Here is a 55121-nt window from a genome sequence, read left to right as displayed (position 1 = left end):
GTTCGCCAGAACGCCAAGACTGCTTCTGAGACCGGGCTTCCCGGAAGATGCGCCGGCGCTTGCCGCCGCCATGTCGGACGCGGCCATTGCGCGAAACCTGGCGGTCGTGCCGTGGCCCTACACCCTGCGCGATGCCGAGGCGTTTCTCGCCAGCCCGCGCGATCCCATCCTGCCCTCGCTGCTCGTTTTCGAGCGCACCACCGGCGCGCCGCAGCTGGTCGGCTCGTGCGGGCTCGGCCGGCGTCCCTCGGGCGCCGTCGAGATGGGCTATTGGATCGCCCGCCCCTATTGGAGCCGAGGCTTCGCGACGGAGGCCTGCGCGGCGCTGATCGAGATCGCACGGGCGCTCGGTCTCGGCACCCTGGAAGGCGCGCACTTTCTCGACAATCCCGCCTCGGCGCGCGTGCTCGAAAAGCTCGGCTTCGGGGCGCTCGGCATCATCGCCCCGCGCCACAGCTGCGCGCGCGGCAGCGACGTCCCCGCGCGCCTCATGCGGCTCTCGCTCGGGCAGGCCGCCGAGCTCGACGAGGATGAAGTGCTCGCCGCCTAGCCAGCATCGCGCGCTTGGTGCACAACCCGCCCCGTGGGGTGGGGATTGCACCAGGCGCGCGCACGGCTCGGCAAGTCGCTGCACGAGCTTGGGCCGGGCATCGTCACCGGCGCCGCCGACGACGATCCGAGCGGCATCGCCACTTATTCTCAGGCCGGCGCGCAGTTCGGTTACGGCCTCCTGTGGACGCTCGTCCTCACTTACCCGCTGATGAGCGCGGTACAGCTGGTCAGCGCGCACATCGGGCGGGTGACCGGCTGCGGTCTCGCGAGGAACCTGCGCGGCGCCTTTCCCGGCTGGATCGTGACCTTGCTCGTCGCGATCCTGCTCGCCGCCAATATCTTCAACATCGGCGCCGATCTCGCCGCCATGGCGGCGTCGGCGGCGTTGGTGACCGGGGGCGGCGAGCATGTCTTCGTCATCGCTTTCGCCCTCCTCTGCGTCGGCTTGCAGCTGTTCGTGCCCTACCGCCAATATGCCGAGATCCTGAAATGGCTGACGCTCAGCCTGTTCGCCTATGTCGCGGTGATCCTGCTCGTGCACGTGGACTGGCCGCAAGCGCTGCTCGGCATGGTCTGGCCGCGCAATCTCGGCCGCGCCGCGATCCTGACCGTGGTCGCGGTCCTCGGGACGACCATCAGCCCCTATCTGTTCTTCTGGCAGAGCTCGCAGGAAGCCGAGGACGTCGCGACGTCCAGCGACAAGCCGCTCAAGGCCTCGCCACGCTCGGCGCCCGAGCAATACCGCCGCATCCGCCTCGACACGCTCGTCGGCATGGCGTTCTCCAACCTCATTGCCCTGGCGATCATGCTCGCGACCGCGGCGACGCTTCATGCGCGCGGAGTCACCGACATCCAGACGGCCGCCGACGCCGCTTTGGCGCTGAAGCCGATCGCCGGGCGCTTTGCTTTCGTACTGTTCGCGATGGGCATCATTGGGACCGGCATCCTCGCCGTTCCGGTGCTCGCCGGCTCCGCCGCCTTTGCCGTCAGCGAGGCCCGCGGGTGGCCCGAGGGTCTCGAGTACAAGCCGCAGCAGGCGATGCGCTTCTACGCCATCATCGTCGCCGCGACGCTGACCGGCGTGGTGCTCGAATTCTCGAGCCTCGATCCGATCAAGGCTTTGTTCTGGAGCGCGGTCCTCAATGGCGTGGCGGCGGTGCCGATCATGGCGGCGATGATGGTCCTAGCCTCGCGCAAGGCCGTGATGGGCCGCTTTACCGAGCGCCGGGGCTTGCTCGGGTTCGGCTGGGCCGCGACCGCGGTGATGGCGCTCGCTTCGGGGGCCATGCTCGTCACCAGCTTCGCCGGCTGACGAACCGCAACAAGGCACCAACATGTTCCGCCAGCGTTACGGCGCTCATGTACAAGTTTTTTTCCGCCGTCGCGTCGAAGACAGCAATCTGGATGGGCCAGCCCAGTGCCTTCGTCGGCGCCACGCTGGCTTGCATCGTATGGGCGATCTCGGGACCGCTCTTCCATTATTCGGACACCTGGCAGCTGGTCATCAACACCGCGACGACGGTGCTGACCTTCCTTGCCGTCTTCCTCATCCAGAATAGCCAAAATCGCGACGGGGCCGCGATCCAGGCCAAGCTCGACGAGCTTCTGCGCGCCGTCGACGAGGCCCGCCCGCAGTTCATCGGCATCGAGCACTTGACCGACCAGCAGATCGAGCTGGTGCGCGCTGCGCTCGAGCGGCACGCCAAGCAGCTTCACGAGGAAGGCCCGAAGCAGCAAAGTGCACCGGACACCGTCGACCGCCTGCTCGACCGATTCTGACCTCCAAAGAAGGTCTAGTAGGTGCCGATCTCTTCGTGCAGCGCCGGCTCGCGGGGGCGCGCCGCATGCATTTCAACGTCCTGCCACAACAGGTCGACCAGACCCACAAGCTCGCGGATGTGCGGCACATCGTGGCGCCGGACGTAGCGGTATTTGTCGGTGAGCAAGGACACTTCGGCGAGGATCAGTCGCACGATCTCCGAGTGCCGATCGAGCTCGATCGCCTCGTAAGCCTCGAGCTCCTTGGCCCGGAGCACATTGTCGGACGCGATCATGACAGCGACCTAATCACGGCATCGGAAGCCCCGAACCAATAGGCCGCCGCTGCGATCGCCGAGAGAAGAATGAGGACCAGCACCGGCCACCAGCGTGTCCGCCGCGGCTCGTCGAAGGCGAAGTCCTCCCACGTTTCGGCGTCCGGCGCGGCCGCTTCGACCGCGGTCTCGGCAACCGGCTCCGGTTTCGCTTCACTGCGGATGACCTCGGCCGCGAGAGTCAGCTTCTCGCGGTTGAGCGCGGCGCGCTCCACCTCGAGCTCGCGGCGGAACATCAGCTGCGCCGTCGGCACGTCCGCCAGATAATCCTCGAGCCGCCGGTCGAGCGCGACCAAATCGTCCACCGTCTCGAGCGCGAGGCGCCGGTCGTTGCGCTCCATCGCCAGCTGCAGGCGGATCATCTTGAGCGTGCTCGCACGCATCAGCATCAGCCCTTCGACCAGCTCCTCGCTGCCGACCTGCGGCTCCGCTTCGCGCGCTGTTGCTGGGCTTTCCGTAAGCATTTTCCCCCGCCGACTCGTCCGAACCGGGAAGCGTAAGCCCAAAGCGGCGGAGATCGTTCCGGCAATTGAACGATTTACGCCTGACCGTTGGCATGGCGCGGCAGCACGACGATTTTCGCCAAGACTCGCCAAGATTAACTTGGCCCCCTAACTCGCGAGCGCGATGCACTTCCTCGACCAGGCCAAGATCTACATTCGCTCCGGAGCGGGCGGCCCGGGCGCGGTCAGCTTCCGGCGCGAGAAGTTCGTCGAGTTCGGCGGGCCCGACGGCGGCGACGGCGGCAGGGGCGGCGACGTCGTGTTCGAGGCCGTGCCGGGTCTCAATACGCTCATCGACTTCCGCTACACCCAGCATTTCCGCGCGCCTCGCGGCAAGGGCGGCGCCGGCTCCAACCGCACCGGAGCGGGCGGCGATGATCTCGTCGTCAAAGTCCCAATCGGCACCCAGGTCCTCGCCGATGACGAGGAGCGCACGCTGCTCGCCGACCTCACCCGCGAGGGTGAACGGGTGACGCTGCTGAAGGGCGGCCTCGGCGGGCGCGGCAACGCCAGCTACAAAACCTCCACCAACCGCGCCCCGCGCCAACACCAGACTGGCGAGGAAGGCGAGGAGATGTGGGTGTGGCTGAGGCTCAAATTGCTGGCCGACGTCGGCCTCCTCGGCCTGCCCAACGCCGGCAAATCGACCTTCCTCAATTCGGTGACCAACGCCTCGGCCAAGGTCGGCGACTATCCCTTCACCACTCTCCGCCCCCAGCTCGGTGTCGTCCGCCACAAAGGGCGCGAGTTCGTCATTGCTGACATCCCGGGACTGATCGAGGGCGCGGCCGAAGGCGCCGGGGTCGGCGACCGCTTCCTCGGCCATGTCGAGCGTACCGGGCTGCTCCTGCACCTCGTCGACGCTTCCGCGGAAGACCCGGTCGAGTCCTGGCGGATCGTCCGCGATGAGCTCGACAGCTACGGGGCCGGGCTCATCCGCAAGCCCGAAGTGATCGCGCTGAGCAAGGCCGACCTCGTCGACGACAAGCGGCGCGCCAAGACGGCAAAGGCACTGGAAAAAGCTTCGGGCGCGAAGGTCTTCCCGATCTCGGCGCCGCTCGACGAAGGGCTCGGGCCGCTGCTCGACGCGATCATCGAGCGGGTCGGAACCGCCGCCGCCAGGGCCAGCGACGACGCCGCGGCGGAGCGCAACTGGTCCCCGCTGTGAAGCTCGCCATCACCGGCGGCACCGGCTTCGTCGGCCAGCACCTGATCGAGGCCGCGCTTGGCGCCGGCCATTCGGTCCTCGCGCTGACCCGCCGTCCGCAGCCCGCGCGCGAGGGCCTGACCTGGATCGACGGATCCCTGTCCGATCCGGCCTCGCTCGAGCGCCTGATCGACGAGACCGATGCCGTCATCCACGCCGCCGGCGTGCTCAAGGCGCGCGACATGACGGGCTTCGAGCTCGGCAACGTCACCGGCACCCTCGCCGTCCTCGCCGCCGCCACGGCGGGTGGGACCACGCGCTTCGTCCACGTTTCCTCGCTCGCCGCGCGCCAGCCGCAACTGTCCCTCTACGGTGCGTCGAAGGCCAAGGCCGAAGAATTGGTCGAGGAGTCGGGCCTCGACTGGGTGATTGTCCGCCCGCCCGCCGTCTACGGCTCCGGCGACAGGGAAACGCTCGACCTGTTCAAGATGGCGCGCGGCGGCCGAATCTACATGCCGCCCGCCGGCCGCTTGTCGCTGATCCATGTCGACGATCTCGCGCGGCTGTTGCTCGCGCTTGCCGAGCCCGGCGCGCCGGCGAAGGTCGTGCTAGAGCCCGATGACGGTCGGCCTAACGGCTGGAGCCACCGGGAGTTCGGCGACGCGCTCAGCCGCGCCGTCGGCGTCCCTGCGCGCACCGTCTCGACCCCCCGCTTCCTTCTCGCCATCGGCTCGCGCCTCGATGTCCTGCTGCGCCGCGAGCGGGCCAAGCTCACCCCCGACCGCGTCGCTTACTTCTGCCACCCGGACTGGGTCGTCAGCACGCAGCACGGCGTCCCCGACCGGCTCTGGCATCCCCGCATCGAAACCGGGCAAGGCCTCGCCGCCACCGCCGCGTGGTACCGCGACCAGGGCTGGCTTTAGCCGCGCTTGACGAAGGTCCGCCGCCGCCCCTACCAACGCCGGGATGACGCACCTGAACGCTATCGCTGCAAGTTCGACTTTCCGCCTCTGGTGGCGCGGCGCGACCCTCGCGGCGCGATGGCGCGACTGATCGCCTAGCAACCGATCGTCGACTGCTCGCCCGCCTCTGGCGGGCATTTTTGTTTCAGGTGACCATTCATGCCAAACGTGCCGCTGCAATGCTGCTGATCGCGCTCTTGATTCCGTTGGCCCTCGGGATCCTCGCCTACGCCATCGCACTCACCCGCGCCGCCATCGCCCAGCGCGTCCGCCCGAACGTCGAGGCGCTCGGCCTCGGCGCAGTCGTCAACTTCTTCGATACGCTTGGGATCGGCTCGTTCGCCCCGACCGCGGCCTGGTTCAAGTTCCGCAAGATGGTCCCCGACCGGCTGATCCCGCCGACCATGATCGTCGGCCTGACCGGGCCGGTGATGGTCGAGAGCATCGTCTTCCTCATCCTGCTCGGAGTGTTCGTCGATCCGGTGCTGCTGTTCGGCTGCGCCATCGCGACCATGGTCGGCGGACTGATCGGAGCGCCGCTGGTCGTTCGCGCCCGAGTCTGGATCGTGCAGCTGATCGTCGCCGTTGGGCTACTGCTTGCCGCCACCGCTTATGCCATGACCAACCTTCACCTATTCCCGGGTGGGGGAACCGCAACCGGACTGCCGCTTGGCCCGACGATCGTGGCCATCGTCGCCAGCTTCGGCTTCGGCATCCTCGCCAATTTCGGAGTCGGCAACTACGCCCCGACGCTCGTTTTGCTGAGCTTGATGGGCATGGATCCGCGGCTGTGCTTCCCAATCATGGCCGCCGGCGGCTCGCTGATGGGGGCGGGCGCGAGCGTGCGCCACATCGCCATCGGCCAGGTCGACCTCAGAATCGTCCTCGGCCTCGCCATCGGCGGCGTACCGGGGGTGCTGGTCGCCGCGTTCATCGTCAAGTCGATGCCGCTCGAGGTGCTGCGCTGGCTGGTGTTCGTGGTGGTTCTCTACGCTGCCGCGGTGATGGTCCGCGCCGCTTTGGTCGGACGGCGGGAGCAGCGGGCCGAGACGGCGACCGCGGCGGTGGCCGCGTCATGACCGACCCTCAGGCCCTCAACCGCGAGTTCGCCAAGTATGATCAGGTGCAGAAGGCGCACACTTATCGCCTTGCCGAGCACGACAGCGACGAATTCGACGAGGATTACGAGATCGCCACACTGGACTTCGCCCGCTTCCTCCACGGCAACGAGGCGGAGAGAGCGGGCTTCGCCGACGACTTCGCGCAGGCGCTGGGCGAAATCGGCTTCGCGATCCTCACCGGCCACGGCGTCGAAGCGGCGCTGTACGACGAAATCCACGACCGCGTGCTCGACGTCTTCACGTCCACTTCGCTCGAAGAAAAGATGCGCTTTCGTGCCCGGCGCCACGGCTCGGTCAACCAGGGCTATTTCCCGATCGAGGAGACCAGCGACATCCACCCCGACCTGGTCGAAGGCTGGGTGTGGTGCCGCCGTGCGTTCGACATCCCGCAGCACCGCGAGGTGCCGTTCAACGCCGCCGATTACTGGCCACGTCCCGATGATGAGCCGCACTTCCGCCGCCTCGTCCTCGCCCACGAGGCCCTGTTCAAGCCGATCGCCCAAGCGATCTTCCAGGGCCTCGGCGTCGACCCTCACGTCTACGACCGCCGGCTGACCGCGACCAACTTCGGCCTGCGCCTCAATTACTACCCGCCGATGACGCGCGACCAGGACGCTTCGGGCGCGGGCCGGCTGCTCGGCCACGAGGACGTCGATTTGTTAACCATCCTCCCCGCCACCGAGGTCGAGGGCCTGCAGGTCTGGAACCACCTGAGCCGCAAGTGGGTGCGTCTCAACGCGCCGCGCGGCTCGATCATCATCAACACCGGCGATTATCTGCAGCGCATCAGCAACGACCGCCTGCCCTCGACCACCCATCGCGTCGGCAAGCCTGGCAATAGCTCGCACCTCACGGCCCCGCGAGTCTCCTTCCCGATGGCGGTCTACGTCTGGGAGGATGAGCAGCTCGAAGTGCTCTCCGGCTTGGGCGACCCCAAATACCCGCCGATCAAGGCGATCGCCTTCCACACGCGAAGCACCAGCAAATTCTACGGCGACGACTATGCGGTGACGGCCTGATGAGCGCCTCAATCGCGCCCCATTGCGTTGCGAAGGCGGCTCACCCGCACTAACGAGCGAGCCATGTCCGACCGCCAGGAAACTTACGCCAAAACCGTCGAGCTGATCGCGCCATTCAACAAGAAGGGCATCGCGATTACCGAGGCGACGCGTTTCGCCCAGGATCTCGAATGGGACAGCCTCACCGTGCTCGACTTCGTCGCCAACGTCGAGGACGAGTTCGACGTCCTCATCTCTATGAACTTGCAGGCCGAGATCGAAACCGTCGGCCAGCTGGTCGACGCGCTCCAGCGGCTGCAGGCGTGACCCGCCTCGCTTTTCGTCATCCCCGCGAAAGCGGGGACCCAGCTGAAGAAGGAAATATGGGTTCCCGCTTTCGCGGGAATGACGAGGTAGGGAAGTGACCGACCTCTCTCCAAGTTCGACCCGCTGATCCAGCAGCGAAAGGACCTCGTCGGCGCCGGCTACGCCGATCCTTCGCCGGTGCCCAATGTTATCTGTGCGTAAGGCCGAGCGCTTCAGGCGCGCTCCAGGTTCGCCCAAGCGTGGACCGAGGTCGCTCCAAAACTCGGCTACAGCATGTCCCAGGTCAGCACCCGGTGATTGGCTACGTCATTCATCACCAGCCTGATGATGTACGGTGCGCTTCTGCTCAGCCAGAACGTCATCGTGTACTCGCCGGGACGGGTGCTTTCGACGACCCACGCGGACAGGTTTCCCCGAGCACCCGCATGCACGGTCTCCCTGCCGAGAACTTCGAAGGGCTCGGCCATCAGCGTCGCATCTCGGTCGGCGATCGCGGGCAGGGTGCCCTTGAGTCCCTTCCTGAGCGGAAGCGAGGCCAGAAGGATTCCATACATTCCGCCGTTAAAGTCGTAGACCGCTTGCGGAAGATCGGCGGCGTCGGGATCGTTCTTGTCGCCGGCACCGGCAAGCGTGACGGAGGTGACGTGCGCGCCATCAAAGGTGCGCCGAAAGACCGTCCCGTCGACGCCATGCGTTTCCGACTTGATCGGCGCCAGGGTGCGCGGCTCGAAAAAATTGACGATCGTGTTGGCGCTGCCATTGAGGAAAGTCGTCCCCTGGACGCGCAACATCACGCGTTTTCCGTCCAGCACGCTCCATTGCATGTGGTCGGTCCAGATGCCTTGTGGGTGAAGCGTGCCGTCGGCAGTCTTCGCGTTGTACATCCATGCATTGTTGTATGGCTCGAGGAACGACCCATCGAGCGTTCCGTCGCCGACATGAACCGTCGTCGTTAGCTGACCGGCGCCAGACCCAGCGGATGAAAGTGCAGGAGCCGTCGCAGTGGCGATTGGATGCAAATCGTGGGGCAGGACCTCGGCCTTCGCCGGTGCCAAAGCAGACAGAAGCGACGACGCGGCGATAGCGCAGCCATGCATGGGTCCCTCCTCGAGGATAGGGTGGGCGTTCGCTCATCCATCGATGCGCGTGGGCCTCGCGACAATCGTTTCGCGACGGGAAGCATCGCAGCTTCGATCAGTGGACGCTAATGTCAGCTTTCCGCCCAATGCAGACATACGGGCTTCCCTACCCGACCGCCGCCGCATTGCCGCCCCATTGCGTTGCGAAAGCACCGGCCGGTCACTAACGGAAAGCTGCATGCCCGACCGAGCCCAGACCCTCACCAAAGTTCTTGAACTGATCGAGCCCCTTCCCGGAGGTAGGGAAGCCGGGCATGACTGATCTCCTTTCCAAATTCGATCCGCTGATCGAAATGCGCGAGACGCTCCTCGAGTCCGGGGTCACCGACCCGTTCAACCTGGTGATGGAGAAAGTCGAAAGCCCGACCGTCGCGATCTGCAACGGCAAACCCACGATCCTACTCGGCACCTATAATTACATGGGCATGACCTTCGACCCCGACGTCGTCGCGGCGGGCAAGCAGGCGCTCGACGAATTCGGCTCGGGCACCACCGGCAGCCGGGTCCTCAACGGCACCTATGTCGGGCACAAGGCGGTCGAGCAGGCGCTTATGGATTTCTACGCCATGGACCACGCGATGGTCTTCTCGACCGGTTACCAGGCGAACCTCGGAATCATCTCCACCATTGCCGGCAAAGAGGATTACATCGTCCTCGACATCGACAGCCACGCCTCGATCTACGACGGCTGCGCGCTCGGCAATGCCCAGATCGTGCCGTTCCGCCACAACGATATCGAGGCGCTCGAGAAGCGGCTGAAGCGCATTCCCGAAGGCGCCGGCAAGCTGGTCGTCCTCGAAGGCGTCTATTCGATGCTCGGCGACGTCGCACCGCTCAAGGACATGGTTCGGGTTTCGAAGGAGAACGGCGCGATGGTGCTGGTCGACGAAGCCCACTCGATGGGCTTCATCGGCGAGCACGGCCGGGGGGTGGCGGAAGCCCAAAGGGTGATGGACGACGTCGACTTCATCATCGGCACCTTCTCCAAGTCGGTCGGCACCGTCGGCGGCTTCTGCGTCTCCAACCACCCGAAGTTCGAGATCCTGCGGCTGGTCTGCCGGCCGTACGTCTTCACCGCCTCGCTTCCGCCCTCGGTCGTCGCGACTGCCGCGACCTCGATCCGCAAGCTGATGGACAGCGCCGACAAGCGCGCTCACTTGTGGGAGAATTCGAAGCGCCTCCATGCCGGCCTCCGCCAGCTCGGCTTCACCCTCGGGACCGACGAGCCCCAGTCGGCGATCATCGCCGTCATCATGCCCGACCTGGAAACGGGCGCGGCGATGTGGGAAGCGCTTCTCAACGAGGGCCTGTACGTCAATCTCGCCCGCCCGCCGGCGACTCCCGCGAACATGACCTTGCTCCGCTGCTCGCTGTGCGCGCTCCACACCGAGGACCAAGTCGGCGAGATTCTCGGCATGTTCGCTGCGGCAGGCCGTGCAACGGGTTGCATAAGCTGAGCCGAAAGCGTGGAACCTTTGGCTTTCGCCAAAAGGTTAACGAGACTAGATTGGCCGGATGATCGGGGACGGGGAAGAGATACGCTTCGATTGGCGGCGAGGCGGTGCCGCCGCGGCGGGTCTCGTCGCGGCCCTGTTCCTCGTCGTCATCGTGATTTTGGTGAAATTCGCCAACGACGCGCGCGAGCAGGCGCTCATGGCCGAGCGCCACGCCTATGATGTCGCCCTGGTCGTCCGCAACGTCAGCGCGAATGTCGCCCGCTCCGAAGCGGCGCTCGCTCGCTTCGTCCTCGACGAGGATGTGAAGACCAGCGGCAATATCTATTCGAGCGACTGGCAGCTCGCCGGCTTCCAGATTCGCCAGCTCAAGAATCTGATGCGCAACAGTCCGGAGCAACAGCGCCGCGTCGGCGAGCTCGAGGCTCTTTATAATCAACGGGGCAGCGAACTCGCCCTTGCCGCCCGGGCCGCCCTCGCCAAGCAGGGCGGCGCCGCCGGCATCAGTTACTACTACCAAGCCGCGACCCAAGGCTCCGGCGGCAGGCTCGACGCCAAGCTCAATGAAATCACCAACAGCGAGCGGGCCGCGCTTCGCGAGCGCAAGAGCCAGAGCCAGATTTTCTCCGCCGAAGCCGACCGCTTCACCGATTATTTGAGCTGGCTGGGGATTCTCGTCGGCGTCGGCGCGATCTTCCTCGGCGTGGTTGCCGTCCAGGCGCTGCGCCAGAATGCGGCGGCGCGCCGCCAGGTCGAATCCGAAGCCGAGCGGTCCGAGGCGCTCGAGCTTGCGGTGCGCGAGCGCACGCAGGAGCTGTGGGAGGCGAACCAGGCGCTCAAGGCAGAGGCGGAAGAGCGTCAGGCGGCCGAGGCCCAGCTGCGCCAGGTCCAGAAGATGGAGGCGGTCGGTCAGTTGACCGGCGGCATCGCGCACGACTTCAACAACATGCTGGCGGTGGTCGTCGGCGGCATCGACCTTGCCCTCCGCCGCCTCAATGGTCCGCGCCGGGAGGTCATGAGCCACCTCAACAATGCGATGGAAGGGGCGACTCGCGCCGCTGCCTTGACCCGCCGCTTGCTCTCCTTCGCACGGTCCGAGCCGCTGCTGCCCGAACGCATCGACAGCAAGGAGCTGATCGGCGGCATGTCCGACCTGCTCGACCGCACGCTCGGCGAACGCGTCCGCGTCAAATTGAAGATCGCCCCCGACACGTGGCCGATCTATGTCGATCCGCACCAGCTCGAGAACGCGATCGTCAACCTCGCGGTCAACGCCCGCGACGCGATGGACGGCCAGGGCGTGATGAAGATCGCCGCCGCCAACGTGAAGCTGGCCGCGAACGAGGTCGGCGACGTCCGCCCCGGCGAATATGTGAAGATCAGCGTCTCCGACACCGGCTGTGGGATGACGTCCGAAGTGCTCGACCGCGCGTTCGAGCCCTTCTTCACCACCAAGCCGGTCGGCAAGGGCACCGGCCTCGGCCTCAGCCAGATTTTCGGCTTCGCCCATCAGTCCGGCGGCGAAGTCGGTATCGAAAGCGAGCTCGGCAAGGGTACGACGGTGTCGATCTTCCTGCCCCGCACCGAGGCCGCCGCCGCGGTTCGCATCCACCCGGCGGTCCAGCGCGCCGCCGATTCCGAAGCCCACGTCGCCGGTGCCCGCCTCCTCCTCGTCGAGGACGACCCGCGCGTCCGCACCGCAACCGTCGATGCGCTCGAGGACCTCGATTACGATCCGGTCGCCTGCTCCAGCGGCGCTGAGGCGATCGAGCTGTTCAAGCGCCAGGAGTTCGATCTCGTGATCACCGACGTGATCATGCCCGAGATGACCGGCCCCGAGCTGATCCGCCACCTCAAGGCGACCCACGACCGCGATTTCTCGGTGCTCTTCGTCACCGGCTACGTCGGCGAGGGCGAGAGCGACGACCTTCGCAGCCACGAATTGCTGAGGAAGCCTTTCACCGTTGGTGCGCTGGCAAGCGCGGTCGCCGCCGCCCTCGCGCGCGACGCTAGCGAACCGCCCCGGACCTCAAAAGCCGCGGCAAAAGGGTGATCGCGGCGAGCAGGGGGTGTCTCCGCTGCCACGGTTTCAGCGCGATCTCGGTCCCGGCGTGGCGGTTGATCTTCCAGGCGATATAGTCCGGCCCGCCGGCGAACGTCGCGCTCGCCTTGGCCAGCCGCAGCACCGACAGCGTCTTCCCCTCGATCCGCCGCCATCGCCAACTTGCGCGCGGCTGCCGGTCGATCGCTGCCGCCGCCGGCTCGGTGAAGCGGACATAACGCTCGCGGTCGGCATCAACGACCGAGGCCTGTCGCCCGGGCCGTTCGGCGCGAAGCTCGGCCGAATAGGTGAGTGAAAAGGCCCTCCGCCACCAGTCGAGCGGCTTTTCCCGCGCGCGCTTGCCGGCCGCTGCAAGCAGGGTCGGCGCAGCGCGCGCCACGGCCTCGATCGCGCGGTCACGCGCCAGCTCGTCGGCCGCCCATACCAGGCGCGCGGGCTGCGCAAACCGCGCCCACACCGCGACGTTGCTCGTCTCGGGCCCGTTCAGGCGATAGAAGTCGGCTTCGCTGAGGACCGCATATTTGGCCCGCAGGCCGTGGTGCTCGAAATAGAAGACGTTGGGCGGAACGAGCCGGTTCGCGAGCGCCAGCCACCGTTTGGCATAAGCGGCGCGATAGTCGGACACGATCAGGTAGAAATCGAGCATCCGCCCTTCGAGCTTTTCTTCGCGCAGGCATGAACCGTAGAACAGAATCGCGCGGCCGGGGCCGCCCTGCCTCGCCGCAATTGCTTTCGCGACTCCGGTCACGCGCGGGTCGACCGGCACCGCTAATTCCTCGGCGACCAGCTCGCGCAGCTCGGTCATGTCCGGCCTTTAAGCGGCGAGCTTGACGAAGGACAGCGGCATTGCGGGACGAAGATGAATCGGTCGTCCGCGCTCGGCGTGGAACGTCTCGCCGTCGAGAATGATGTTGGAGCTGTCGCTCTCGATGGTGATTCCGTCGGCTTCCTCGAAATGCACGCCGCGCACTTGGGATCGGCCAAGCTTGCCGCTGAGATGCGCAAAAATCGCACCGATCATCGATGACGGCCGTTGCTCGATCGCAAGCAGCTTGAGCGAGCCCGACCGCTGTCCGTCGAATGGATTGGTGATCAGCAGTTTCTCGAGCGTAGTCACGGCGAGAAACGAGAACCGGCCGGTGATCGTTCCGCCATTTTCATGGACCGAAACCTGCAGCGGCTTCGGGTCCGGCGGCAGGAAGCCCGCCTTCATGCCCAGGAACACCTTCATCAAGAACGCAGCCGCGGTCAGCACGTGCGCGAAACCGTTGGGCAGGCCCAGCGGATAGATCTTGTCGCGGCAATACAGCATCGTGTCGGCAAGGCCCGCACCGCCCATGAACATCCCAATCACCGGCCGCTGCTCGCCGTCGCCGTGGCGCAGGGCGATGAGCTCGCGCGCGACGGTGTGGGGCGTGAGGTCGGTGCGCGCGAGCTGGATTAACCGCTCGAGGGTCTCGATCGGATCGGTCCGCGCGCCGAGGTCGAGCGCGATCAGATTGGTCTTGCCGCTCGGAAGCACGGCGACGGGCGGCGGTGAATCGCGGAAATGCCCGCCGTTGTGGATCTCGGTCAGCGCCGCCTGCACGGTTCCGTCGCCGCCGTTGATGGCCAGCACCTTGGGGCGGACCCGGGCGATGACCTTCATCGCCTCGCCGATCTGGTGCGCGTGCTCGACCTCATAGTGAAAGACGTCGGGATGGTCGGCGCAATATTCGCGAATGCGCGGTAGCTGGGCGAGGTTGCCGGTCGATTTGGGGTTCGAGAGCAGCGCGATGCGCGGGCGCGACACATGCTTGTGGCACTCGGGCGACGGGCAATCGAGGGCGCCCGCTGCGGCGGCGGCTCCTGTTCCCGTCTCTGAGTTCGATTTCAGCATGAATTCACGGACCGGTTCGCTATAGGCATCGCCGGACGGACGCGCCGCGCGCGCATTCCGTCCATGCTCTGGTTTCGGCTGCCTTTGCGGCCAAATGATGGTGGTGGGACGACGAAGTTGAGCCGGCTGGGCCTTATCGACCGCTATCTTGCCCGCTCGATCGCCGTTCCTTTGTTCGGCTCGCTGGTCCTCGCCGCGATGCTGCTGGTGCTCGATAAGATGCTGCGGCTGTTCCAATATGTGGTCGATGCCGGGGGGCCGGTCAGCGTCGTCTGGCGGATGCTCGCCAACCTGCTTCCGGAATATCTTTCGCTCGGCATCCCGATCGGCCTCATGCTCGGCATCCTGCTTGCCTTCCGCAAGCTCGCGCTGTCGTCCGAGCTCGACGCGCTGCGCGGCATCGGCATCGGCTACAACCGGCTGCTCCGCGTTCCGTTCTTATACGCGGTCCCGCTCGCCGCGCTCAACCTGTTCATCGTCGGCTATCTCGAGCCTTACACCCACTATCAATATGAGGGGCTGCGCTTCGACTTGAAGTCCGGCGCACTCGGCGCCGCGATCAAGGTCGGGGAGTTCAACCGCCTCGGCAAGCATTTGACGCTGCGCATCGACCGCAGCGAGCATAAGGGAACCCAGCTCCAGGGCATCTTCATCCAGATGGACCGGGGCAAGGGGGAATCCGTCGCGGCGACCGCCGAGCGCGGCCGGTTCCTCTCGACCGACGACGCCGACGTCATCCTGTTCCGCCTGTCCAAGGGCCGCCTGGTCCAGGATTCGCCCAAGTTCCCGACCCCGCGCACACTCGCCTTCGACAGCTATGATCTGCCGATCAGCCTGCCGATGATCGATCAGTTCCGCGGCCGTGGCAGCAACGAGTCCGACGAGCTCTACCTGCATGAGCTTTGGCGGCTCGGCTATGGCGGCGGGGCCACCGACCGCCACCAGCGCCTCGAAGCGCAGGCGCACTTCAACTTCCGGCTCGTCGAAGTCGTGATGATGCTGATGCTGCCGTTCCTCGCCATCGCGCTGGCAATTCCGCCCAAGCGCAGCTCCTCGGGCCTCGGCATCTTCGTCGGCATCGTGATCGTGGTCGCCTATCACAAGATCAACCAATATGCGGAGGCCGCCGGCGCCCGCGGCCACATCGATCCGGCCGTCGCGCTCTGGTCGCCCTTCATCCTGCTCGCCGCGCTGATCTTCTGGATGTACCACATTCTCGCGCACAAGCCGGGCGGTCAGCCGATCGGCGCTCTCGAATGGTTCTTCGCCAAGAGCGCGAAATATGTGCGCAAGACGGCCAACGCCGTGCCGCGGCCGAGAGCGGCGAGCACCCCGGCATGATCAACCTCAGCTTCTTTCCATCGCACCGGCTGGCTTTCTACATGGTGCGGCTGTTCCTCACCCGCAGCCTGGCGGTGATGATCGCGCTGATCCTGATCCTGATGACCCTGGATCTGTTGGGCGAGTCCGGCAAGATCCTCGCGGTGCCCGGCAACGGCGATGCCCAGCTGTGGCATTATGTCGCGCTGCGGCTTCCGCTGCTCGTTTCGCGCTTCCTCCCCTTCTCCGTGTTGCTGGGCACGCTGATCGCCTTCGTCGGGCTCAATCAGCACAGCGAGGTGGTGGCGATGAAGGCCGCGGGCCTGTCGGCGCACCAGATCCTCGCCCCGCTGGTCATCGCCAGCATCGGCATCGCCATCGCCCTGTTTGCCTTCAACGAGACGGTGGTGGTCAAATCGGGGCGCGTGGTCACCGCCTGGTCGGATAACGACTACAAGCCGGTCCCGCCGGACAGCGGCATCCTCAGCAATGTGTGGCTGCTCAACGGCGACGATCTCGTCCGCGCCGGCCTCGTGATCGGCCATGGCCGCGACCTTCGCGTCCAGAACTTGCAGATCTACGATCGCGGCGGCGGCATCCTCCAGCGAACCATTATCGCCGCCAGGGCCGTTCCCCGGCCGTCCGCCAACGACTGGCTGCTCGAGGACGTCCGCATCTACGACGCGAGCATGAACGTCATTTCCCGCCAGCCGCAAATGCCCGCGCTGGAGGGAGTGACGGCAGGACAGCTGACCTTGGCCAAGGTCGATCCCGCCGAACTCGATTATTGGACCTTGAAACAGCGCATCGCAGAGCTCGAGGCGGCGGGGCGCCCCGCCGACGAGGCCAGGGCCGGCCTGGCGCACAAGATTTCGGGGCCGATCTCGACCCTGCTCATGCCGCTGCTCGCCGCGGTGGCCGCCTTCGGCCTCGCCCGCTCCGGCCAGGTGATGGTCCGCGCGGTAATCGGCATGGCGCTCGGCTTCGCTTACTTCGTCGCCGACAATTTCAGCCTGGCGATGGGCAATGCCGGCGCCTACCCGCCCCTGATCGCGGCCTGGGCGCCGTTCCTTCTATTCCTGCTGATCGGGGAGACCGTGCTGGTGCGGACGGAGGAGTAGCGGCGCTATTGCAGGACCGGCCGCCGCACGACCGCGACCAGGCTTACGCCGAACGGCATGGGCACCCGGCCAATCATCCCCGCCTCGAGCCCAAACACCGCATTCAACACCGCATTCACCCGCGCCCCGGGCAGCGCGTCGTCGGCGCTGTCGTTGCGCCGCGCTTTGCCGATCAGCCTCGCCGCCGCGATCGGCGGGAACAGCAGGCTGTTGAAATAACTCAGCAGCTGCACTTCGAACCCGGCTTGCTCGAACAATCGGTCGAGACCGGCGCGCGTGTAGCGGCGGAAATGATGGTGGGCGACGTCATGCGCGCTCCACATCCACGGGTTGGCCGGCACCGTCAGCAGCAGAGCGCCGCCCGGCTTCAGCCGCCGGTGGATCGCGCGCAGCGAGCCGATGTCGTCGGGCACGTGCTCGAGCACGTCGAGCAAAGCGACAAGGTCGTAGCCATTGCGCTCGAACATCGACAGATCGGGCAGCCGCGCGTCCTTCACCCTGCGACCAAGCCGCTTACCGGCGAGCGCGCGTGCGCACTTGTCGAGCTCGCACGCCTCGACCGCGCCGAAGCGCCCGAGCATCGCCAAATTGTGACCGGTCCCGCACCCGACCTCGAGCACCCGCGCACCGTGTGGCGGTTGCACGACGCGCTGGATCAGTGTGTCGAGGATTCGGCGCCGCGCGAGGAACCACCAATGCTCCTGGTCCAGTTCGGCCATCCGGTCGAACACCGCGCGTTCCATGCGATTCCCCGTTCCTGTTCTCAGCTATCCATCGCGCCAAGAGGTAAAGGGGTCGTGAACCATGCTCGCTAGAGAGCACCATATTCGTCGCGGCGCTTCCACCACAGGCCGGCACCTTCTTCATTGCGGCCGAGGGGCGCGCGATCGAGCCACTGGTACATCCCCCACAGCCCGTCGAGCCCGCGCGCATAGGCCGAATAGGTGTGATAAACCTCGCCGTCCTCGAGCACGAAGCTGCTCATTCCCGGCAGCTCGCGCATGAAGGTGCGGTTGTCGGTCCCGGCCGCTCTCGCCCACGGATTGGACTCGCCGGGCGCCGCTGAGCCGCTCGGCGGCTGGGCCTGGAAGTTATACTCGTAGCCCTCGTCGCTCTGCTGCTGCTCGGTGATGCCGGCCGCGAAATCATAGTTGAAGTCACTCCCAAACGACGACGCCCACGGAAAGCTCCAGCCCATTCGTGCCTTGTACGCGTCGAGCTTTTCGAGCGGTGCGCGCGAGATCGCCCAGAACATCACGTCGTGATGCGCGAGATGCTGCCACACGCCGTCGAACCCGTCGGCGATCGCCGAACAGGATGGGCAGCCCGCCTTGAAATCGGGCCCGAACATGAAGTGATAGACGATCATCTGCGACCGCCCGCGGAACAAATCGGCGAGGCTCGCCTGGCCCTTGTCGGTGTCGAAGCAATAATCGTTCGCGACCCGGACCCAGGGCAGCGCCTGGCGCTGCTTCGCCAAAGCGTCGCTCTGATGCGTCAGCGCCTTTTCCGCCTTGAGCAGCTCGAGCCGTCGCCCGAGCCATTCCTCACGGCTGGCGATTGCGTGCGTCGTCATGACCTTCTCCTTGTCGTCCCCGTTTGATGAACAGCGCGCCGATCCCTCCCGCCGAAGCGGTGCCGATGGCGGCCCAGCCCAGCGCCGAAATGCACAGCGGGCACATCGTTCAGTCCGCCGCCGGCGGCATCTTGTCGAACTTGGGCACCTCGGATTCGAGCGGATCCCAGGCTTGGCCAGCGGCCGTCCACATGACCATCGCGGGCCTGAAGCGACTCGGGTCGTCGAGGCTGGCCGCGCTGACCACGAACACGTCGGGCATGTCGGGGAAGGCGATGAACACCGGAGCCCCGCATGTCGGACAGAAGCCGCGGCTTTTACGAGTGCCGTTCTCGCCGACGACAGTCCACTGACTTGCTTCGCCGGTGACGGTCACTGGCGCTCCCGAAAAGGTCAGGTGCGATCCGTGACCGGTGCCGCTGTCGCGTTGGCATTGGCGGCAGCGGCACTCGTTCATAACGACCGGCTCGGCCGCGACGGCGTAGCGAACGGCTCCGCACGCGCATCCCCCGGTATATGGCTCGGCCATGGCTTAGCGCAGCGCTTGCGCGACGGCTTCGCGCGACTTGGCGTGAAGCGCCCAGAAGTCGCGGACCGTCTCGCCCGCAAGCTTCTTCTGCAGCACGGTCAGGTGCGAATTCCAGCCGGCGCCGAAATCCTGCGCACCGGTGCCGCTGACGATCCCGCTGTGCGTCAGCACGAGGCGCGTCCGCCCGCCTTCGTCGCTCAGCTCATAGGTGACGTTGCCGTTCTTGCCGCTCTGGAAGGTCGTTTCGAGCAGCCGCGGCGGCTCAAAGCGGATCACTTGCTCGTTCCACACTGCGCCTTTCATCGCCGCATAACTTTCCGGCGGTTCGACCTCGTCGGCCGAAAGATTGTCGTGATCGATAAGCAGGTCGAAGTTGCCGCCCGGGCTCGCATCGGTCCCGCCCATGAACCATTCGCGGCGGAGGTCGGCCTCGGTCAGATAGCGCCACACGGTTTCGACCGGAGCGTCGAGTAGCCGCTCGAGCCGGATCGAATCCGCCGCCGGCCGGGTGATCGGCGCGCTCGCTTGCATGGTATCGGTCACTTCTTCTTCTCCTTGTGCTTGCCGGCGTCGATCGCGGCTTCGAGCCGGTCGAGGCGGACGGTCCAGAATTTCTCCCACTGGCGGAGCCACCGCTCGGCTTCCTCCAGCGGCTTGGCGTTGAGGCTGCACCAATGCGTGCGTCCCATCTTCTTGCGCGCGACGAGCCCCGCCGATTCCAGCACCTTCACGTGCTTGGAAGCGCCGGCGAGGGTCATGCGATAAGGCTCGGCGAGATCGCCGATCGAGGTCTCGCCCAAAGCGAGCTGCGCGAGCATGCCGCGCCGCGTTGGGTCGGCCAGCGCATGGAACACGGTATCGAGTCGATTATCAACCATGTGGTTGAATATCACGCCGGGAGTCGCGATTGTCAACCGTTCAGTTGAATATAATTCCTACTTCGGGGTCGATGCGAAGTTGGAGCGGATGTGCGCGCCCGTCCGCCGATCGGTCATCTCGATATAGACTTCGCCCGGCGGTGAGGCGCCGCCGGTGATCGCGAACCACAGGTCCTTGAGGTCGTCGGGGCCGGTCAGCGCGCAGAACCAGTAGAGCTTCTTGCCCTTGCCGTCATAGAGGTCGATCCATGTCCGCGATGCATTGGGGTTCTCGTTGCACGCCGGAAGGTCCGGCGACGCCGCGAACAATTCCTTCCTGAACTTGTCGCGATTGGTGACTTCATATTTGTAGCGGATGAAGTCGAACCCGTTTGCCTCGTAGGGCTCGGTCCCGACGAACCGCAGCTTCGGCTCGGGCAGGCTCGCCGCCTGCTTCTTGGCGCCGAGCACGGCGGCCGATGGCGCGAGGACGAGGGCCAAAGCGATTGCCGCTGAGCAAATTGGCTTCATTGCCCCTCCTTTTGAGGAAGACGCCCTCGATTTTCTTATGTCGGCCTTAAGCTTCGACTCACGGAGTCGAATTAACGTGGATTAACAAAATTTTGCGTCACTTCCAACCACGCTTCCAGGCGCGGTGGCGATCATCGAAGCTTGGCGATCCTGAGGCCGTCTTCGCGTGCGCGCTGCTTCACCGATTCCTCGCTTCGCACCAAGGCCTTGGCGATCGCCTTCAAAGCCATGCCCTTGCCCGCGAGCACCTTGAGCTTGTGCAGCTCATCCGCGCGCCACGGCTGGCGGTGCCGCTCGAACTTCTCTCTCATCGGCTTGCCCCCCGGGCGCGCCATAGCACGAAAGGACCGCGTTGCCTCCACGCCACAGTTGCACCCAAATCCCGCTTGGCCGGCGCGGCGTCAGGAACCGCGGCTGTTCCCAGTGAATTCTACTCGGATGGACGACGCGACCCTCGCGAACATGCGCGCGCGCGTCGCGCAGTGCCGCCGCCTCGCCGGATCGATCACCGACGCCCGGGCCGCGGCGATCCTCCGCCAGATGGCCGATGAAGGAGAGGCCGACATCGCCCGGGTCGAAGCCGAGCGGGTCCAGGCCGAGAACCCGATGCCGCCGCCCGCCGCGACCTGATCGTCGAAGCTTAGTTGCTCAAGCGGTGGAAGTGATAGCGCCCGCGCACCGGCGCCGCCTTGTACGAATGGCCCGAAGTGCAGGTCACCTTGAACACGCCCGTTCCTTCGCCCTCGATCGCCGAGGTCGACGCCACCCGTCCGCAGGCATAGCCGATCCGCCCGATCGTCCGCGCAATCGTCGCGTTGGCCAGCGGCATGCTCGCCTCGACGACGGCCGGCGCCACCGTTTCCGCCGCCGCTTGCGCGACGGGCGGCGCCGCGGCCGCGCTCGCCTCGGGTGCGGGCGGATCGAGCTGCAGGTCGGCGAGACCGCTTGGCGGCCGGGAACGGGCGGGCTCGGTCCTCCGCATGGCGGCGACCGCCTGCGATCTCCGCGCCGGCGCCACGTCGAGCGCGGCGAAGCTCGTTCCTGTCGAAGGCGCGGGCCGGCTCGCCGTGCGTGCCGGCGGCACCGCGTGCGTCGCGGCAGGTGCCGGCTCCGCGCTCTGCGCATCGCCCCCGGCATCGAGACCGATCAGCGCGCCGAGCAACCCGACCGCGACAATCAGTCCGGCGGCCACTGCGGCCGGGCGCTGCCAGGCGATCGGGCGATCCTCGGCGTCCGGCACCGCCTCGAGCTCGACGGGTGCGGGCGGCGGATCGGCCCTGACGCGCGTCGGATACGTGGGGCTCGCCACCGCTTCCATCCGTCGCAGCAGGTCCGATTGCGGCTGCGCCTCGGGCTCGGGGGCGGGTGAAGGCGCTGTCTCGGGCGGGCGCAGCGATGCCGCGATGAACGCAGCGGTGCGCGGCTCAGCTCTCGGCTCGGCCCTGAGATGGGGAGTCGCGACCATCGCGTGCGCCGCATAGGGCTTGAACGGCGACGGTGGCGTCTCTGGCTTCGTGCCCAACCCGATCGAGGCATCATAGGCGCGCCGCTTGTCGGCGTTGCGCAGCGTTTCGTAGGCGATGCTCACGCCGGCGATAGCGCCGAACGCCCGCGGCCGTGAGATTTCCCGAGCGAAGGCTTGTGCGATCTCCTCGGCGCTTGCGGTCGGCGCGAGCCCAAGCACTTCATAGTGGTTCGGCCGTGCCTTGACCGTGCTGTCCATGTTCCGACCCCTGCTCCAACCCGCGCTCGACTCTTAAGCGGCGGAGGATGCTGCCGATTTTACGGTTAATCCAGCTCGGCTCGGCGACAAAAACCCGCGTCCAGTCGTTACCCGGTTATCGGCGCCGCTTTGCCGAGTGATGAGACCGCGCTTTGTGCGCCGACGCCTTGTGATGCGCTGCGCGATGCCGGTGGGCGGGCGCGGCGAGCTCCTGCTTGATCAGCGCCCGGCAACTGGGGTGCCGCATGATCTGGCGGTAGCTCATGCCGTGGCAGGAGCGGACGGTCTTCCGCGAGAAATGCATCGGCCTGGCCTTGTGGGCCGACCGATGACTGGCGTGCGCCCGCCGATGCTTGCTCGGCGTCGCGTGGGCGTGGGCCTTGCGCGCGTGGTGGCGTGCGCGGCTGGAGTGATGGCCGCCGACGTCGACCCAGCGATGGCTCGGCCGCGCGCTGGGCATCGGCGGGAACGGCGGCGGCGGAGGCAGCTGCTCGGCTTGCGGCTCAGGAACGGGCGGCGGCAGGTCGGCCGCCGGTTGCGCGGCCTGCGGCACCGGTCCGCCCGGCACGTCCTGCGCGCCGACTGGAGCTGCGGACATCCCGAACGCCAGGGTTGCGCAGGCAAGGACGACGATTCGCTGCATGATCATTTCCCCCATTTCGCCGGCGCGAGGCGCCAGGCGAACCCGGCCCGAGGATAGCCTTGGCGCCGCCGTTAACGCAGCCTGCGCAGCCGCTGGTTCAGCCGGTCTGGTGCACGGACTACCGCTAACAAAAAAGGGCCGCCCCGCGGGACGGCCCTTCCTTGTCTCAAGTATCAGTCTGATCGAAACTATCCCAGCATTTCCTGCTCGAGCTTCTTGGCCATTTCCTCGATGTTCTCGGGCGGCCAGCCGGGGATGTCCATCCCGAGGCGAAGGCCCATCGAGGCGAGCACTTCCTTGATCTCGTTCAGGCTCTTCCGGCCGAAGTTCGGCGTCCTCAACATCTCGGCCTCGGTCTTCTGGACGAGGTCGCCGATATAGATGATGTTGTCGTTCTTCAGGCAATTGGCGCTGCGCACCGACAGCTCGAGCTCGTCGACCTTCTTCAGGAGGTAGCGGTTGAGCTGGTTGGTGTCGGCCTGGGTCTCCATCGGCATCGCCGCGGCGGCGGTGCCGATCATCGGCGACGGCGCCATTCGCACCTGGCTGTCGTCGAAGTGGACGAACAGCTGCAGCTGGTCCTGGAGGATCCGCGCCGCGTAAGCGAGCGCGTCTTCCGGGTTGACCGTGCCGTCGGTCTCGATGGTCAGCGTGAGCTTGTCATAGTCGAGCTCCTGCCCGACGCGTGTGTTCTCGACCTTATAGGCGACCTGGCGCACGGGGCTGTACAGCGCGTCGACCGGGATGAGGCCGATCGGCGCGTCGGCCGGGCGGTTGGCCTGGGCCGGCTGATAGCCTTTGCCGATGTCGACCATCAGCTCCATGTTGAGCGTCGCGCCTTCGTCGAGGTGGCAGATGAGGAGGTCGGGGTTGGTGACCTCGATATCGCCGCTGGTCGCGATCATGCCGGCGGTGACGTCGGCCGGGCCGGTTGCGGAAAGGTGCAGCCGCTTGGGCCCCTCGCCTTCCATCTTGAGCGCGATCTGCTTCACGTTGAGGACGATGTCGGTGACGTCCTCGCGCACGCCGGTCAGGCTCGAGAATTCATGGAGCACCCCGTCGATCTTGATCGAGGTGATTGCGGCGCCCTGAAGCGAGGACAAGAGCACGCGGCGGAGCGAATTGCCCAGCGTCATGCCGAAGCCGCGCTCGAGCGGCTCGGCGACGAAGGACGCGCGGCGCCGGCTGTCGCCGCCGCCGATCTTCTTCTCGAGCGCGTTGGGCTTTTTCAGTTCCTGCCAGTTCTTTGCGTTGACGGCCATTTTGTTCCCTTGGCAGTTGGGGGCCTGAGCCCCTGATTTCAAACCTTAATCTCGTCATTCCCGCAAAAGCGGGAACCCAGCGTTATTAAACCCGGCGCCGCTTCGACGGCCGCACCCCGTTGTGCGGGATCGGGGTCACGTCGCGGATCGAGGTGATCGTGAAGCCGACCGCCTGGAGCGCCCGAAGCGCGCTTTCGCGGCCCGAGCCGGGGCCCTTGACCTCAACTTCGAGCGTGCGGACGCCGTGGTCGGCGGCCTTTTTGCCGGCGTCTTCCGCCGCGACCTGCGCCGCATAGGGAGTCGACTTGCGGCTGCCCTTGAAGCCCATCATGCCCGCGCTCGACCAGGCAATCGCATTGCCCTGCGCGTCGGTGATGGTGATCATCGTATTGTTGAAGCTGGCGTTGACGTGGGCGACGCCGGCGGAAATGTTCTTCCGCTCCTTTCGGCGAAGACGCTGAGGTGCTTGAGCCATGGTACTTTCCTAATCCCTGAAACCGCTCATCCTGAGGAGCGGCGAAGCCGCGTCTCGAAGGACCGACGTTATTTCTTTTTACCCGCGATCGGCCGCGCCTTGCCCTTGCGGGTGCGCGCGTTGGTGTGGGTGCGCTGGCCGCGGACCGGCAGGCCCCGACGGTGGCGAAGCCCGCGGTAGCAGGCGAGGTCCATCAACCGCTTGATGTTCATCGCAGTCTCGCGGCGAAGGTCGCCCTCGACCTGATGGTCGCGGTCGATTTCCTCGCGGATGTGAAGGACTTCCTGGTCGGTTAGGTCCTGGACCCGCTTTTCCGGAGTAATCCCGAGCTTGTCGGTGATCTGCTTGGCCGTGGTGCGGCCGATTCCGTGGATATAGGTCAGCGCGATTTCCACGCGCTTGTTGGTGGGGATGTTGACCCCGGCGATACGAGCCATTCGTTATCCTTCTTTAGCTCCACGGGGCGCCTGCCGCCCCATCTCGTCGCTAGAAAGCCCCTCCAAACGAAAAACCGACGCGCGCACGAATGCGCCGCCGGAAACCGGTTAAACGGGATGAAATGCAAATAGGAATGCGCTCTAAGCGAGTCAAGAGCGGCGGATCGCCCCCCGGGGATGAGTCAACTTCGTCAACTTCGCGCCCGATCCCGGACGACCGGCGCACTCCCCATGGCGGGCGAAACCCTATTTTTCCAGTGCTTTCGGCGCCCATCCCACTATGGGCCGCGCCATGCAGGAAAAGTCCATCCACCAGATCTTCGTCGTCAGCGTGCTGTTCAAGGGCGCTCACGCGCTGTTCGAGATTGTCGGCGGCGCCGCGCTCTACCTCGTCAGCACCGAGGCGATCGTCCGCGCGATCAACCGCTGGGGCTATGGCGAGCTGGCCGAGGACCGGAGCGACTGGGTCGCCGAGCACGTGCTCGAGTTCGGCCGCACCTTCTCGGTCGAGGCGCACAATTTCTATGCTTTCTACCTGCTCAGCCACGGCCTTGTAAAAGCGGTCCTCGTCTATGGGCTGCTCAAGGAGAAATTGTGGTCCTACCCGGCGAGCTTCGTCGTGTTCGGCGCGTTCATCGCCTACCAGCTCTACCGCTACACCTACACGCATGAGTTCGGACTGATCCTGCTCACCCTCTTCGACCTGTTCGTGATCTACCTCGCGGTCCACGAATACCGGCTGCTTCGCAAACACCTCCCGACGCACTAAGCGACAAACCAATGCAGCGCGTGACCCTCGCCGGCGGAATCCCCGAAGCCTTGAAGGGGAGCATCGTCGCGCTCGGCAATTTCGACGGCTTCCACCTCGGCCACCAGGCGGTGGTGAGCCGCGCGATTGCCCGCGCGTTCCACGAACGGCGACCGGCGATCGTGGCGACCTTCAACCCCCATCCGGTCGAGTTCTTCAAGCCCGGCGTGCCGCCGTTCCGCCTGACCACGCTCGACCAGCGCGAGGCCCTGTTCGCCCATGCGGGGGCGGACGCGATGCTGGTGTTCGAGTTCGGCGCCGCGCTCGCCGCGATGGACGCCGAGGAGTTCGTGGCCGACGCCCTCGCCCGCCAGATCGGCGCGGCGGGAGTCGTGACCGGCGACGATTTCAGCTTCGGCAAAGGGCGCCGTGGCGACGTGACGCTGCTCGCCCGGGTGGGCGCCGAGTATGGCGTGATCGCGGAGGCCGTCGCGCAAGTCGTGCTCGACGACGAGCGCATCTCGTCCGGCCGGGTCCGTGAAGCGCTCGTCGCCGGCGACACGGGCATGGCGACGCGCATGCTCACTCGCGATTTTGCAATCGAAGGCGTCGTCCAGCGCGGCGACGCGCGCGGACGCGATCTCGGCTATCCGACCGCGAACATCGCGCTCGGCGACTATCAGCGGCCCAAGTACGGGATCTATGCGGTGCGAGTGACGCTCGATGATGGGAGCGAGCATCCCGGCGTCGCCAGCCTCGGCGTCCGCCCCACCTTCGAGCCCCCGCAGGAACTGCTCGAAGCCTATCTGTTCGGGTTCGACGGCGACCTTTACGGCCGCCGGATCGAGGTCGCGCTGCACGCCTACATCCGCGAGGAGCGGAAGTTCGAGAGCGTGGAGGCACTGGTCGCCCACATGCGCGAGGACGAGGCGATGGCGCGGAAGCTGCTGGCGATCGCCTGAGCGTCATTGCGAGCGCAGCGAAGCAATCCAGGAAATTGATTCGCACGTGTGGATTATCTGGATTGCCGCGGCGCCTGCGGCGCCTCGCAATGACGGGTTTGCATTTGGGGCGAGCGCCCCGCTAAGGCGCCGCATCCATGGCCGACGCTCCGACCAAACAAGATTACCGATCGACCGTCTTCCTTCCGCGCACCGACTTTCCGATGAAAGCCGGGCTGCCGCAGAAGGAGCCGGCGATCCTCGCGCGGTGGATCGAGCAGGACCTTTACGGCCAGGTGCGCGAGGCGCGCGTGGGGCGCGAGAAATTCATCCTCCACGACGGGCCGCCCTACGCGAATGGCGACATCCATATCGGCCACGCGCTCGACCGCACGCTGAAGGACATGGTGGTGCGCACCCAGACGCTGCTCGGCAAGGACGCGCCGTTCGTGCCCGGCTGGGACTGCCACGGGCTGCCGATCGAGTGGAAGATCGAGGAGCAATATCGCAAGAAGAAGCTCAACAAGGACGAGGTGCCGGTCAAGGAGTTTCGGGCCGAGTGCCGCGCCTATGCGCAGCATTGGGTCGACGTGCAGCGCGAGCAATTGCGGCGCCTGGGCACGCTGGCGGACTGGGATCATCCCTATCTAACGATGGCCTATTCGTCGGAGGGGACGATCGTCGGCGAGCTGATGAAGTTCGCCGAGAGCGGCCAGCTCTACCGCGGCGCCAAGCCGGTGATGTGGTCGCCGGTCGAGAAGACCGCGCTGGCCGAGGCCGAGATCGAATATGAGGACGTGGTCTCGACCCAGATCGATGTGGCGTTCGAGATCGTCGAGAGCCCGATCCCCGAACTGGTTGGCACCCATGCGGTGATCTGGACGACCACGCCGTGGACGATCCCGGTCAACCGGGCGATCGCGTACGGAACGGACGTTGATTACGTCGCCATCAGAATGGTGCACGCCTTCCACGAAGGACCTGCAATTTCACCGTGGGCGGGCAAGACTGTTCTCGTAGCCAAAGAATTAGTCGAGCAAACATTCAGAAGGGGTCAGCAGACCCACGAGGGGCAAGAACTAGTCTGGCAAGGCAAGGGCTCCGACCTCGCCGGAACGATTGCTCGCCACCCGATGCACAAGCTCGGCGGGTTTTTCGCCGAACCGCGCCCGCTGCTCCCGGGCGACCACGTCACCACCGATGCCGGCACCGGTCTCGTCCACATGGCGCCCGACCATGGCGAAGAGGATTTTTACGTCTGCAAGGCGGCCGGGATCGATCCCGTGTTCGTGGTCAACGACGCCGGCTTCTACCGCGATGACTGGGCGTGGCTCCCCGGTGGCGGCAGCGTGATCAACGCCAAGTTCAACGCGCCCGACGGGCCGATTTGCACGGATTTGCGTGAGGCGGGCGCGCTCCTCGCCGCCAGCGCCGACTTCACCCACAGCTACCCGCATTCGTGGCGGTCGAAGGCCAAGGTCATCTACCGCTGCACCCCGCAATGGTTCATCGCGATGGATCGGCCATTGCCGAAGTGGCATTGCGAGAGCTTCGCCGAGCAGCGCTGGGACAATGAGGGCGGGGCGATCGCGCAGACGCCGACGCTGCGGCAGGTCGCGCTGAAGGCCATCGCCGACACCCGCTTCGTGCCCGACAAGGGGCGCAACCGCATCGGCTCGATGGTCGAAGGGCGGCCCGACTGGGTGATCAGCCGCCAGCGGGCGTGGGGCGTGCCGATCGCTTTGTTCGTCGAGCGCAGGACGCAGGAGCTGCTGGTCGATCCGAAGGTCAACCGGCGGATCGTCGAGGCGATCAAGGCGGAGGGCGTCGATGCCTGGTCGGCGGAGAATGCCGCGAGCTTCCTTGGCGAAGGCCGCGACCCCGACGATTACGAGATGATCGGCGACATCCTCGACGTGTGGTTCGACAGCGGCTCGACCCACGTGTTCACGCTGGAGAGCGGACATTGGCCCGACCAGCGCTGGCCCGCCGACCTCTACCTCGAAGGCTCCGACCAGCACCGCGGCTGGTTCCAGTCGTCGTTGCTGGAAAGCTGCGGCACTCGCGGGCGCGCGCCGTTCAACGCGGTGCTGACCCATGGCTTCACCATGGACGCCAAGGGCATGAAAATGTCCAAGAGCCTGGGCAATACGGTCAACCCGCTCGACCTGATGAAGGACTATGGCGCCGACATCCTGAGGCTGTGGGCGCTGTCGGTAGACTTCACCGAGGATCATCGGATCGGGAAGGAAATCCTGGCCGGGGTCGCCGACCAATATCGCAAGCTCCGCAACACCTTCCGCTATCTGCTCGGCGCGCTCGCCGATTTCGGCGAGGAGGAGAAGGTCGCGGTCGAGGCGATGCCCGAGCTGGAGCGCTACGTACTTCATCTCACCGCCGAGCTCGACAAGACGCTTCGCCGGGCGGTCGAGGACTTCGACTTCAACCATTACGTCCGCGCGCTGACCGACTTCTGCAACGAGGATCTGAGCGCCTTCTATTTCGATATCCGCAAGGACGTCCTTTATTGCGAGGTCAATGCCGAGGCCGGCGTCCAGACCGACCAGCGGCGCGCCAACCGCACCGTGCTCGACATCCTGTTCCACGCGCTCGTGCGGTGGCTGAGCCCGGTGCTGGTATTCAGCAGCGAGGAAGTGTGGGGGACGCGCTACCCCGACGCGGGTTCGGTGCATTTGCTCGAATGGCCGGAGATTCCGGCGGTGGACGCGGATGACGCGCGGTGGACATCCCTGCGCGCGCTTCGCAACCAGGTGACCGAAGCGATCGAGCCGTTGCGCCGCGACAAGGTCGTCGGATCGAGCCTGGAGGCGGAAGTGACGGTGCCGAGCGCCGAGGACCCGTCCTTCCTCGCCGAACTGTTCATCACCTCGACAGTCCACAGCGGCGATGACGTGAAAGTGGCGAAGACGGGCAACCATAAATGCGGGCGCTGCTGGCGCTACCTGCCGGAAGTCAAAAGCGATGGCGAGCTGTGCGGCCGCTGCGAGGACGTGGTGAATGGATAAGCGCAAGCTCGGCTTCGCGGTCGCGTTGGTTGTGTTCGCGATCGACCAGCTGTCGAAGTGGATCGTCACCGGCCCGCTCGGCATCGACCAGGTCCCCGACCAGCTGGTGCTGCTGCCGATCTTCAATTTCACCTACACCCAGAACCAGGGCATTTCGCTCGGCCTGCTCAACGCGACCAACCCGATCGGGCGCTGGGTGCTGGTCGCGGCGACCAGCGCGATCGCGATTGCCGTCGCCGTCTGGATCGGGCGGGAGAAGAACCGGATCGACCAGGCCGCGCTCGGGATGGTGCTGGGCGGCGCGCTCGGCAACATCCTCGACCGCACGCTCCACGGCTATGTCACCGACTTCCTCGACCTTCACTTCGGCGACGTGCGGCCGTTTTTGGTATTCAATGTCGGCGACGCAGCGATTAGCATCGCCGTCGTGATCTTGTTGCTGAGAGCTTTCCTGACCCCTAAGGAACCGGCGAAGGGCGAGAGCCCCAAGGAGACTGTCGAACATGCGTAAAACCATTTCCGCTTTGGTCATCGTCGCGGCCGTTGCCGCCAGCGGCTGCGCCTCGCTGAGCGGGAAGCGCGCCGCGCCCGACGAATTCGCGGTCGCGCGCAACGCGCCGCTGATCATCCCGCCCGACTTCAGCCTGTCGCCGCCGGTCGCCGGCACCGCCGGGCTCAGCCCGACCGACGCGCAGCAGCAGGCGATCGACACCCTGTTCGGAAGCCCCGCGCCGCGCAGCGCCGCCGAAACCAGCTTGCTCGACGATGCCGGGCGCAGCGGCGCCCAGGCCGGCATTCGCTCGACCGTGTGGGACCCGGACACGCGCATCGTCGACAAGGGCCCGACCACCCTGCAGATCCTGCTGGCGCCGCCCGCCAACAGCACGGTCGCCACCGCGCAGGCCGGGCAGTAGAAGCGAGGACCAATGGCCGAAGAGACGCTTTCCGCCCGGCTGGTCGAAGTCGAATCGATGCTGGAGCGCTCGCGCCGCCGGCTCGAGGAAGGCTCGCGGCTGGTCGAGGACGCGCACAAGCTGCTCGCCGAGCTGCAGCAGGCGCTAATCGGCAGCCCGCGCGTCGTTTCACCCGAGGACAGCGAGGAAGCGGCATCGCGGCTGCTCCAGTCGCTCAAGGCCAGCGGCGGCGACATGCCCGAGACATTGTGCGGCGGCCGGCTTGCGGTTGACCAGGTCCAGCGGCTGATCCGCATCGACGGCCATCCGATCGGCATCACCGAGATGGAATATCGGGTGCTCGAGCTGCTCGCCTTCGCGCGCAACAACGTCGTCACCCGGGCGATGCTGCTGAAGCACCTCTATCGCCGGTCGGACGACCAGCCCCAGCCCAAGATCATCGACGTGTTCATTTCCAAGCTGCGCAAGAAGCTCAGGAATGCGAGCGGCGGGGCGGAGTTCATCGAGACGATCCCGCAGCGCGGTTGGATCCTGCGCGACATCGGCGCGACCAGCGGGGCCTGAACGCTCCGTCATTGGGATTCACCATTCGTTAGCCTTGCCCGCTTACTTCGGGGCAATGCTTCATTTACTCGCTGACCAGAGCCCCGAGCCTCGCCCGCAAGCGTATGCCGAAGCGGTGTCGCGGCTGGCGAGCGTTCGCCATGCGTTGAGGCTGGTGCACACGCTGGGCGACGGACCCTCGCCGGACCTTCCCGAAGAAGACCGCGCCATTGCCTCCGCCTGGGATAAAGCGGGCGATGCCCGGCAACGCAGCTTCGACCAGCGCTCGGCCAAATTGGTCGGCGCAACGGCGGCCGGGCTCGAAGCGATGCTCGCCATGCGCGAGACGGGCGGGCGCCCGCATCCCGAAGCGAGCAAGTTCCTGGTCGACCAGATCCGCCGCGAGCTGGCGGACGTCGCCCGCGTCGTTCTCGACTAGGCCGGTCCGACCGCCTTCGGGGTCGCCGGGTCGGCACCCCATTCGCTCCAGCTTCCGTCGTACAATCGGGTGTGGTCGTTGCCGATGAGGTGCGCCGCGAACAGCAGCGAATTGGCGGTGACGCCCGAGCCGCAGGTCGCGACGAACGGCCGCTCGGGATCGATCCCGGCCTCCGCGAACAGCCGCCGCAGCTCGTCGATCGGCTTGAAGCGGCCGTCCTCGCGGTAGAGCGAGGCAAAGGGCAGGTTGCGGGCGCCGGGGATATGGCCCGGCTCGATGCCGGGGCGAGGCTCGGGCTCGCTGCCTTCGAAGCGGCCCTTGCCGCGCGCATCGAGCAGCGGTGAGTCGAGCCCGGCGAGCAGCTGTTGCCTGGTCACCACCTGGTCCGTTGCCACCCCCTCGAATTGCGCCGGCCGCACATCCCACTCGCCGCTTTCGGTAGGACGGTTCTCGGCCAGCCATTTTTGAAAACCGCCGTCGAGGATGGCGACGCGCTCGGCGCCGAAATGGCGGAACATGAACCAGCCGCGGGACGCAGTGCGGGTCGGCGAATTGTCGTAAACGATAATGCGGTCCTCGCGGTTGATGCCGAGGGCGGACATCGCTGCTCCGAAGTCGGCCGCGTCCGGCATGGCGTGGGGCGCCGGGTTGGACTTGTCGGCGACCTCGTCGATGTCGAGGAAGACCGCGCCGGGGATGTGCGCGGCGAGATATTCGTCGCGGCCGCTGCGCGCGCTCGCCGGCATGTGCCAGCTGCAATCGACCAGCTTGAGGTCGCCGTCCCTAAGATGGGCGGCGAGCCATTCGGTCGAGACCAGTGAGTCCATCGCCGCGAGGATAGGCTTGGGGGCGCCTTGCTGCTAGGTGGCCGCGCGATGGAGACGACCCGCCTCGGACAGGCCAGCGCGCTGCCCGCTTCGCCCGGCGAGGCGGTGCTTGACTATGTGCCGAACCCGCGGTCGGGCGCGCTCTATCTGGTGCGCTTCACCGCGCCCGAGTTCACGTCGCTGTGCCCGGTGACGGGACAGCCGGACTTCGCGCATCTCGTGATCGACTATGCGCCGGGCGAGACGATCGTCGAGAGCAAGAGCCTCAAGCTGTTCCTCGGCAGCTACCGCAACCATTCGGGCTTCCACGAGGATGTGACGGTCGGCATCGGGCAGCGGCTCGCGGCCGAGATGAAGCCGCAATGGCTGCGCATCGGCGGCTATTGGTACCCGCGCGGAGGGATGCCGATCGACGTCTTCTGGCAGACCGGAACGCCGCCCGACGGCCTGTGGCTGCCCGACCAGGGCGTGCAGCCCTACCGCGGGCGCGGTTAGCGGAAGTCGGTCTCCGGCGCGTAGGCATCGTCGCCCGGAGCGGGCGCATCGGACGCCCTGTTCCTGGTCCACAAGTAGAGCGCGCCGATGGCTGCGGCGAACACCACCAGGCTGACCAGCATCACCGCCGGATAGGCTTGGACCAGGCCGAAGACGCCGGCGCTGTCGGCGGACCCCGCCCGCTCGGCCCCCGCCACGGCGAAAGCGTAGACGACGCCCATCAGGCTTTCGCCGACGATGAGCCCGGTTGCCATCAGCACGCCCATCCGTTCGGCGAAGGCGGGGCTGCGCGAGGTCATCGCCCAGCGGTTGTAGAACCAGCCGAGAACCGCGCCGAACGGGATCAGCAAATCCGCTTCGAGCGGCAAATAGATGCCCATGCCGATCGCCAAAGGCGGCAGGTGAAGCCGCTTGTTCGAAACGCGCTTCAGCGCCTCGTCGACAATCACCGCGACGACGCCGATCATGGCGCCCTGGCGGATCATCGGCCAATCGAGGTTCCCGCCAAGCACGCCTTGCGCAATCGTGGAAATGATGGCCGCCTGGGGCGCCGCCAGCGCCGTCGCCTTGGCGTTCGGCGCGCCCTGGAAGGTGAAGGCGGTATTCATGAGGTCGAGGATCGGCGGGATGACGAGCGCGCCGAACACGACGCCGAGGATAAGGGCGACCTGCTGCCGCCACGGGGTCGCGTCGACCAGCTGCCCGGTCTTCAAATCCTGGAGGTTGTTGTTGGAGATGGTGGCGACACCGAAGATGATCGCGGTCACGAACAGAGCGAAAGCGACTAGCGACTTGGTCTGGTCCCCGCTGACGCCTGGGAAGAGAGCGGCGAGGATCAGCGCAATGCCCAGCACCGACAGGATGCCGACGCCGGAAATCGGGCTGTTCGAAGCGCCGATCAGGCCGGCCATGTAGCCGCACACAGCGGCAATCACGACGCCGGCGATCAGCGTGTAAATGATGCTGAGGGTGATGGTCAGGCCGGGCTCGGCGGCGATCGGCGCCGTGTTACCGAACGCGTAGAGCAAAAGACCGATCGGGATCATCGACGCGAGGATGGTGGCGGTGACGATGCCGATCGGGATGTCGCGCTCGGTGATCGGCAGCTCGGCGGCGCGGCCCGCTTTGCGCTCGCGGCTGGCGGCGAGGGCCGAGCGGATGCCGGCGACGATCGGCCCGATGATCCTGAGCAAGGTCCAGATGGCAGCGACACCGATGGTCCCGGCACCGACCATCCGAGCCTTTTGGCGAAAGGCGGCGCTGACCAACGTCTCGAGATCCGGCGCGGCGATCTGGGCAACGAAGGCGGCGTCCTGCGTCCAATGCGGGACGATGACTACCCAGGTGATCAGCATGCCGACGACCATCGCCATCCCGACGGCGACCCCGACCAGGTGACCGACTCCGATCAAGGCCATCGACAGGCTGGCGGAAATCGCAGACCCGCCAGTCCCGACGCGGAACGTCCGTGCGGCGGTGTCGGTTAGCAGGCGGGTCTTGGCGAGGAAGAAATAGAGGGCCGAGACGATCGTGGAGCCGGCGATCAGGATGAGGCCGCGGCGGTTTTCCTCCGCTCCGCCGACGCCGGCGCCGACCTTGAGCACTTCGGCCGCCGCCACGCCTTCAGGGTAGGGAAGGTCGGTTCCCGTCACCAAAGCGCGCCGCAGAGGCACCGAATACATGACGCCGAGGATGCCGCCGATGCCGATCACGGCGACGGACAGCCAGTACGGGAAGCCGGTCCACCAGCCGACCATGATCAGGCCGGGCAGGACGAAGATGATCGCCGACAGCGTGCCCGCCGCTGACGCGATCGTCTGGACGATGTTGTTTTCCTGGATGGTGGCGTCGCGGAATGCCTTGAGCACGGCCATCGAAATGACCGCGGCCGGAATCGACGTTGCGAAGGTGATACCGATCTTGAGGCCAAGGTAGACGTTGGCAGCCGTGAACACGACGGTGATCAGCGCGCCGAGGATGATCCCTCGGACGGTCAGTTCCTTGACATGCTCGCCCACGCGAAGCGCCGTCTGGCTGGCCATCAAATCTTCCCCTTCATGAGCCCTTGGCGCACTCGCCCGCCGGTGCCGGCGTCGAGTGCCGGCGGACCACCTGCCAGCGACCCCCGTCAAATACCCAGACGTCGGTCAGAAGCACGCAATCTTCGATGATACGGCCGAGGTACTTGACCCGCCACTTGGCCAGCACGGTCCCGACCATGACCCGTTCGAGCGCCGTCGCATCGCGAATTTCGATCTCGATCGCGTCCACATCGCGGCGCTGAATCGCCTCGAGCCAGTCGTCGCGCCCCATCATGAAGGCGCCGGTCGAGCGCGATCCGATCAGCACGAAGTCGGGATGAACGAGCGACCGCAGCCGATCCATGTCCTGACTGCACAGCGCGTCCCGCCACTCGTTCTCGAGGGCCTCGATCAACTCCCGATTGTTTTCGGCCACGCCGTTCCTCATCGCTGCTGTCGTTTAGAGCCGAACCCGAAGAAGCACGCTAGGTCAATTGTTGCGACTCCGTCCTTCGCCGTCGTCGAACGCCGTTGGCCCATAACCGCTCCCTCTCTCCGCCATAATAACAATCTCTTGTCAGGGTTGATCCTGAGAGCAACGTCGGCCACTCATGTCGTTGCGCAGAAGTGTCGATATGGGGGAGCTGAACATGCCCGACGAAAAACCCGCCGCGGACGTCGACGTCACCAAGGAATGGCGCGCGACGCACGGCCAGGAGTCCGCCGCCAAACGCCTTCGCATTTTCGCCGCGCTGTCCTGGATCGTCGCGATCGGCACCGAGATCGCGGGGATCGTCCTGCTCCGTCAGCACAAGTTCGACCACGGCAACCTTCCGCTGCTGATCGGCCTGCTGGTCGTGATCGCCATCTTCGCGATCGCCGGCAGCCTGATGTGGAAGGCGGCCAACAAGCACGATCCGGCCAGCAAGTCCGAGCCGGTCAAGTTCTTCGTCCAGAATCAGCTCGGCGCGATCATCACGGTGCTCGCCTTCCTCCCGCTCATTGTCCTGATCTTCATGGACAAGGACATGGACCCGAAGAACAAGAAGATTGCCGGCGGCATCGGCGTCGTCCTGGCCGCGGCCGCGACACTGATCGGTATCGATTTCAAACCGCCGTCGGTCGAGCAGTACACGCAGGACATGAACAAGTGCGCGGCCGAAATTAAGGGAAATCAGCCAACCAAAGATTGTTCACCCGAGGTCGCCGAACAAGCGAAGGCCATCGCGCAGGACTCGGCCACCGTGGCCGAAGCCACCAAGAGCGACGCGAACCCTAACGGCCAGGATGTCGTCTATTGGATCGCTCCGGAGAACGGCGCCAAGAAGTCGGCGACGCCGCATGTCTTCCACATCTGCCAAGCGGTGAGCCCGATGCGCGGCAAGACCGTGAATAAGGGCTCTGTCACACAGGCATATGCGGAGAACGCGACCCGCATCACCAAGCAGATCCCGATGGAACAGAAGCAGTGCGGGTTCGCCGGCACGAACGCCGATAAAGCCGCCGCGACTCAAGCGGGATAATTTAGCGCTTAGCGAGCGGCGATATCGACCCCGACGAACTGCTCGGGCGTATTGGCGCGCTTGACCAGCAGCAAGACGCTCGACCGTCCGGCCTTCCGCGCGGCATCGACCGCGGCGACGACCTGTGCCGGCGTCGTCACCAGCTGATTGTTGATCGAGATGATCAGGTCGCCCCGCCGGAAGCCGTCCTCCGCCGCACCGCTGTTGGGGTCGACCGCGGTGACGATGACACCGTGAGCATCAGCCGGAAGGTTGGCGGCGCGCGCGAGATCGGGAGTGAGCGGCGCGAGCGAGAGGCCCAACGCCTTCTGCGGCGTAACCGTGGGCGAATTGTCGTTGCTGTTCGGAGTCGGGTTGAGCCCGCCCTGGCGAGCGACTTCCTCCTCCGTCGGGCGCTGGCCGACCGCGACGGTGACCGTCTGGCGACGGCCGCCGCGGATGATGTCGAGCGGAACCCGCGATCCGACGGGCGTGTTGGCGACCAGGTAGGAGACGGTCTGATCGGGGGTGACCGCCTGACCGTTGACGCGGACGATCACGTCGCCCTGCTGCAGCCCGCCGCGGGCGCCGGGGCCGCCGGCCACGACCGAGCGGACGATCTCTCCGCTGTCCTTGGGAACGCCCGTGGCATTCGCCTTGCTATCGTCATCGATCGGCTGGAGGCCGACGCCGAGATAGCCGCGCGACGGCCGCTGCCCGCGCATCAGCGAATCGATCACCGGCTTCGCCAGCTCGGTCGGAATCGCGAGGCCGATGCCGACCGACGCGCCGGTCGGCGAGATGAGCGCCGAGTTGATGCCGATGACATTGCCGTTGAGATCGAACATCGGACCGCCGCTGTTGCCCATGTTGATGGCGGCGTCGGTCTGGATGTAGCGATCGTAAGCGCCGGTGTTGGTGATGGCGCGGTGGAGCGCCGAGATGATGCCCGCGGTGACGGTGCTGCCGACGCCATAGGGGTCGCCGATTGCAATTACCCAATCGCCGACGCGCGCACGGGTGCTGTCGCCCCACTGGACGAACGGCAGTCCGCGGCCCTCGATCTTGAGCAGCGCGAGGTCGGAGGTTTCATCGCGGCCGACGATCCGCGCGGTATATTCCTTGCGGTCGATGGTGGTGACGGTGACGGTGTCGACGGTGCCGGTCCCGGTCAGTCCCTGGATCAAATGGTTGTTGGTGACGATGTAGCCGTCGGGTGAAATCAGGAACCCCGAGCCGAGCGAGCCGGCCTCCCGCGTCCGCGGCTGGCCTTGGCCCTGGCCCTGACCCTGGCTGTTGCCGCCGCTCGGCGGAACGTTTGGATCGAAGCGGCGGAAGAATTCCTCGAACGGATCGGTCTGAGCGCGGACCGGGATGCGCTGCTTGGTGGAAATATTGACCACCGCCGGCTGAAGCTTGGCGACGAGGTCGGCGAACGACATCGGCGCGCCAGGCCGTGGAGCGAGCGCGGCCGTGCCGGGTGCGTTCTGCGGGATCTGAGCGCCCGCCTGCCCCGTGGCGAGAGAAAATGCCGTTCCTCCCAAGAGCAGGGCCATGGCGACCCCATAGGCGTAGCGCACTTTTCCGGACTCCTTCGGTCTCATCGATACTCCATCAATTGGCTCGGGACGCAAGGGCGCTAATGTCGCCGTCGCCTGAACGCTATTTGAACGCGGGAAGTTCAGCGCGAACGTCCAGTGAATTCCCGTAAATAGTCATTCTGCGGCGACAAGACGATGCTGGTGTTGGCAACCGGCTTGTTGGAATCACCAACGAAGGTGCTGCGGTAACTCTGCATCGCGCGATAGAAGTCGTAGAAATCGGCGTCCTTGCCGAAGCTCGCGGCGTAGGTTTGCGCAGCATCGGCGTCGGCCTGCGCCTGAATGATCGCTGCCTGTTTTCCGCCCTGCGCGCGGATCGACCGCGCCTCCTGCTGGCGGGCGGTGCGCATGCGGTCGTAGGCGGACTGCAGCGGGGTGCCGTCGGGGAGATCGGTGCGCTTGATCCTGACGTCGATGATCTCGACGCCATATTGACCGGCGATATGGTTCAGCGACGTCCGCACGTCCTGCATGATGCCCTGGCGCTCCGGCGTCAGGAGCGCGGCGAACGACACTTTCCCGAGCTCGTTGCGCACTTCGGAACCGAGGATCGGGCGAAGCTGCTCCTTGAGCTGCGCTTCGGACCGGGCGCGGATGTACATCAACAGCGGGTCGACGATGCGGTAGCGGGCGAAGGCATCGACCTCGAGCCGGCGCTGGTCGGTCGAGAGCACCTGCTGACGCTGCATGTCGACGTCGAGCACGCGCTTGTCGATCCACACGACCTGCTCGGCAAACGGCATCCGCCAGGAGATGCCCGCGCCAGGCGCGCCGATCGGCCGACCGGCTTCATAGCGATTGAGGATCCGCACCGGCTTGCCGAACCGCACGACGACCGCCTGCTTGGTTTCCGGCACGATCGGGAAACTGCTGAGCACGATGAATAGGAAGATCAGGAGAGCCAATCCCGAAACGACCGGGTGGCGGCGAATAAATTCGGTCATTGCTGCCGCTCCTGCGGCTGCGACTTCTGAACTTGGGGAAGAGGCAGGTAAGGGGTCACCCCGGGCGCCTCGACGATCGTCTTGTCGACCTTCGACAGAACCTGCTCCATCGTCTCGTAATACATGCGCCGACGAGTGACTTCGGGAGCGAGCTTGTACTGCTCATAGACCTTGTCGAACGCGGTCGCTTCGCCCTGCGCCTTCTGCCTCAGCTGCAGCGAATAAGCGTTGGCATTGTTGATGTACGTCTGCGCGTCCTGTTGCGCGGCAGTCACTTCCTTGAACGCATCGTTGACCTCGGCCGGCGGATCCGCTTGCTTGATGGCAATGCCCTGGATCTGGATGCCGGACCGATAGCCATCGAGGATCCGTTGCATGTTTTCGGTGACCTGAGTCTCGATGTCGGCGCGGCGATCGCCCATCGCGTCATTGAGGCTGACCTGGCTGATGACGGCGCGCATCGCGCTATTGGCGACCTCGCCGATCGTCTCGTCCGGCTGCGCCAGCTGGAACAGATAGAGCTCCGGCGTGCGGATGTTCCACCGCACCGAATACGCGATGTCGAGCAGGTTCTGGTCACCGGTCAGCATGAGATCGTCGGAGTCGCCCGCGCCGAGCTCCACCGAGCGGATATTTTCAACGTCGATCTTCGTCACGCGGTCGATCGGCGAGGGGAGAGTGAGGCTGACGCCCGGTCCGAGCGTATAGCTGTATCGCCCGAAGCGGGTGACGACGCCGCGCTGACCGGGGGAGACCGAGTGGAAGGTGGTCCCGATCAGCCACAGGCAGGCGACCGCAATGATCGCCCACATGATCAAGGACCGATTGGGACGGCCGGGAAGCCCGCCGTCGCCGCCGAACCGCATGCGACTGCGCCGCAGCCAGTCGTCGAGCGAGGATACGTTGCCGGCCGGGTTGATCGCGCCCTTGCGCCCGCGCCGCGGCTCACCCCATGGACCGGCGTTGCCGTCGTCGCCGGGCGGCTCGTCGCCGCCGCCGTCGCCGGAGCCCCAGGGACCTTTGCTGTTTGCGAACAGACCGCGGACGCGATCCCCCCACCCGATCAAGATGCTCATCGCCGCCCTGTATAGGTACGCGCCGGAACTAAAAACAGTGGCAAGCGGCGCGGCGCTTCCTATGTCGCGTTCATGGCCCATCCCGCGGACCCGCTGACCGGCTTGCCCCACGACGAGCGAATCCGCTCGCGCAAGCTGGCGAACGGCATCGCGACCATCATCGCCGACGCCAGCGGCCTGTCGAAGGCCGAAGGGCAGACGCTGGAGCGGGAGCTGCGCGAGGCCGCGCTGGCCCTCCCCGGCGTCACCGAAGCACGAATTGCTATGACCGCGGCGCAGGTAGCGCGGACGATGATCGCGATCGGCAGCGGCAAGGGCGGCGTCGGCAAGTCGACGGTCACCGCGAACCTCGCGATCGCGCTCGCCCGGGCGGGAAAAAAAGTCGGCATCATCGATGCCGACGTCTACGGCCCGTCGCAGCCGACCTTGCTCGGCGCGCACCAGAAGCCCGAGGCTGAAAACGAGAAGCTGCTGCCGGTCGAAGCGCACGGAATTAGATTTCTGTCACTGGGGCAATTGGTGGCGCCGGGGCACGCGCTCGCGTGGCGCGGCCCGATGGCGACCGGCGCGCTGGCCAATCTGGTCGAGGCCGAATGGGGCGATGTCGAGCTGCTTCTGGTCGACTTGCCGCCGGGGACCGGCGACGTGCAGCTGTCGCTGATCCAACGCTCGCGACCCGTCGGAGCGGTGATTGTCTCGACCCCGCAGGACCTGTCGCTGATCGATGCCCGGCGCGCGGTCGACCTGTTCAACAAGACGAGCGTGCCGGTGCTCGGGATCATCGAGAATATGGCCACCTACGCTTGCCCCCATTGCGGGGAGACGTCTCACCCGTTTGGGATTGGCGGCGCGGAGGAAGCGGCAAAGGCGCTCGGCGTTCCCTTCCTCGGCCGCTTGCCGCTTTCGCTTACCATCCGCGAGCAGTCCGACGCCGGGACGCCGCCGGCGGCGTCCGACGGCCTCGAAGCCGAAGCCTTTGCGGCGCTCGCGGCGAAACTGTTGGAAGCCGTCGCGCATTGAGCCGAGTGAAAGGAACGCAAGTGCCGCTGACCCGCGACGAGGATATCGCCAAACTCCTGAAGAATGCGCGTACGATCGCCATGGTCGGCACCTCGGACCGCCCCGACCGCGCGTCCTACGGCGTGATGAAATTCCTTCAGGATTCGGGCTATCGCGTCATTCCGGTGAACCCCCAGATCACCGGCGAGCACGTTCATGGCGAGTTCGTCTGGCGCGAGCTGGCGCAGATCGGCGTTCCGATCGACATCGTCGATATTTTCCGCCGCCCCGAAGCGGCGGGCGAAGCGGTCGACCAGGCCATCTTCGTCGGCGCGAAGGCGGTGTGGATGCAGCTCGGGGTCATTAACGAAGAGGCCGCGGCGCGCGCCGAAGCAGCCGGGCTCAAAGTCGTGATGGACCGTTGCCCGAAGATCGAGATTCCCCGGCTCGGCATTCCGCGGATCGCCGCCGAGGCCTAAGCCGCCGCCACCGTCATTTCCGGAATGAGCAAGGTCGGCGCATCCATGCCGCGCCGGAACTGGAGGTCGGAGCCAGGCTCGAGCGTCGCGAACATGTCGATGAGGTTCGAAGCGATCGTGATCTCCGCGACCGGCTCGGCGATTTCACCGCCGCGCACCATGAAGCCGACCGCGCCGCGGCTGTAATCGCCGGTCACCGAATTCACGCCCTGGCCGATCAGCTCGACGACCAGCAGCGCCTCGGGAAAGGCGCCGAGCAATTCCGCGCGGCTGCGCGGCCCTGGCTCAAAGTAGAAATTGCTGGGTGCGGAACCGGGCGAGCCGCCCGCGCCGCGCGCGGCGTGGCCGGTCGGACGGATGCCGAGCTGCCGCGCCGACTCGCTTTCCGCCATCCAGCTGGCGAGGATTCCATCCCGAACGATGTTCGAGCGCGCGACGCGCACGCCTTCGCCGTCGAAAGGCCGGGAGCGCAGGCCGCGGGGACGAAGCGGGTCGTCGACGATCACCACGCCTGAAGCGAAGATCTGGGCGCCGAGCTTGTCGAGCAGGAAGCTGGTCTTGCGGGCGATCGCCGCCCCGCTGATCGCGCCGGCGAAATGGCCGAGCAGGCTGGAGGCGACGCGCGGGTCGAACAGGACCCGATATTTGCCGGGCCTGGGCCGCGCGGGATTGAGCCGCGACACGGCGCGTGTCCCGGCCCTTCGGCCGATGTCGGCAGCGGGATCGAGGTCCTCGAGATGATGCGCGCTGTGCCAGGCATAGTCGCGCTGCATGGTCGCGCCTTCGCCCGCGACGACCGTCACCGAACAGCCGTGCCCAGTGCGGCGATAGGCGCCGGAAAAGCCCCCCGACGTTGCAAGAGCGATGGTGCTTCCGGACGCGCTGGCACTGCCGCCGCTCGAGTTGGTCACGCCCGGGACGGCAAGCGCGGCGGCCTCCGCCTCGAACGCCCGTGCCCGGAGGGCCTGGGGATCCGGCTCGCCGTGGTCGTCGACGAGGTCGAGCGAGGCGGGCTCGCCGCGCTGAAGCAGCTCCGACGGCGCGAGCCCGGCAAAAGCGTCCTCGGGTGCTTCGCGCGCCATCGCCAGGCAGCGCTCGACCAGGGTCGCCAGCACATCTTCGGAAAGGTCCGACGAAGCGACGGTGGCGGAGCGCCGGCCGTCGAACAGCCGGAGGCCAATCTGCTCGCCTTCGGAGCGGTCGACGCTGTCGAGCTGGCCGAGGCGGACTTCGACGCTCGACGAGCGATCGCCGGCATAGAGTGCGTCGGCGGCGGTCGCTCCAGCGGCGATACCGCGTTCGACCAGGGACTCGGCGATGTTCCTGGCGGCTTCTGGGGATTGCATGCGACGGGCGCCTAGCGCGGCGAAAGGCCGACGACCAGCATGGCCAGAAGGACGAGCAAGCCGCAGGTGCGGTTCGAACGAAACAGGCGAAGCGCCAGCGCGCCATCCTTCGGATCGGCACGCAGCGCCTGGTTGGCGAGGTGCGCTGCGGCGGGAACGAGCGCGATCAGCGCCAGCCAATCGGGACGCACCGACCAGATCGCCGCGCCCCACAGTGCGATCGCGGCCGCATAGAAGAGTCCCACACCGAGCGGCGCATTGTCGCCGAGGCGCCGCGCCGATGATTTGACCCCGACCAGCGCGTCATCCTCGATGTCCTGGATCGCGTAGAGCGTGTCGTAGCCGACGACCCAGGCGATGCTTCCGAACCACAACAAGAACGGAGTCCAGCCGAGGGTGCCCGTGACCGCCGGCCAGCCGACCAGCGCGCCCCACGAGAACACCAGCCCAAGCCACGCCTGCGGCCACCACGTGATCCGTTTCATGAAGGGATAAGCCGCGACCGGCGCGATGCTGGCCAGCGCGACAACTGCTGCCGTGAGGTTGAGCTGGAGAAGAACAGCCAGCCCGATCGCGCACAGCAGCGCGATCAAAATCCAGGCCGAGCGCAGCGACACGCGGCCACTCGCCAGCGGCCTCAGGCGGGTTCGCTCAACCCGCTTATCCAGATCGCGGTCGACGATGTCGTTATAGACGCAGCCCGCGCTGCGCATCGCGAACGCGCCGAGCGCCAGCCACAGGAACAGGTCCCAGCGACCGCCGATGCCCGCCAACGCGACACTCCACGCGCACGGCCAGTAAAGCAGCCACGTCCCGATGGGCCGGTCGAGCCGCATCAGCGACGCATACGGCCTCAGCCGCGGCGGCAGCGCGCCGATGAAGCCGCGCCGCTCGCTGTCGGGGACGATGTCGCTGCGAATGGTCACGTCGCTGGAGCCTGTAATGATGACCCTCACCTTCGTTAAGTGTCTGATACATCGGTTCGAGGAGTATTCAGCGCAGGCGCGTGAGTCGCCTGTATCCTTCAACGAAGGGGTCCGACATGACGAAAGCTACTCGCTTGGCAATGCTTTCCATCGGCGTCGCCGCCTGGTCTTCCGCGGCGCTCGCCGGCGAAGTTAACGGCAGCACCAAGAACCCCAAGGAAGACTTTTCGAACGGGGTCTCGATCTGCAAATTTTCAGGCCAGAATGACGATCCGACCGCGCCTATTGACGGCCCCAATGGCCCTGGCGGAAGGGTGCAAAACTGGGGTCATACAATGCAGATCTTCGACCTTGACCCGCAGGACTTCAGTCCCGGGGACTTGGGCGGTTGCAACGGCCATACCGATCCTTTCCGCGACCCCGGCAATCCTAACGGCTGAGACGGGCATTCCCGCACGAGCGGGAATGACGTAGGCGGGCATCGTGCCCGCAACCCCCGCCTGGCCGCCGAAGAGCTTGCCGCGGCTGTTCGTGCCCGGTCCGCTCGGACCCGGCGTTTCGCTCGAGCTCGACGGGGGCCAGGCCAATTATCTCGGCAACGTCATGCGCCTGAAGACCGGAGATCAGGCACTGCTGTTCGATGGGGCGTCGGGCGAATGGCTGGCCCGTGTCAGCGATGCGGGCAAGAAGCGCATGACGCTCACTATCGAGCGCAAGACCGGCGACCAGGAAGCCGTGCCTGATTGCTGGCTCGCATTTGCGCCCGTCAAACGGTCCCCGACCGACTGGCTGGTCGAGAAGGCGACCGAGCTCGGTGTCGCGCGGCTGATGCCGGTGATCACTCGCCGGACCATCGTCGAGCGGGTAAAATTGGAACGGCTGGAAGCGATCGCCATCGAGGCGGCGGAGCAGTGCAACCGCACCAGCGTCCCGCACATAGCCGAACCGCTCTCGCTCGAGGCGTTGCTCAAGGGCCGTGACCACGAGCGCACATTCTATTTTGCCGATGAAAACGGGGGCGAGCACGCCGCCACCGCCTTCAAGCCCGGACCGGCGCTGATTCTGGTCGGTCCCGAGGGCGGCTTCACCGACGAGGAGCGCGTCGCCATCCGTGCTGCGCCCAACAGCATCGCGATCTCGCTCGGCCCGCGCATCCTCCGCGCCGAGACCGCCGCGCTCGCGGCGCTCGCCATCTACATGGCGGTCGCCGGGGACTGGCTTGTTGCTCCATAAGCGGGAAAGGCTGGCGCGGGTGATGGAGCGCCGCTAACCACCGCCGCCGCATGACCCAGCGCACCGACACGGGGTACGGCCCGCCGATCGAAAGCCGTGCCGACCTGCTCGCCGTCTTCTCCGGCGGCGAGAAGCCGCGCGACGATTGGCGGATCGGCACCGAGCACGAGAAGTTCGTGTTTCGCTGCGACGACCATCGCGCGCCGAGCTACGACGAGAAGGGCGGCATCCGCGACCTCCTGATGGGCCTGACCGAATTCGGCTGGGCGCCGGTGCGCGAGACCGGCCCGAACGGACAAGAAAACGTGATTGCGCTGAGCGGCGCCGACGGCACCATCAGCCTCGAGCCCGCCGGCCAGTTCGAGCTGTCGGGCGCGGCACTCCAGAACCTCCACCAGACCTGCGCGGAGGCGGCGCGCCACCTCGGCCAGTGCAAGATGATCGGCGACCGCCTCGGGCTCGGCTTCCTCGGGCTCGGCATGTGGCCGGACAAGACCCGCGCCGAGCTGCCAGTCATGCCCAAGGGCCGCTACCAGGTCATGCTCAACTATATGCCCAAGGTCGGCGGCCTCGGGCTCGACATGATGCTGCGGACCTGCACCATCCAGGTGAACCTCGATTATGCGTCCGAGGCCGACATGGTGAAGAAGTTCCGCGTCGGGCTCGCGCTTCAGCCGGTGGCGACTGCCTTGTTCGCGAACTCGCCGCTGACCGAGGGCAAGCCCAACGGCTTCAAGAGCTTCCGCAGCCACATCTGGGAGGACACCGACCCCGACCGCACCGGCATGCTGCCGTTCGTGTTCGAGGATGGCTTCGGCTACGAGCGCTATTGCGACTACATGCTCGATGTGCCGATGTACTTCGTCTACCGCGAGGGCCGGTACATCGATGTCGCCGGCGAAAGTTTTCGCGCTTTCCTCGACGGCAAGCTGCCGCAAATGCCGGGCGAGAAGCCGCTCGTGACCGATTGGGTCGATCATTTGTCGACGGCGTTCCCGGAAGTGCGGTTGAAGAGCTTCCTCGAGATGCGCGGCGCCGATGGCGGCCGCTGGGGCCGGATTTGTGGACTTCCGGCCTTGTGGGTCGGGCTGCTCTACGACGACAGCGCGCTCAACTCGGCTTGGGACCTGGTCAAGCATTGGACCATCGCCGAGCGGGAGAAACTGCGCCACGAAGTGCCGCGCCTGGCGCTGGATGCGCAGACGCCCGGCGGGCGCTCGATGCGCGAATTCGCCGGCGAGGTACTCGAGATTGCCGCGACGGGCCTCACCAACCGCGCCCAGTTGAACAGCGCCGGCGACAATGAAGGCGGCTTCCTCGACCCGCTGCGCGAGGTCGTCGCAACCGGGATGACGCCGGCCGATCGCTTGCTCGACAAGTTCGAGAACGAGTGGCACGGCGACGTCCGACGCATCTATTCCGAATTCAGCTTCTGAAAGGACCGCCCGTGCCCGACGCCCAGACCCGCACGCGCCGCACGCTCTATCCCGAGATCGAGCCCTATGAGACCGGCATGCTCGACGTCGGCGACGGCCACACCCTTTATTGGGAGCTAAGCGGCAATGCCGACGGCAAGCCGGTCGTGTTCCTCCACGGCGGGCCCGGCGGCGGCTCGAGCCCCGACCACCGTCGTCAGTTCCATCCCGAGAAGTACAAGATCCTGGTGTTCGACCAGCGCGGCTGCGGCAAGTCGACGCCCTATGCGAGCCTCGACAACAACACGACCTGGGACCTGGTCGAGGATATCGAGAAGCTGCGCACACAAGTCGCCAAGGTCGACAAATGGCAGGTGTTCGGCGGCAGCTGGGGTTCGACGCTCGCGCTCGCTTATGCCGAGAAATACCCCGAGCGCACGACCGAGCTGGTGCTGCGCGGAATCTTCCTGTTCGACCAATATGAGATCGACTGGATGTACAAGGACGGCGGCGCATCGCAGATCTATCCCGACAAGTTCGAGGAGTTCCTGGCGCCGATCCCCGAAGGCGAGCGCGGCGATTTGGTCGAAGCCTACCGCAAGCGCCTGACCAGTGACGACAAGGACGAGCAGCTGACCGCGGCCAAGGCGTGGAGCAAGTGGGAAGGCGACATCGTCACTTTGCTTCCAAGCCCGGAGACGGTCGAACATTTCACCTCGCCCGAAGTGGCGGTCGCGGTGGCACGGATCGAGAACCATTACATGGCCAGCCACGGCTGGCTCGGCGAAGGCCAGCTGTTGCGCGATGCGACCAGGCTCAGGGGGATTCCGGGCGTGATCGTCCAGGGACGGCACGACAGCTGCACCCCGCCGATCGCCGCGTGGCGCTTGAAGCAGGCGTGGCCCGAGGTCGAGCTCAACATTATCCCTGACGGCGGTCACTTATTCAGCGAGCCGGGCGTCACCGACGGGCTGGTGCGCGCGACCGACAAGTTCGCCGGGGTCTAGTCACTCACCGGGGTGATAGACCCGTTCGGTATGGCCGTTCAGCTGATCAGGATAGAAATAGACGTCGCGCAGATTGCCTGACGCGTAGCGCTGGGCCTGGTCGTCGAAATGGGGCGATTTGGGATCGCCGCTTTCGCCGCCGGCCGTGATGGCGTGGGCCCGCACGCGCGGTCCGAATTCGACCACCGCGACGAAGCTGTTGCCGTAGGTGCCGTAGAAGCGCTTGGTCGTCTTCGGCACGTGCATTTCGAAAGACGCGAGCGACCCGTATTTTCCTTGAGCGAACGGCACCGGAATGCTCGGCGCGTCGTCGCTGAACCGCGGCGAGATCGACGACGAAATGCGCTGGAACCGGTTCATCTCGCCCCACGGCACCTGCCAACGGCCGAAGTCGCGCTGAAGCTGCCCGACTGCCTCATCGAGCGCGGCGACCTTCTGTGCGTCGGTGGTGTCGTGGGCCAGCCGCGCCATGTAGACATTGCTATCTTGGTCCGCCGGCGGGTTGAGCGCGACGATGAGGGCGTTGCCCGACAAGGTTGCGACGGTTTGCGCCACCGAGTCCGCGCTCCACCGGTAATCCCACGACCGCAACAGCGCGACCGGCGCCTCCAATCGCCCTCGTCGCGGATCGTTCGTTGGCAAGAAATCGTAAGCGCGAACCAGCGCGGGCACGAGCTCGGCGAACCCGGGCTGAAACGAATCGAAGGCAGCGCCCTGGAGCCGCTCGATCGTCCAGCCGCGGCTTCCGGTGAGCAGCTTCTGGACGTGGATGCCGCGAAAGTTCTCCCCAACCGTATCCATATATTTGGGGAAGTAGCGCGGATCCGGGCTGTAGGCGCCGGCGGCGCGATAGGGCCAGGTATTGGTGTTCTGTACCCAGCCGTTGGGCGGGCTGATGCTGTTGGGCAGCGAGCTCAGGCGGTGCAGGTTCCCCCAGTCGGTGACCGGATTGCTGCCGTCGACCGGCTTGGTGAAATCGAAGCGGTCATCCCGGCTCGGCACGAACTGCGGATGAAGATAAGCGATCGCGCCCTTGTCGTCGGCGAACACAGTGTCGTTCGAGCTGTTGGCCTTCAGTTGCGCGACCTCCATGAACGAGGCGAGATCGGTGGCCTTGGTGCGATTGAAGCTCTGCTGCAGCGCTTCAATCGGGCGATCCATCATTGCGAACGCGATCCAGCGGCCGTTCGCGGCGCGAACGATCGGGCCGCGATGGGTGTAATAGGTGGTAACCGTGCGCGTGGTCATTCGCCCGTTGGGCAGCTTGTACCGAATGGTGACAAGGCGAACGCCGAGCGGACGACAGGTCGCGCCGTAACGATAACAGCGGCCCTTGCCCTTCTGCTCCACCACCTCGGAGAACTCGTCGACATTATCGACGCCGCTCGACGTGTGCATCCAGCCCGCATGGGCGTTGAAGCCCTGGTAGATGAAGAACTGGCCCCAGGTCGCCGCGCCGTAGACGTTCAGCCCTTCGTCGCTGGTGACCTGCTGTTCCGAACGAAAATAGTGACTGGTGTGCGGGTTGATCAGCAGGAGCGCGTGACCGCCGCTGGTCAGTGACGGCGCGATCGCAATGCCATTCGACCCCTGCAGTTCTTTCGCGTCGCGCTCTTCGGGACTGGGTGAGCGATCCGCTCTTTCTCCCGCGGACGGCGAAGCGGGTGAGTAGAAGTCTTGCAACGCGTCCAGGTCGATGCGTTCGATGTCGCCGCCGATGCTGCCTTCGGTGAAGCTCAGCACCATCCAAGGCTCGAACCGCTTGATCGCCCGTGGGTGAACGTCGGGGTGGGTCGCGAGGAAGTAGTTCAGCCCGTCGGCCCAGGCGTCCATGAGCTTGCGCATCGGCTCCGGACTTTTGGCATATTCGTCCTTGAGCTTGGCGTCGCTGACGTACAGGCGGGCGCGGAGGTCCTGCCAGATGGCTTTTTCGCCGTCGGCTTCGGCGGTTCGGCCGAGGTTGGTGAGATAGTTCGCCTCGATCCGCGGGAAGTCGTCTTCGGCCTGCGCGTAGATCATTCCGAACACCGCGTCGGCGTCCGTCTGTCCGTGGACGTGCGCGATGCCCCAATCGTCGCGAGTGATCGTCACGCGAGACGCTTCGGCGCGCCAGCGCGAAGACTCGGGCGGCGAAGCAGCGGTGAGGACGAAAAGGAGCGGGAGAAGCGCCGAGGATTTATGCATCGGGCAAGGCTTGCTTGGCCTTGCCCCAACCTGCAAGCACCTTCGAGCTCGCGCGCTTCAGCAGCTGGTCGGCGTCGCGGATGCTGAAGTGATGTCCGCTCTCATATTTGCCGAGCTCGCTCCATGCGACCGGCGCGGCGACGGGCGCCCCTTCGCGGGCGCGCGCCGAGAACGGCATGACCGCGGTCGCCCCTCGCTGATTGCGCAGCCAGTCGAGGAAGATGCGTCCTTTGCGCTCGACCTTGCGGATGTTGGCGGTGAAGGTCTGCGGCTCGGCTTCTGAGATCGCGCGGCTGAAGCGGTCGGCGAAGCTCTTCACAGTCGGCCAGTCCTTCGACCGGTCGAGCGGCACCACGACGTGGATCCCCTTGCCGCCCGACAGCAGTGGGAAGCTCTTCAGCCCGAGGTCTTCCAACAAGGCCTTCAACCGGACCGCCGCCGCCTTCACCTTCTCGAAGTCGAGGCCGACGTCGGGGTCGAGGTCGAACACCAGGCGGTCGGGATATTCGACCCTGTCGACCTTGCTGCCCCAGCCGTGGAACTCGATCGTGCCCATCTGCACGCACGCGAGCAGGCCCTGTATGTCGTCGAAGTAGAGATAATCCTCGAAATGGCCGTCCTTCTCCTTGATCGGGATCTGCTTCACGTGCGGGCCGAAGGTGCCCTTGTCGTGCTTCTGGAAGAATCCTTCGCCGGTGCGGCCGCTCGGGAAGCGAATGATGGTCATCGGGCGGTCGGCCGCATCGATCATGATCAGCGGCTCGACCGCCGCATAATAATCCGCGAGGTCCTTCTTGGTGAGGCCAAGCTCGGGGAAGATGATCCGCTCGGGGCTGCTGATCTCGATGCCGAAGCTGTCCGCCGTCGCGTGCTTCGGCTTTTTCTCGGACTTGGTCAGATGCTTTGGCACTTCGCGCACTACCTTCGATGCCGGCTTGTCCTCGCGCAGACCCATGAAGCTCGGGTGGCGCAGGATCCCGTCGCCGGTGAACTGGGCGAAGGCGATCTCGGCGACCAGCTTGGGCGCGATCCAGTGCGCCCCCTTGCGGTCGGGACGCGGGACCTCGACCGGGGCCTTGTCGACCGCGAGCGGCTCCATGCGCTCCATCAGGTCTTCGATGAGGTCGGCGGTGAAGCCGGTGCCGACCTTGCCGACATACGTAAGCGCTCGCCCGTCCCGCGACGCGAGGAGGAGTGAGCGGAAGCCACGGCGCTTGTCGCTCTCCGACCAGCCGACGATCACGAACTCCTGGCGCTGGATGCACTTGATCTTCAGCCAGTTGCGCGTGCGCGTGCCGCTGTAGGCCGCGCCCGCTTTCTTCGAGATGATGCCTTCGCCGCCTTGCTTGCAAACCGCCTCGAACATGTCCTCGCCGCGACCGACGACGTGATCCCCGTAGAGGATCGGCGGCGATACGCCTTCAAGGAGCGCCGCGAGCCGTTCCTTGCGCTCCAGGTTGGGCAGCTTGCGGATGTCTTCGCCACGGTCGACCAGCAGATCGAAAGCGTAGAAAGCAAGATTGGCGCCGCGCTGATCCTTGAGGGTCGATTGCAGCAACTGGAAGCTCGGCCGGCCCTCGTCGTCGATGGCGACCGCCTCGCCGTCGATCAGGCAGCCGGCGGGCAGCTTCGCGGCAGCCTTGACCAGCGCCTTGAACTTGTCGCTCCAGTCGAGCCCGTTGCGCGTCCACGCCGTGGCCACCCCGTCGCCGACCGCGAGCAGCAGGCGATAGCCGTCATATTTGATCTCGTGGAGCCACGCATTTCCGGTCGGCACCTCGTCGACCAGGGTGGCGAGCTGCGGCTCGAGGAACGGCGGCGGCGCCTTCGAGGCCGATTTCTTCGCGCGCCCGCCCTTCTGGCCGCCGCGATTGGACCGCCACATGTCCTTGCCGACCGCGATCTCCGCCATCGTCCGGCCGGTGGTGACGCTGGTCACGCAATTGTCGACCAGCGCATCGCCATCGGCGGGGTCGGCGAAATCGTCGGTGACCTTCTTCAGCATCCACGGCTGCGCCTTCTCGCCCGGCTTGGGCTTCAGGCGGAACATCACCCACTCGCCCTTCATCCGGTCGCCTTCGAGGGTGAAGTGGAGGTGGCCCTCGTCGATCGTCTTGCTCGGATCCTTGCGCGGGTCGGGGATCCACCGCCCCTGGTCCCACAGCATCACCGTGCCACCGCCATATTCGCCCTTGGGAATGGTGCCCTCAAAACTGCCGTAGTCGAGCGGATGGTCCTCGGTGCGCATGGCGAGGCGGTTTTCGCCCGGATCGAGGCTCGGCCCCTTGGGCACCGCCCAGCTCTTGAGGACGCCGTCGAGCTCGAGGCGGAAGTCCCAATGGAGCCGCGAGGCATCGTGCTTCTGGACGACGAAGCTGTCGCCCTTGCCCTTGAGCTTGCGGCCCTTGGGCTCCTTCGTCTTCGAGAAGTCGCGCTTCTCGTTGTAAGTTGCGATGTCGAGCTTGCGGGTCGGCACGCCTCAACTGCTCCTCGTCATTTGCACTCTTGCAATGACGAAACTCATTACGCTCGCTTGCGTGCCGGTTCTTTCTTGGCGGCAGTCTTCCTCGCCGCCGCCTTCTTCGGCCTGCTCTCGGCCTTGGCGCGCTTTTCGTCGCCGAGGCTCTTTTTCAGCGCAGCCATCAGGTCGATGACGTTGGAGCCCTTGGGCGGCGCTTCCTCGGGCTGTTCGATGATCTTCTCGCCCTTGGCTTTCTGCTTCTTCTCGATGAGCTCGTGGAGCGCATCGACGTAGCGGTTGTGGAAGTCGGCGGGGTCGAACTCGCCGGCTTTGCGCTCGATCAGCATCGAGGCCATGTCGAGCAGGTCCGGATCGGGCTTAGCCTCGCCGATGTCGCGGAAGAACCCAGTCGATTTGTGGACTTCGTCGGCGTAGCGCAGTGTTTCGAGCAGGATGCCGCGGCCGCACGGCTTCAGCGCGACGACATATTCCTGCCCGCGCATCGCGAGCTGGCCGACGCCGACCTTGTTCGCGGCCTTCAGTGCATCGCGCAGGACGACATAGGCCTCTTCTGCCAAGTCGTCGGCCGGCACGACGTAATAAGGCTTGTCGAAATACATCGCGTCGATGTCGTCGTCGTCGACGAACTGGACCAGGTCGAGCGTCTTGCGGCTCTCGAGCTTGACGCTTTCGATCTCCTCGGGGTCGAGCAGGACATAGTGCCCCTTGGACACTTCATAGCCCTTGACGATCTCGTCACGGTCGACCGGGCCGATGCCGGGCACGACCTTCTCATATTTGATGCGCTTGCCCGAAGGCTCGTGCACTTGGTGGAATTGAATCGAGGCGCCGCTTCGGGTCGCGGGGTAGAGCTCGACCGGAATCGAGACCAAAGCGAGCCGGATTTGACCCCTCCAGATGGGACGCGCAGCCATACAAATATCTCCCGTAGAAACGGATTCAATTCACTGCGGCGCCGAGTCGTTCCGCGTCGCCGCCTTCAAGATTCGTACCAGCAGCGTAACATCTTCCCCGCGCGCAGCCGAATCCACGATCGCCGAGCCGCAAATTACGCCGGCCGCGCCGGCCTCCAGCGCTGCCCTCACATGTTCGGGTTGGGAGATACCGAAACCGTAGATCGGCGGGGGGGCGCCGGCCTGGCGCAGTCCCTGAATGAGACGGCTGTCGAACCGGCCCGCGGCATGCGTGCCGGTGATTCCCGCGCGGCTGACGCAGTAAGTATAGGCCTTGGACAAGCCCGCGATGCGGCGAAGTGTCGCATCGGGCGTATTGGGGGCGGCGATCAGCACCTGCGCGATCCCGGCCCGCTCCATGTCGGGCGTGAAGTGCCCGGCCTCAAGCACGGGAACGTCGGCGATGAGCAGGCTGTCGGCACCGGACTCGGCGAGGTCGCGCATGAACCCAGGCCGCGCCATCACGATATTCGCGTAGGTAAGGATGCCGACGGGCACGTCCGGGTGGCGTTTCCGGAACCCGGAAATTAGCTCCAGGCAGTCGCCGACGGTCACGCCGGCTGCCAGCGCGCGCTGCGCGGCCGCCTGAATCACCGGACCGTCGGCGACCGGGTCCGAGAATGGAATGCCGACCTCGACCATATCCGCGCCGCCGTCGACCACCGCGTCCAGCAGACGAGTGCTGGTAGCGAGGTCAGGGTCGCCGAGCATCAGGAACGCGCCGAACGCGCCCTCGCCGCCGAGCCGCTCGAACATTGCCGCGTAGCGGCTCAAGCGAGCAGCGCCTGGGCTTGAGCGACGTCCTTGTCGCCGCGGCCCGACAGGCCGACGAGGATCGCGCTGTCGGGCTCCGCTTCAGCAAGCTTCAGCGCATGCGCGAGTGCGTGGGCGGATTCGAACGCGCAGATTATGCCCTCCTCCTCGGCGAGCATTTTGAACGCCGCGAGTGCCTCCAAGTCCGTGGCGCCGACATATTCGGCGCGGCCGCTGTCCTTGAGATAGGCATGCTCGGGTCCGACCGCGGGATAGTCGAGGCCGGCCGAGACCGACCAGGTGTCGGCGATCTGCCCATCGCCATTCTGCAGCACATAGGTCTCGGCTCCATGGAGAATTCCCGGCGTGCCGCGGAGCAGGGTCGCGCCATGCTCGTCGCCGTCCAGCCCCTTGCCAGCGGCCTCGACGCCGATCAGGCGTACGTCATCGTCGAGGAAGTCGGCGAACAAGCCGATCGCGTTCGACCCCCCGCCAACGCAGGCGACAACGGCGTCGGGCAAGTGGCCGAGCTGGTTGAGAATCTGCGCGCGCGCCTCGCGGCCGATGAGTCGCTGGAATTCGCGAACCATCGTCGGAAATGGGTGTGGGCCGGCTGCGGTGCCGAGCAGATAATGGGTGTGCTCGAAGCTCGCCGACCAGTCGCGCAGCGCTTCGTTGATCGCGTCCTTCAAGGTGCGGGCGCCGCATTCGACCGCCACCACCTCCGCACCCATCAGCTCCATGCGGAAGACGTTGAGCTGCTGCCGCTCGACATCCTCGGCGCCCATATAGACGACGGTCTCGAAGTCGAGCAGCGCGCCGGCCATTGCGGTCGCGACGCCATGTTGCCCAGCCCCGGTCTCGGCGATCAGCCGGGTCTTGCCCATGCGTTTCGCGAGCAGGCCTTGCGCCAGCACCTGGTTGGTCTTGTGCGCTCCGCCATGGAGCAGGTCCTCGCGCTTGAGATAGATGTTGCGGGGCAGGTTGCGGCAGCGGGTCAGAGGGGTCGGCCGGCCGGCGTAGTTGGCGAGCAGGCCGTTGAGCTCCTCGGCGAACGCCGGGTCCTCCTTTGAGTCGATGAACGCCGACTCGAGCTGCTCGAGCGCGGGCACCAGGATTTCGGAGACATAGGTTCCGCCGTACCGTCCAAAGCGGCTGTTCAGGCGCATGCGCGAAGCCTGATGCGCGACTCGGGACGGAGCGCGTCGAACAAGGCGGCGATCTTCTCGGGCGACTTTCGTCCAGGCGCGGCGTCGACCGACGAGCCAACGTCGATCGCATAGGCGCCGAGGCGCTGGGCGGCGCGAGCGATATGCGGACCGATCCCGCCCGCGATCAGCGCGCTGCCGAGCGAGGGATGATCGCGGACCAATGACCAGTCGAAGCTTTGGCCCGTCCCACCGCGGCCACTGTCGAACAGCAGCCGGTCGGCGGCGTCGAATCGATCCGGCGCCGACGAGCCGACGTGGATCGCCTTCCACATTTCGCAATCCGCCGGCAAGCGCCGCGCCAATGCTCGGACGTAGGCGGCGCTTTCCCCACCGTGCAGCTGGACC

Annotated in this window: 59 protein-coding genes (2 of these 59 running past the window's edge); 28 read left to right on the top strand and 31 right to left on the bottom strand. The window is 66.0% G+C overall.

Annotated features, from left to right (window positions below):
* The 3 genes in view from N539_RS0106305 to N539_RS0106295 are tightly spaced (at most 47 nt apart) and all read left to right on the top strand, a layout consistent with a single transcriptional unit that may run on beyond the window.
* Window positions 1-550, top strand: the 3' portion of a protein-coding gene (locus N539_RS0106305; protein WP_443027621.1) for a GNAT family N-acetyltransferase. It extends 5 nt beyond the left edge of the window; 550 of the gene's 555 nt are visible here — the last part of the coding sequence; its start codon lies beyond the left edge, outside the window; its stop codon occupies window positions 548-550.
* A gap of 33 nt (window positions 551-583) precedes the next feature.
* Complete coding sequence (locus N539_RS0106300; RefSeq protein WP_028969581.1) at window positions 584-1864, top strand: NRAMP family divalent metal transporter; 1281 nt, start codon at window positions 584-586, stop codon at window positions 1862-1864.
* 47 nt (window positions 1865-1911) lie between these two features.
* Window positions 1912-2331, top strand: coding sequence for a low affinity iron permease family protein (locus tag N539_RS0106295; RefSeq protein ID WP_028969580.1), 420 nt, complete (start codon window positions 1912-1914; stop codon window positions 2329-2331).
* A gap of 14 nt (window positions 2332-2345) precedes the next feature.
* Here the strand turns inward: N539_RS0106295 and N539_RS0106290 are convergent, their stop codons facing one another.
* Together N539_RS0106290 and N539_RS0106285 are read right to left on the bottom strand one after the other, a co-directional pair.
* A complete protein-coding gene (locus tag N539_RS0106290; RefSeq protein WP_028969579.1) occupies window positions 2346-2606 on the bottom strand; it encodes a hypothetical protein in 261 nt (86 codons plus the stop codon).
* Window positions 2603-3109 carry a hypothetical protein gene (locus N539_RS0106285; RefSeq protein WP_028969578.1) on the bottom strand — a complete coding sequence of 169 codons (507 nt, stop codon included), beginning with the start codon at window positions 3107-3109 and terminating at the stop codon, window positions 2603-2605. The genes N539_RS0106290 and N539_RS0106285 overlap by 4 nt, the downstream gene beginning before the upstream one ends.
* 163 nt (window positions 3110-3272) lie before the next feature.
* Here N539_RS0106285 and obgE point away from each other — a divergent pair, with 163 nt between their 5' ends.
* The 5 genes from obgE (at window position 3273) to N539_RS0106260 (ending at window position 7703) form a co-directional block, all read left to right on the top strand.
* Window positions 3273-4316: a GTPase ObgE gene (obgE, locus tag N539_RS0106280; protein WP_028969577.1), complete on the top strand. Its 1044-nt coding sequence runs from the start codon at window positions 3273-3275 to the stop codon at window positions 4314-4316.
* Window positions 4313-5218: an NAD-dependent epimerase/dehydratase family protein gene (locus tag N539_RS0106275; protein ID WP_231462921.1), complete on the top strand. Its 906-nt coding sequence runs from the start codon at window positions 4313-4315 to the stop codon at window positions 5216-5218. Before obgE ends, N539_RS0106275 begins: the two co-directional genes overlap by 4 nt.
* Window positions 5219-5406: 188 nt before the next feature.
* Window positions 5407-6336 (top strand): sulfite exporter TauE/SafE family protein, encoded by a 930-nt coding sequence (locus N539_RS0106270; protein ID WP_197018356.1) that lies wholly within the window; start codon window positions 5407-5409, stop codon window positions 6334-6336.
* Window positions 6333-7397 carry a 2OG-Fe(II) oxygenase family protein gene (locus N539_RS17705; RefSeq protein ID WP_028969574.1) on the top strand — a complete coding sequence of 355 codons (1065 nt, stop codon included), beginning with the start codon at window positions 6333-6335 and terminating at the stop codon, window positions 7395-7397. The genes N539_RS0106270 and N539_RS17705 overlap by 4 nt, the downstream gene beginning before the upstream one ends.
* Window positions 7398-7460: 63 nt before the next feature.
* Window positions 7461-7703 carry an acyl carrier protein gene (locus N539_RS0106260; RefSeq protein ID WP_028969573.1) on the top strand — a complete coding sequence of 81 codons (243 nt, stop codon included), beginning with the start codon at window positions 7461-7463 and terminating at the stop codon, window positions 7701-7703.
* Window positions 7704-7969: 266 nt separating this feature from the next.
* Here N539_RS0106260 and N539_RS0106255 read toward each other — a convergent pair whose 3' ends face one another.
* A complete protein-coding gene (locus tag N539_RS0106255) occupies window positions 7970-8800 on the bottom strand; it encodes a DUF3108 domain-containing protein (RefSeq protein ID WP_156029791.1) in 831 nt (276 codons plus the stop codon).
* Between the two features lie 296 nt (window positions 8801-9096).
* Between N539_RS0106255 and spt the strand changes: the two genes are divergently transcribed.
* Together spt and N539_RS0106245 are read left to right on the top strand one after the other, a co-directional pair.
* On the top strand, window positions 9097-10299 hold the full coding sequence (spt, locus tag N539_RS0106250; protein ID WP_028969571.1) for a serine palmitoyltransferase: 1203 nt from the start codon (window positions 9097-9099) through the stop codon (window positions 10297-10299).
* Window positions 10300-10357: 58 nt separating this feature from the next.
* Entirely contained in the window at window positions 10358-12349 is a 1992-nt protein-coding gene (locus N539_RS0106245) for an ATP-binding protein (RefSeq protein WP_028969570.1), read from the top strand.
* Here N539_RS0106245 and N539_RS0106240 read toward each other — a convergent pair.
* Together N539_RS0106240 and N539_RS0106235 are read right to left on the bottom strand one after the other, a co-directional pair.
* Window positions 12306-13163, bottom strand: coding sequence for a hypothetical protein (locus N539_RS0106240; protein ID WP_028969569.1), 858 nt, complete (start codon window positions 13161-13163; stop codon window positions 12306-12308). The two genes, N539_RS0106245 and N539_RS0106240, sit on opposite strands and share 44 nt — an antisense overlap.
* A 9-nt stretch (window positions 13164-13172) precedes the next feature.
* Window positions 13173-14237 (bottom strand): diacylglycerol/lipid kinase family protein, encoded by a 1065-nt coding sequence (locus tag N539_RS0106235; RefSeq protein ID WP_081774238.1) that lies wholly within the window; start codon window positions 14235-14237, stop codon window positions 13173-13175.
* A gap of 117 nt (window positions 14238-14354) precedes the next feature.
* Here N539_RS0106235 and lptF point away from each other — a divergent pair, with 117 nt between their 5' ends.
* Both lptF and lptG read left to right on the top strand, forming a co-directional pair.
* On the top strand, window positions 14355-15578 hold the full coding sequence (gene lptF / locus N539_RS15785; protein WP_231462919.1) for an LPS export ABC transporter permease LptF: 1224 nt from the start codon (window positions 14355-14357) through the stop codon (window positions 15576-15578).
* Window positions 15575-16678, top strand: coding sequence for an LPS export ABC transporter permease LptG (lptG, locus tag N539_RS0106225; protein ID WP_037552411.1), 1104 nt, complete (start codon window positions 15575-15577; stop codon window positions 16676-16678). Before lptF ends, lptG begins: the two co-directional genes overlap by 4 nt.
* 5 nt (window positions 16679-16683) lie before the next feature.
* Here the strand turns inward: lptG and N539_RS0106220 are convergent, their stop codons facing one another.
* The 7 genes from N539_RS0106220 to N539_RS0106190 all read right to left on the bottom strand — a co-directional run bounded on the left by N539_RS0106220 (window position 16684) and on the right by N539_RS0106190 (window position 20482).
* Window positions 16684-17421, bottom strand: coding sequence for a class I SAM-dependent methyltransferase (locus tag N539_RS0106220; protein WP_028969566.1), 738 nt, complete (start codon window positions 17419-17421; stop codon window positions 16684-16686).
* Window positions 17422-17489: 68 nt separating this feature from the next.
* Window positions 17490-18254 carry a DUF899 domain-containing protein gene (locus N539_RS0106215; RefSeq protein ID WP_028969565.1) on the bottom strand — a complete coding sequence of 255 codons (765 nt, stop codon included), beginning with the start codon at window positions 18252-18254 and terminating at the stop codon, window positions 17490-17492.
* Between the two features lie 109 nt (window positions 18255-18363).
* Window positions 18364-18783, bottom strand: a complete 420-nt coding sequence (locus N539_RS0106210; RefSeq protein WP_028969564.1) for a GFA family protein — start codon at window positions 18781-18783, stop codon at window positions 18364-18366.
* Between the two features lie 3 nt (window positions 18784-18786).
* The gene (locus N539_RS0106205; protein ID WP_081774236.1) at window positions 18787-19326 is read right to left on the bottom strand and encodes an SRPBCC family protein; all 540 of its coding nucleotides are present in this window, start codon (window positions 19324-19326) and stop codon (window positions 18787-18789) included.
* Window positions 19323-19661, bottom strand: a complete 339-nt coding sequence (locus N539_RS0106200) for an ArsR/SmtB family transcription factor (RefSeq protein WP_028969562.1) — start codon at window positions 19659-19661, stop codon at window positions 19323-19325. Before N539_RS0106200 ends, N539_RS0106205 begins: the two co-directional genes overlap by 4 nt.
* Window positions 19662-19718: 57 nt before the next feature.
* Window positions 19719-20171 carry a hypothetical protein gene (locus N539_RS15780; RefSeq protein ID WP_156029790.1) on the bottom strand — a complete coding sequence of 151 codons (453 nt, stop codon included), beginning with the start codon at window positions 20169-20171 and terminating at the stop codon, window positions 19719-19721.
* A gap of 131 nt (window positions 20172-20302) precedes the next feature.
* On the bottom strand, window positions 20303-20482 hold the full coding sequence (locus N539_RS0106190; RefSeq protein WP_028969560.1) for a hypothetical protein: 180 nt from the start codon (window positions 20480-20482) through the stop codon (window positions 20303-20305).
* Window positions 20483-20609: 127 nt separating this feature from the next.
* Here N539_RS0106190 and N539_RS15775 point away from each other — a divergent pair, with 127 nt between their 5' ends.
* Window positions 20610-20801 (top strand): hypothetical protein, encoded by a 192-nt coding sequence (locus N539_RS15775; protein WP_037552409.1) that lies wholly within the window; start codon window positions 20610-20612, stop codon window positions 20799-20801.
* A gap of 10 nt (window positions 20802-20811) precedes the next feature.
* Here the strand turns inward: N539_RS15775 and N539_RS0106175 are convergent, their stop codons facing one another.
* From N539_RS0106175 to rpsM, 5 genes are all read right to left on the bottom strand, one after another.
* On the bottom strand, window positions 20812-21894 hold the full coding sequence (locus N539_RS0106175) for a J domain-containing protein (RefSeq protein WP_028969559.1): 1083 nt from the start codon (window positions 21892-21894) through the stop codon (window positions 20812-20814).
* Window positions 21895-22009: 115 nt separating this feature from the next.
* Window positions 22010-22543, bottom strand: a complete 534-nt coding sequence (locus N539_RS0106170; RefSeq protein ID WP_028969558.1) for a hypothetical protein — start codon at window positions 22541-22543, stop codon at window positions 22010-22012.
* Window positions 22544-22725: 182 nt separating this feature from the next.
* Window positions 22726-23799 carry a DNA-directed RNA polymerase subunit alpha gene (locus N539_RS0106165; RefSeq protein WP_028969557.1) on the bottom strand — a complete coding sequence of 358 codons (1074 nt, stop codon included), beginning with the start codon at window positions 23797-23799 and terminating at the stop codon, window positions 22726-22728.
* A gap of 85 nt (window positions 23800-23884) precedes the next feature.
* Entirely contained in the window at window positions 23885-24274 is a 390-nt protein-coding gene (rpsK, locus tag N539_RS0106160) for a 30S ribosomal protein S11 (RefSeq protein ID WP_028969556.1), read from the bottom strand.
* 68 nt (window positions 24275-24342) lie between these two features.
* Window positions 24343-24711: a 30S ribosomal protein S13 gene (rpsM, locus tag N539_RS0106155; RefSeq protein ID WP_028969555.1), complete on the bottom strand. Its 369-nt coding sequence runs from the start codon at window positions 24709-24711 to the stop codon at window positions 24343-24345.
* Window positions 24712-25003: 292 nt separating this feature from the next.
* On the opposite strand from rpsM, the gene N539_RS0106150 reads away from it, so the two are divergent.
* The 7 genes from N539_RS0106150 (at window position 25004) to N539_RS0106120 (ending at window position 31322) form a co-directional block, all read left to right on the top strand.
* Window positions 25004-25480 (top strand): DUF2127 domain-containing protein, encoded by a 477-nt coding sequence (locus tag N539_RS0106150; RefSeq protein WP_051531588.1) that lies wholly within the window; start codon window positions 25004-25006, stop codon window positions 25478-25480.
* A gap of 11 nt (window positions 25481-25491) precedes the next feature.
* Window positions 25492-26421 carry a bifunctional riboflavin kinase/FAD synthetase gene (locus N539_RS0106145; protein ID WP_028969553.1) on the top strand — a complete coding sequence of 310 codons (930 nt, stop codon included), beginning with the start codon at window positions 25492-25494 and terminating at the stop codon, window positions 26419-26421.
* 137 nt (window positions 26422-26558) lie between these two features.
* Window positions 26559-29426 carry an isoleucine--tRNA ligase gene (gene ileS / locus N539_RS0106140; protein ID WP_028969552.1) on the top strand — a complete coding sequence of 956 codons (2868 nt, stop codon included), beginning with the start codon at window positions 26559-26561 and terminating at the stop codon, window positions 29424-29426.
* Window positions 29419-29937 (top strand): signal peptidase II, encoded by a 519-nt coding sequence (gene lspA / locus N539_RS0106135; protein ID WP_028969551.1) that lies wholly within the window; start codon window positions 29419-29421, stop codon window positions 29935-29937. Before ileS ends, lspA begins: the two co-directional genes overlap by 8 nt.
* Complete coding sequence (locus N539_RS0106130) at window positions 29930-30340, top strand: DUF3035 domain-containing protein (protein WP_028969550.1); 411 nt, start codon at window positions 29930-29932, stop codon at window positions 30338-30340. Before lspA ends, N539_RS0106130 begins: the two co-directional genes overlap by 8 nt.
* Window positions 30341-30352: 12 nt before the next feature.
* Window positions 30353-30904, top strand: a complete 552-nt coding sequence (locus N539_RS15770; RefSeq protein ID WP_051531549.1) for a winged helix-turn-helix domain-containing protein — start codon at window positions 30353-30355, stop codon at window positions 30902-30904.
* 55 nt (window positions 30905-30959) lie between these two features.
* Complete coding sequence (locus N539_RS0106120; RefSeq protein WP_028969549.1) at window positions 30960-31322, top strand: hypothetical protein; 363 nt, start codon at window positions 30960-30962, stop codon at window positions 31320-31322.
* Here N539_RS0106120 and N539_RS0106115 read toward each other — a convergent pair.
* The gene (locus tag N539_RS0106115) at window positions 31319-32149 is read right to left on the bottom strand and encodes a sulfurtransferase (protein WP_028969548.1); all 831 of its coding nucleotides are present in this window, start codon (window positions 32147-32149) and stop codon (window positions 31319-31321) included. The genes N539_RS0106120 and N539_RS0106115 overlap by 4 nt on opposite strands.
* Before the next feature lie 48 nt (window positions 32150-32197).
* On the opposite strand from N539_RS0106115, the gene queF reads away from it, so the two are divergent.
* Window positions 32198-32644 (top strand): preQ(1) synthase, encoded by a 447-nt coding sequence (gene queF, locus N539_RS0106110; RefSeq protein ID WP_028969547.1) that lies wholly within the window; start codon window positions 32198-32200, stop codon window positions 32642-32644.
* On the opposite strand, the gene N539_RS0106105 is transcribed toward queF, so the two are convergent.
* Window positions 32641-34686: an OPT family oligopeptide transporter gene (locus N539_RS0106105; protein ID WP_028969546.1), complete on the bottom strand. Its 2046-nt coding sequence runs from the start codon at window positions 34684-34686 to the stop codon at window positions 32641-32643. The genes queF and N539_RS0106105 overlap by 4 nt on opposite strands.
* Window positions 34687-34699: 13 nt before the next feature.
* Complete coding sequence (locus tag N539_RS0106100) at window positions 34700-35101, bottom strand: nuclear transport factor 2 family protein (protein ID WP_197018355.1); 402 nt, start codon at window positions 35099-35101, stop codon at window positions 34700-34702.
* A 214-nt stretch (window positions 35102-35315) separates the two neighbouring features.
* Between N539_RS0106100 and N539_RS0106095 the strand changes: the two genes are divergently transcribed.
* Complete coding sequence (locus N539_RS0106095; protein ID WP_028969544.1) at window positions 35316-36188, top strand: hypothetical protein; 873 nt, start codon at window positions 35316-35318, stop codon at window positions 36186-36188.
* Window positions 36189-36196: 8 nt separating this feature from the next.
* Here the strand turns inward: N539_RS0106095 and N539_RS0106090 are convergent, their stop codons facing one another.
* From N539_RS0106090 to hflK, 3 genes are all read right to left on the bottom strand, one after another.
* Window positions 36197-37747: a Do family serine endopeptidase gene (locus N539_RS0106090; RefSeq protein ID WP_028969543.1), complete on the bottom strand. Its 1551-nt coding sequence runs from the start codon at window positions 37745-37747 to the stop codon at window positions 36197-36199.
* A gap of 101 nt (window positions 37748-37848) precedes the next feature.
* The gene (gene hflC / locus N539_RS0106085) at window positions 37849-38712 is read right to left on the bottom strand and encodes a protease modulator HflC (RefSeq protein WP_028969542.1); all 864 of its coding nucleotides are present in this window, start codon (window positions 38710-38712) and stop codon (window positions 37849-37851) included.
* On the bottom strand, window positions 38709-39788 hold the full coding sequence (hflK, locus tag N539_RS0106080; RefSeq protein WP_028969541.1) for an FtsH protease activity modulator HflK: 1080 nt from the start codon (window positions 39786-39788) through the stop codon (window positions 38709-38711). The genes hflC and hflK overlap by 4 nt, the downstream gene beginning before the upstream one ends.
* 72 nt (window positions 39789-39860) lie before the next feature.
* On the opposite strand from hflK, the gene N539_RS0106075 reads away from it, so the two are divergent.
* Both N539_RS0106075 and N539_RS0106070 read left to right on the top strand, forming a co-directional pair.
* The gene (locus N539_RS0106075) at window positions 39861-40808 is read left to right on the top strand and encodes an Mrp/NBP35 family ATP-binding protein (protein WP_037552405.1); all 948 of its coding nucleotides are present in this window, start codon (window positions 39861-39863) and stop codon (window positions 40806-40808) included.
* Between the two features lie 20 nt (window positions 40809-40828).
* A complete protein-coding gene (locus N539_RS0106070; protein ID WP_028969539.1) occupies window positions 40829-41266 on the top strand; it encodes a CoA-binding protein in 438 nt (145 codons plus the stop codon).
* Here N539_RS0106070 and N539_RS0106065 read toward each other — a convergent pair.
* Both N539_RS0106065 and ubiA read right to left on the bottom strand, forming a co-directional pair.
* Window positions 41263-42612, bottom strand: coding sequence for a TldD/PmbA family protein (locus N539_RS0106065; RefSeq protein ID WP_028969538.1), 1350 nt, complete (start codon window positions 42610-42612; stop codon window positions 41263-41265). The genes N539_RS0106070 and N539_RS0106065 overlap by 4 nt on opposite strands.
* Before the next feature lie 11 nt (window positions 42613-42623).
* A complete protein-coding gene (gene ubiA, locus N539_RS0106060) occupies window positions 42624-43538 on the bottom strand; it encodes a 4-hydroxybenzoate octaprenyltransferase (protein ID WP_028969537.1) in 915 nt (304 codons plus the stop codon).
* Window positions 43539-43678: 140 nt separating this feature from the next.
* On the opposite strand from ubiA, the gene N539_RS0106055 reads away from it, so the two are divergent.
* From N539_RS0106055 to pip, 4 genes are read left to right on the top strand one after another with little or no spacing between them, the layout of a single operon-like run.
* Complete coding sequence (locus N539_RS0106055; protein WP_028969536.1) at window positions 43679-43978, top strand: hypothetical protein; 300 nt, start codon at window positions 43679-43681, stop codon at window positions 43976-43978.
* A gap of 43 nt (window positions 43979-44021) precedes the next feature.
* Entirely contained in the window at window positions 44022-44771 is a 750-nt protein-coding gene (locus N539_RS0106050; protein ID WP_028969535.1) for a 16S rRNA (uracil(1498)-N(3))-methyltransferase, read from the top strand.
* Between the two features lie 50 nt (window positions 44772-44821).
* The gene (locus N539_RS0106045) at window positions 44822-46207 is read left to right on the top strand and encodes a glutamate--cysteine ligase (protein WP_028969534.1); all 1386 of its coding nucleotides are present in this window, start codon (window positions 44822-44824) and stop codon (window positions 46205-46207) included.
* An 11-nt stretch (window positions 46208-46218) separates the two neighbouring features.
* Window positions 46219-47193, top strand: coding sequence for a prolyl aminopeptidase (gene pip / locus N539_RS0106040; protein ID WP_028969533.1), 975 nt, complete (start codon window positions 46219-46221; stop codon window positions 47191-47193).
* On the opposite strand, the gene N539_RS0106035 is transcribed toward pip, so the two are convergent.
* The 6 genes in view from N539_RS0106035 to trpCF are tightly spaced (at most 47 nt apart) and all read right to left on the bottom strand, a layout consistent with a single transcriptional unit that may run on beyond the window.
* Window positions 47194-49377: a penicillin acylase family protein gene (locus N539_RS0106035; RefSeq protein ID WP_028969532.1), complete on the bottom strand. Its 2184-nt coding sequence runs from the start codon at window positions 49375-49377 to the stop codon at window positions 47194-47196.
* A complete protein-coding gene (ligD, locus tag N539_RS0106030) occupies window positions 49370-51853 on the bottom strand; it encodes a DNA ligase D (RefSeq protein WP_028969531.1) in 2484 nt (827 codons plus the stop codon). Before ligD ends, N539_RS0106035 begins: the two co-directional genes overlap by 8 nt.
* A gap of 47 nt (window positions 51854-51900) precedes the next feature.
* On the bottom strand, window positions 51901-52773 hold the full coding sequence (gene ku / locus N539_RS0106025; RefSeq protein ID WP_028969530.1) for a non-homologous end joining protein Ku: 873 nt from the start codon (window positions 52771-52773) through the stop codon (window positions 51901-51903).
* Between the two features lie 30 nt (window positions 52774-52803).
* Entirely contained in the window at window positions 52804-53586 is a 783-nt protein-coding gene (gene trpA / locus N539_RS0106020) for a tryptophan synthase subunit alpha (protein ID WP_028969529.1), read from the bottom strand.
* Window positions 53583-54734 carry a tryptophan synthase subunit beta gene (gene trpB, locus N539_RS0106015; protein ID WP_028969528.1) on the bottom strand — a complete coding sequence of 384 codons (1152 nt, stop codon included), beginning with the start codon at window positions 54732-54734 and terminating at the stop codon, window positions 53583-53585. Before trpB ends, trpA begins: the two co-directional genes overlap by 4 nt.
* Window positions 54725-55121, bottom strand: partial view of a bifunctional indole-3-glycerol-phosphate synthase TrpC/phosphoribosylanthranilate isomerase TrpF gene (gene trpCF, locus N539_RS0106010; protein ID WP_028969527.1) — the final stretch only. It continues 986 nt past the right edge of the window; only the last 397 of its 1383 coding nucleotides appear in the window; its start codon lies off the right edge, out of view; the stop codon is at window positions 54725-54727. The genes trpB and trpCF overlap by 10 nt, the downstream gene beginning before the upstream one ends.

This window comes from Sphingomonas sp. URHD0057 (genome assembly GCF_000620665.1).
Lineage (GTDB): Bacteria > Pseudomonadota > Alphaproteobacteria > Sphingomonadales > Sphingomonadaceae > Sphingomicrobium.
Note: the sequence above shows the minus strand (reverse complement) of the source record. Positions and strands in the feature narration are given on the sequence as shown.

Coding starts and splice junctions, on each gene's coding strand:
- N539_RS0106295 (WP_028969580.1), top strand. CDS start 1,912: ATGTACAAGTTTTTTTCCGCCGTCGCGTCGAAGACAGCAATCTGGATG.
- N539_RS0106290 (WP_028969579.1), bottom strand. CDS start 2,606: ATGATCGCGTCCGACAATGTGCTCCGGGCCAAGGAGCTCGAGGCTTAC.
- N539_RS0106285 (WP_028969578.1), bottom strand. CDS start 3,109: ATGCTTACGGAAAGCCCAGCAACAGCGCGCGAAGCGGAGCCGCAGGTC.
- obgE (WP_028969577.1), top strand. CDS start 3,273: ATGCACTTCCTCGACCAGGCCAAGATCTACATTCGCTCCGGAGCGGGC.
- N539_RS17705 (WP_028969574.1), top strand. CDS start 6,333: ATGACCGACCCTCAGGCCCTCAACCGCGAGTTCGCCAAGTATGATCAG.
- N539_RS0106260 (WP_028969573.1), top strand. CDS start 7,461: ATGTCCGACCGCCAGGAAACTTACGCCAAAACCGTCGAGCTGATCGCG.
- N539_RS0106255 (WP_156029791.1), bottom strand. CDS start 8,800: ATGCATGGCTGCGCTATCGCCGCGTCGTCGCTTCTGTCTGCTTTGGCA.
- spt (WP_028969571.1), top strand. CDS start 9,097: ATGACTGATCTCCTTTCCAAATTCGATCCGCTGATCGAAATGCGCGAG.
- N539_RS0106245 (WP_028969570.1), top strand. CDS start 10,358: ATGATCGGGGACGGGGAAGAGATACGCTTCGATTGGCGGCGAGGCGGT.
- N539_RS0106240 (WP_028969569.1), bottom strand. CDS start 13,163: ATGACCGAGCTGCGCGAGCTGGTCGCCGAGGAATTAGCGGTGCCGGTC.
- N539_RS0106235 (WP_081774238.1), bottom strand. CDS start 14,237: ATGCTGAAATCGAACTCAGAGACGGGAACAGGAGCCGCCGCCGCAGCG.
- lptG (WP_037552411.1), top strand. CDS start 15,575: ATGATCAACCTCAGCTTCTTTCCATCGCACCGGCTGGCTTTCTACATG.
- N539_RS0106220 (WP_028969566.1), bottom strand. CDS start 17,421: ATGGAACGCGCGGTGTTCGACCGGATGGCCGAACTGGACCAGGAGCAT.
- N539_RS0106215 (WP_028969565.1), bottom strand. CDS start 18,254: ATGACGACGCACGCAATCGCCAGCCGTGAGGAATGGCTCGGGCGACGG.
- N539_RS0106210 (WP_028969564.1), bottom strand. CDS start 18,783: ATGGCCGAGCCATATACCGGGGGATGCGCGTGCGGAGCCGTTCGCTAC.
- N539_RS0106200 (WP_028969562.1), bottom strand. CDS start 19,661: ATGGTTGATAATCGACTCGATACCGTGTTCCATGCGCTGGCCGACCCA.
- N539_RS15780 (WP_156029790.1), bottom strand. CDS start 20,171: ATGAAGCCAATTTGCTCAGCGGCAATCGCTTTGGCCCTCGTCCTCGCG.
- N539_RS0106190 (WP_028969560.1), bottom strand. CDS start 20,482: ATGAGAGAGAAGTTCGAGCGGCACCGCCAGCCGTGGCGCGCGGATGAG.
- N539_RS15775 (WP_037552409.1), top strand. CDS start 20,610: ATGGACGACGCGACCCTCGCGAACATGCGCGCGCGCGTCGCGCAGTGC.
- N539_RS0106175 (WP_028969559.1), bottom strand. CDS start 21,894: ATGGACAGCACGGTCAAGGCACGGCCGAACCACTATGAAGTGCTTGGG.
- N539_RS0106170 (WP_028969558.1), bottom strand. CDS start 22,543: ATGATCATGCAGCGAATCGTCGTCCTTGCCTGCGCAACCCTGGCGTTC.
- N539_RS0106165 (WP_028969557.1), bottom strand. CDS start 23,799: ATGGCCGTCAACGCAAAGAACTGGCAGGAACTGAAAAAGCCCAACGCG.
- rpsK (WP_028969556.1), bottom strand. CDS start 24,274: ATGGCTCAAGCACCTCAGCGTCTTCGCCGAAAGGAGCGGAAGAACATT.
- rpsM (WP_028969555.1), bottom strand. CDS start 24,711: ATGGCTCGTATCGCCGGGGTCAACATCCCCACCAACAAGCGCGTGGAA.
- N539_RS0106150 (WP_051531588.1), top strand. CDS start 25,004: ATGCAGGAAAAGTCCATCCACCAGATCTTCGTCGTCAGCGTGCTGTTC.
- N539_RS0106145 (WP_028969553.1), top strand. CDS start 25,492: ATGCAGCGCGTGACCCTCGCCGGCGGAATCCCCGAAGCCTTGAAGGGG.
- ileS (WP_028969552.1), top strand. CDS start 26,559: ATGGCCGACGCTCCGACCAAACAAGATTACCGATCGACCGTCTTCCTT.
- lspA (WP_028969551.1), top strand. CDS start 29,419: ATGGATAAGCGCAAGCTCGGCTTCGCGGTCGCGTTGGTTGTGTTCGCG.
- N539_RS0106130 (WP_028969550.1), top strand. CDS start 29,930: ATGCGTAAAACCATTTCCGCTTTGGTCATCGTCGCGGCCGTTGCCGCC.
- N539_RS15770 (WP_051531549.1), top strand. CDS start 30,353: ATGGCCGAAGAGACGCTTTCCGCCCGGCTGGTCGAAGTCGAATCGATG.
- N539_RS0106120 (WP_028969549.1), top strand. CDS start 30,960: ATGCTTCATTTACTCGCTGACCAGAGCCCCGAGCCTCGCCCGCAAGCG.
- N539_RS0106115 (WP_028969548.1), bottom strand. CDS start 32,149: ATGGACTCACTGGTCTCGACCGAATGGCTCGCCGCCCATCTTAGGGAC.
- queF (WP_028969547.1), top strand. CDS start 32,198: ATGGAGACGACCCGCCTCGGACAGGCCAGCGCGCTGCCCGCTTCGCCC.
- N539_RS0106105 (WP_028969546.1), bottom strand. CDS start 34,686: ATGGCCAGCCAGACGGCGCTTCGCGTGGGCGAGCATGTCAAGGAACTG.
- N539_RS0106095 (WP_028969544.1), top strand. CDS start 35,316: ATGCCCGACGAAAAACCCGCCGCGGACGTCGACGTCACCAAGGAATGG.
- hflC (WP_028969542.1), bottom strand. CDS start 38,712: ATGACCGAATTTATTCGCCGCCACCCGGTCGTTTCGGGATTGGCTCTC.
- hflK (WP_028969541.1), bottom strand. CDS start 39,788: ATGAGCATCTTGATCGGGTGGGGGGATCGCGTCCGCGGTCTGTTCGCA.
- N539_RS0106075 (WP_037552405.1), top strand. CDS start 39,861: ATGGCCCATCCCGCGGACCCGCTGACCGGCTTGCCCCACGACGAGCGA.
- N539_RS0106065 (WP_028969538.1), bottom strand. CDS start 42,612: ATGCAATCCCCAGAAGCCGCCAGGAACATCGCCGAGTCCCTGGTCGAA.
- N539_RS0106055 (WP_028969536.1), top strand. CDS start 43,679: ATGCTTTCCATCGGCGTCGCCGCCTGGTCTTCCGCGGCGCTCGCCGGC.
- N539_RS0106045 (WP_028969534.1), top strand. CDS start 44,822: ATGACCCAGCGCACCGACACGGGGTACGGCCCGCCGATCGAAAGCCGT.
- N539_RS0106035 (WP_028969532.1), bottom strand. CDS start 49,377: ATGCATAAATCCTCGGCGCTTCTCCCGCTCCTTTTCGTCCTCACCGCT.
- ku (WP_028969530.1), bottom strand. CDS start 52,773: ATGGCTGCGCGTCCCATCTGGAGGGGTCAAATCCGGCTCGCTTTGGTC.
- trpB (WP_028969528.1), bottom strand. CDS start 54,734: ATGCGCCTGAACAGCCGCTTTGGACGGTACGGCGGAACCTATGTCTCC.